Annotated in this window: 42 protein-coding genes and 1 riboswitch (2 of these 43 cut by a window edge); of the genes, 9 read left to right on the top strand and 33 right to left on the bottom strand. The window is 52.5% G+C overall.

The window, feature by feature from the left end; translation table 11 throughout:
• The 6 genes in view from sufB to HUU59_04290 are tightly spaced (at most 47 nt apart) and all read right to left on the bottom strand, a layout consistent with a single transcriptional unit that may run on beyond the window.
• On the bottom strand, window positions 1-252 hold the beginning of the coding sequence (gene sufB / locus HUU59_04315; protein ID NUO18652.1) for a Fe-S cluster assembly protein SufB. It extends 1,158 nt beyond the left edge of the window; only the first 252 of its 1,410 coding nucleotides appear in the window; it begins with the start codon at window positions 250-252; its stop codon lies off the left edge, out of view.
• A gap of 40 nt (window positions 253-292) precedes the next feature.
• Window positions 293-1,069 (bottom strand): hypothetical protein, encoded by a 777-nt coding sequence (locus tag HUU59_04310; GenBank protein NUO18651.1) that lies wholly within the window; start codon window positions 1,067-1,069, stop codon window positions 293-295.
• Window positions 1,070-1,074: 5 nt separating this feature from the next.
• On the bottom strand, window positions 1,075-1,827 hold the full coding sequence (locus tag HUU59_04305) for a hypothetical protein (protein NUO18650.1): 753 nt from the start codon (window positions 1,825-1,827) through the stop codon (window positions 1,075-1,077).
• Window positions 1,824-2,405 (bottom strand): hypothetical protein, encoded by a 582-nt coding sequence (locus tag HUU59_04300; GenBank protein ID NUO18649.1) that lies wholly within the window; start codon window positions 2,403-2,405, stop codon window positions 1,824-1,826. Before HUU59_04300 ends, HUU59_04305 begins: the two co-directional genes overlap by 4 nt.
• Before the next feature lie 6 nt (window positions 2,406-2,411).
• Window positions 2,412-3,203 (bottom strand): Fe-S cluster assembly ATPase SufC, encoded by a 792-nt coding sequence (sufC, locus tag HUU59_04295; GenBank protein ID NUO18648.1) that lies wholly within the window; start codon window positions 3,201-3,203, stop codon window positions 2,412-2,414.
• A 47-nt stretch (window positions 3,204-3,250) separates the two neighbouring features.
• Window positions 3,251-3,730, bottom strand: coding sequence for an Rrf2 family transcriptional regulator (locus HUU59_04290; protein NUO18647.1), 480 nt, complete (start codon window positions 3,728-3,730; stop codon window positions 3,251-3,253).
• A 164-nt stretch (window positions 3,731-3,894) separates the two neighbouring features.
• A riboswitch (TPP riboswitch) is annotated at window positions 3,895-4,000 on the top strand.
• 81 nt (window positions 4,001-4,081) lie between these two features.
• Between HUU59_04290 and HUU59_04285 the strand changes: the two genes are divergently transcribed.
• Window positions 4,082-6,532, top strand: a complete 2,451-nt coding sequence (locus tag HUU59_04285; protein ID NUO18646.1) for a TonB-dependent receptor — start codon at window positions 4,082-4,084, stop codon at window positions 6,530-6,532.
• Window positions 6,532-7,929 carry a sodium:solute symporter family protein gene (locus HUU59_04280; protein ID NUO18645.1) on the top strand — a complete coding sequence of 466 codons (1,398 nt, stop codon included), beginning with the start codon at window positions 6,532-6,534 and terminating at the stop codon, window positions 7,927-7,929. Before HUU59_04285 ends, HUU59_04280 begins: the two co-directional genes overlap by 1 nt.
• Window positions 7,930-8,013: 84 nt before the next feature.
• Here HUU59_04280 and HUU59_04275 read toward each other — a convergent pair whose 3' ends face one another.
• The 8 genes from HUU59_04275 to HUU59_04240 all read right to left on the bottom strand — a co-directional run bounded on the left by HUU59_04275 (window position 8,014) and on the right by HUU59_04240 (window position 22,327).
• Window positions 8,014-9,756 carry a hypothetical protein gene (locus HUU59_04275; GenBank protein NUO18644.1) on the bottom strand — a complete coding sequence of 581 codons (1,743 nt, stop codon included), beginning with the start codon at window positions 9,754-9,756 and terminating at the stop codon, window positions 8,014-8,016.
• A gap of 10 nt (window positions 9,757-9,766) precedes the next feature.
• Window positions 9,767-10,804 carry a PorV/PorQ family protein gene (locus HUU59_04270; protein NUO18643.1) on the bottom strand — a complete coding sequence of 346 codons (1,038 nt, stop codon included), beginning with the start codon at window positions 10,802-10,804 and terminating at the stop codon, window positions 9,767-9,769.
• Window positions 10,801-11,700 (bottom strand): hypothetical protein, encoded by a 900-nt coding sequence (locus HUU59_04265; GenBank protein NUO18642.1) that lies wholly within the window; start codon window positions 11,698-11,700, stop codon window positions 10,801-10,803. The genes HUU59_04270 and HUU59_04265 overlap by 4 nt, the downstream gene beginning before the upstream one ends.
• A gap of 19 nt (window positions 11,701-11,719) precedes the next feature.
• The gene (locus HUU59_04260) at window positions 11,720-14,044 is read right to left on the bottom strand and encodes a hypothetical protein (protein NUO18641.1); all 2,325 of its coding nucleotides are present in this window, start codon (window positions 14,042-14,044) and stop codon (window positions 11,720-11,722) included.
• Window positions 14,045-14,059: 15 nt separating this feature from the next.
• The gene (locus HUU59_04255; protein ID NUO18640.1) at window positions 14,060-17,197 is read right to left on the bottom strand and encodes a TonB-dependent receptor; all 3,138 of its coding nucleotides are present in this window, start codon (window positions 17,195-17,197) and stop codon (window positions 14,060-14,062) included.
• A 403-nt stretch (window positions 17,198-17,600) separates the two neighbouring features.
• On the bottom strand, window positions 17,601-19,778 hold the full coding sequence (locus tag HUU59_04250; protein ID NUO18639.1) for a glutamine synthetase III: 2,178 nt from the start codon (window positions 19,776-19,778) through the stop codon (window positions 17,601-17,603).
• A 30-nt stretch (window positions 19,779-19,808) separates the two neighbouring features.
• Window positions 19,809-20,189, bottom strand: a complete 381-nt coding sequence (locus HUU59_04245) for a hypothetical protein (protein NUO18638.1) — start codon at window positions 20,187-20,189, stop codon at window positions 19,809-19,811.
• Window positions 20,189-22,327, bottom strand: a complete 2,139-nt coding sequence (locus HUU59_04240; GenBank protein ID NUO18637.1) for a matrixin family metalloprotease — start codon at window positions 22,325-22,327, stop codon at window positions 20,189-20,191. The genes HUU59_04245 and HUU59_04240 overlap by 1 nt, the downstream gene beginning before the upstream one ends.
• A gap of 277 nt (window positions 22,328-22,604) precedes the next feature.
• Between HUU59_04240 and HUU59_04235 the strand changes: the two genes are divergently transcribed.
• Both HUU59_04235 and HUU59_04230 read left to right on the top strand, forming a co-directional pair.
• Window positions 22,605-25,529, top strand: a complete 2,925-nt coding sequence (locus HUU59_04235; GenBank protein ID NUO18636.1) for a matrixin family metalloprotease — start codon at window positions 22,605-22,607, stop codon at window positions 25,527-25,529.
• Between the two features lie 287 nt (window positions 25,530-25,816).
• Window positions 25,817-27,187, top strand: coding sequence for a T9SS type A sorting domain-containing protein (locus tag HUU59_04230; GenBank protein ID NUO18635.1), 1,371 nt, complete (start codon window positions 25,817-25,819; stop codon window positions 27,185-27,187).
• Window positions 27,188-27,256: 69 nt separating this feature from the next.
• On the opposite strand, the gene HUU59_04225 is transcribed toward HUU59_04230, so the two are convergent.
• From HUU59_04225 to HUU59_04190, 8 genes are all read right to left on the bottom strand, one after another.
• The gene (locus tag HUU59_04225; protein ID NUO18634.1) at window positions 27,257-27,964 is read right to left on the bottom strand and encodes a LamG domain-containing protein; all 708 of its coding nucleotides are present in this window, start codon (window positions 27,962-27,964) and stop codon (window positions 27,257-27,259) included.
• Window positions 27,961-28,518 (bottom strand): hypothetical protein, encoded by a 558-nt coding sequence (locus HUU59_04220; GenBank protein NUO18633.1) that lies wholly within the window; start codon window positions 28,516-28,518, stop codon window positions 27,961-27,963. The genes HUU59_04225 and HUU59_04220 overlap by 4 nt, the downstream gene beginning before the upstream one ends.
• Window positions 28,519-28,540: 22 nt before the next feature.
• Entirely contained in the window at window positions 28,541-29,662 is a 1,122-nt protein-coding gene (locus HUU59_04215) for a succinylglutamate desuccinylase/aspartoacylase family protein (GenBank protein NUO18632.1), read from the bottom strand.
• Complete coding sequence (locus HUU59_04210) at window positions 29,659-29,805, bottom strand: hypothetical protein (GenBank protein NUO18631.1); 147 nt, start codon at window positions 29,803-29,805, stop codon at window positions 29,659-29,661. The genes HUU59_04215 and HUU59_04210 overlap by 4 nt, the downstream gene beginning before the upstream one ends.
• On the bottom strand, window positions 29,806-31,083 hold the full coding sequence (locus HUU59_04205; protein ID NUO18630.1) for a TRAP transporter large permease subunit: 1,278 nt from the start codon (window positions 31,081-31,083) through the stop codon (window positions 29,806-29,808).
• A 2-nt stretch (window positions 31,084-31,085) separates the two neighbouring features.
• Entirely contained in the window at window positions 31,086-32,057 is a 972-nt protein-coding gene (gene pgsW / locus HUU59_04200; GenBank protein ID NUO18629.1) for a poly-gamma-glutamate system protein, read from the bottom strand.
• Between the two features lie 6 nt (window positions 32,058-32,063).
• Entirely contained in the window at window positions 32,064-33,818 is a 1,755-nt protein-coding gene (ggt, locus tag HUU59_04195; GenBank protein ID NUO18628.1) for a gamma-glutamyltransferase, read from the bottom strand.
• A 197-nt stretch (window positions 33,819-34,015) separates the two neighbouring features.
• Window positions 34,016-37,648 (bottom strand): vitamin B12-dependent ribonucleotide reductase, encoded by a 3,633-nt coding sequence (locus HUU59_04190; GenBank protein NUO18627.1) that lies wholly within the window; start codon window positions 37,646-37,648, stop codon window positions 34,016-34,018.
• Between the two features lie 645 nt (window positions 37,649-38,293).
• Between HUU59_04190 and HUU59_04185 the strand changes: the two genes are divergently transcribed.
• From HUU59_04185 to HUU59_04165, 5 genes are all read left to right on the top strand, one after another.
• Window positions 38,294-38,512 carry a 30S ribosomal protein S18 gene (locus HUU59_04185; protein ID NUO18626.1) on the top strand — a complete coding sequence of 73 codons (219 nt, stop codon included), beginning with the start codon at window positions 38,294-38,296 and terminating at the stop codon, window positions 38,510-38,512.
• Between the two features lie 36 nt (window positions 38,513-38,548).
• Window positions 38,549-38,809, top strand: coding sequence for a 50S ribosomal protein L28 (gene rpmB, locus HUU59_04180; protein NUO18625.1), 261 nt, complete (start codon window positions 38,549-38,551; stop codon window positions 38,807-38,809).
• An 11-nt stretch (window positions 38,810-38,820) separates the two neighbouring features.
• Window positions 38,821-39,006 (top strand): 50S ribosomal protein L33, encoded by a 186-nt coding sequence (rpmG, locus tag HUU59_04175; GenBank protein NUO18624.1) that lies wholly within the window; start codon window positions 38,821-38,823, stop codon window positions 39,004-39,006.
• Between the two features lie 88 nt (window positions 39,007-39,094).
• Window positions 39,095-40,864: a hypothetical protein gene (locus tag HUU59_04170; protein NUO18623.1), complete on the top strand. Its 1,770-nt coding sequence runs from the start codon at window positions 39,095-39,097 to the stop codon at window positions 40,862-40,864.
• 4 nt (window positions 40,865-40,868) lie between these two features.
• Entirely contained in the window at window positions 40,869-42,251 is a 1,383-nt protein-coding gene (locus HUU59_04165) for a sigma-54-dependent Fis family transcriptional regulator (GenBank protein ID NUO18622.1), read from the top strand.
• 363 nt (window positions 42,252-42,614) lie between these two features.
• Here HUU59_04165 and HUU59_04160 read toward each other — a convergent pair whose 3' ends face one another.
• From HUU59_04160 to HUU59_04110, 11 genes are all read right to left on the bottom strand, one after another.
• A complete protein-coding gene (locus HUU59_04160) occupies window positions 42,615-43,964 on the bottom strand; it encodes a hypothetical protein (GenBank protein ID NUO18621.1) in 1,350 nt (449 codons plus the stop codon).
• Window positions 43,965-44,261: 297 nt separating this feature from the next.
• Window positions 44,262-47,585 (bottom strand): PDZ domain-containing protein, encoded by a 3,324-nt coding sequence (locus HUU59_04155; GenBank protein ID NUO18620.1) that lies wholly within the window; start codon window positions 47,583-47,585, stop codon window positions 44,262-44,264.
• A gap of 147 nt (window positions 47,586-47,732) precedes the next feature.
• Window positions 47,733-49,799, bottom strand: coding sequence for a choice-of-anchor D domain-containing protein (locus HUU59_04150; GenBank protein NUO18619.1), 2,067 nt, complete (start codon window positions 49,797-49,799; stop codon window positions 47,733-47,735).
• A gap of 155 nt (window positions 49,800-49,954) precedes the next feature.
• Entirely contained in the window at window positions 49,955-50,542 is a 588-nt protein-coding gene (gene nadD, locus HUU59_04145) for a nicotinate (nicotinamide) nucleotide adenylyltransferase (protein ID NUO18618.1), read from the bottom strand.
• The gene (gene bamD / locus HUU59_04140) at window positions 50,539-51,282 is read right to left on the bottom strand and encodes an outer membrane protein assembly factor BamD (protein NUO18617.1); all 744 of its coding nucleotides are present in this window, start codon (window positions 51,280-51,282) and stop codon (window positions 50,539-50,541) included. The genes nadD and bamD overlap by 4 nt, the downstream gene beginning before the upstream one ends.
• A gap of 253 nt (window positions 51,283-51,535) precedes the next feature.
• Window positions 51,536-52,525 (bottom strand): hypothetical protein, encoded by a 990-nt coding sequence (locus HUU59_04135; GenBank protein NUO18616.1) that lies wholly within the window; start codon window positions 52,523-52,525, stop codon window positions 51,536-51,538.
• Entirely contained in the window at window positions 52,522-54,027 is a 1,506-nt protein-coding gene (lnt, locus tag HUU59_04130) for an apolipoprotein N-acyltransferase (GenBank protein NUO18615.1), read from the bottom strand. The genes HUU59_04135 and lnt overlap by 4 nt, the downstream gene beginning before the upstream one ends.
• Window positions 54,028-54,031: 4 nt before the next feature.
• Window positions 54,032-55,060: a Gfo/Idh/MocA family oxidoreductase gene (locus tag HUU59_04125; GenBank protein ID NUO18614.1), complete on the bottom strand. Its 1,029-nt coding sequence runs from the start codon at window positions 55,058-55,060 to the stop codon at window positions 54,032-54,034.
• Window positions 55,061-55,066: 6 nt separating this feature from the next.
• The gene (ruvX, locus tag HUU59_04120) at window positions 55,067-55,492 is read right to left on the bottom strand and encodes a Holliday junction resolvase RuvX (GenBank protein ID NUO18613.1); all 426 of its coding nucleotides are present in this window, start codon (window positions 55,490-55,492) and stop codon (window positions 55,067-55,069) included.
• Window positions 55,493-55,494: 2 nt separating this feature from the next.
• The gene (locus HUU59_04115) at window positions 55,495-55,821 is read right to left on the bottom strand and encodes an integration host factor subunit beta (protein NUO18612.1); all 327 of its coding nucleotides are present in this window, start codon (window positions 55,819-55,821) and stop codon (window positions 55,495-55,497) included.
• A 67-nt stretch (window positions 55,822-55,888) separates the two neighbouring features.
• Window positions 55,889-57,671 carry the 3' portion of a bifunctional (p)ppGpp synthetase/guanosine-3',5'-bis(diphosphate) 3'-pyrophosphohydrolase gene (locus HUU59_04110; protein ID NUO18611.1) on the bottom strand. 476 nt of this gene lie beyond the right edge of the window, so only the last 1,783 of its 2,259 coding nucleotides appear in the window; its start codon lies off the right edge, out of view — the gene reads right to left on this strand; its stop codon occupies window positions 55,889-55,891.

Below are 57,671 nucleotides of genomic sequence, written 5' to 3'. Positions count from 1 at the left end.
GTAGTGAATGTCATCCCAGTCGATTGTGGAAAGGTCGGGTCCCCACTGAGGCAGCGGTTTCTTATAGAAGTAGTCGAGACCTTTCAGACGGAGATTCAACATCCACTCGGGCTCGTTTTTGTAACGCGAGATTTCGTGCACGACCTCCTTGGACAAACCTTTTGGGAGCTTAATCACGTTTTTCTCCGGCATGGAAAAGCCGAAGCGTTCGTAGTTGTCGAGGTCGAGTGTGAATTCTTTGGATTCAGGCATTGGAATATGTGAAAGTGAAAGTGAAAATCAATTGTCGAAGTTACCGTCCGGTGACTTTACGAACCAGACGGTCGAGTTGCAGGCCGAAGTTGTTGTCATAATCAATCATCGTGCGCAGAGCAGGCGAATCGGTCTTGTAGAAGAGCCGGGCGAGTTCATCAGGCCGCCACTGCTGCGCGCTGAACATTTTGTCTTTGAAATTAATGGGCCGATTGCGGCCGTATCCGAACGGAAGTTCGACCAGTGAGTTGTGATCCTTGGCGATTGCGATGAATTTCGTTTCCGTGTCCATCTCGCGGTCGTCGAAGGGGATCGCAAAGAACGCCTGCGCGAACTCCATGATGTAATCACGGCGCAGGATAGTCAGGCTTTGGTCTGAAAAATTCGGACCACCGATGGAGAATGAGATTCGTTTGCCGCCCATGTTGTCAATGGCGGTCTCGATGATTCCGTCGCCGACGCAAAGGCAATCCTGCTCGATGAATACGGAGTACTCGGCATCGTTCATCAACGCATAGAACGCTCCGGTGAAGAAGGCGCGCGTCCAGCCGCCGTACTTTGTGTCACAGGCCATGCCGTGCAGAAAATTCCGTGTCATACTTAAGAACTCGAGGTTCTTCCCTTCAAGTTCCGGCCGCACCGGACTGGCCGAGTCAACGACGAGTATCTTAGACGGTTTGGTGTAGCGTGTGACAAATTCGTACCAAACGTCAAAGAACAATTGCGAACGAATCCGCGGGTCGGAACGCTTGGTCGCGCCGGGATGCAGTCCTGAGCCGTCGCACCACCAGCCGCTATGAACAATATAACCGGGCATTCGTGTCAGGGTCGCGGTCTGACGACGCGATCAATGTACTTTATATTGTGTTCCGAAAGGCGATTCGTAAAAAGATGGATGTTCGCCGAATGCGGATAGATGTAAACAAAAGTTGGCTTGACGCCCGCCCAATCCAGCACATGGAAGAGTCCGGATTGGCAGACGTGAGATTCACGCGCGGCGGCCATGCGGCGTGCGTTTGTCAAGACATCCTGTGAATGATCAATGACCTGTGCGTTCGGGATTTCCACTGACATGAAACTGTCGCTCATCAAAACTTCATTCGACCTTTCAACCTGCCCCAGAGACAATTTGAAGTCCTTGTCATACCCCAAGCCGTGTTCCCCCGCGACATATTCGGGGACGAAGCAGCGAGGAGTCCGGCGGAATCCGAAGTTGTAGTATTCCGGAGCGGTGACACCGAATTGATTGGGATTATGTTTATAGGGCTGTCCGCCCTTCTCCCAATCGGAAACCGGAAAGTCCGCCAACGTCACCGCGTCCGTCATCTCTTGAAGCATGAGCAGCGATCGGGTTTGTTCAAAGAGCGTGAAACCGCGCGCGAGAACAAAGTGAATTTTCTGACCGCGAGTCTTGTAGAGCCACGATGCAACGGGCAGGCAGGCGATGAAGTCTCCCAATTTGCCGCAATGCGTGACGACAATCGTATGCCGTCGATCTTCTTTGAAGCGGCGAGCATTCAGCCAATAGCGGATTTTTGCCCCGGGACTGCCGAAGCGCGTTCCGAGTTCACTCACGTCGAGGGAGTTGCTCCAAGTTGCTTTAAGGCACTGGTAACGGCCGCCGCAACGGCAGTGACCGAAATGGGACCGAGTGTCTTGCTTTCAGGGGCGTGCGAAGACGCATCAACAACGTAGGTGTCCTTCCAACGCGGCTCAATATGCGACTGCGCGGACGCAATAACGATTTGCGGCTTATCGAGCGCCGCAGCGACAAATCGCCACGGTGTGTTCATTCCAATCCACAGCAGGCAATTTGCAATCACTCCGGCGCGTTCGGGATTCGCGAGTTTTCGATAGTGATGATTTGCGCGCGCCAGCCGTTCGGAGGTGGCGTCACCAATTTGGATGACCGAAATTCCAACAGCGTCGAGATTGGCTATCAGAATTTCGAATCGAGGGGTCGGCCAAAACTCGCCGTCGGCAGTCGGAGTCGTGTCTACGGCAACCGTGCGATGATGAGCTAGTTTGTGCGGCCATTTCGGTTTTCCGAGCGCAGGTCCGAGAATTTTCGGACGACCGCTTTCCGTGAGCCCAAGTTCAAAGCCCAGAGCAGCCCGGACATGGGAGACAATGTCGCCGGTGACGACGGTCACGACTTCTCAGGCAGCGACTTCCGACTTAATCCAGTCGTAGCCTTCTGATTCAAGATGTTCTGCAAGTGTCTTATCGCCAGACTTGACAATACGGCCATCCACGAGAATATGGACAACATCGGGAACGATGTAATTCAGCAGACGTTGATAGTGCGTAATCACCAATGCGCCGAAATTCGGTCCGCGCATGCTGTTGACACCTTGCGAAACAATTTTCAATGCGTCAATATCGAGTCCGGAATCGGTTTCGTCCATGATGGCCATTTCGGGCTTAAGCATTCCCATCTGGAGAATCTCGTTACGCTTTTTTTCACCGCCGGAAAAACCTTCATTCAAGTATCGCTTTGTGAACTCCGGGCGAATATCGAGAAGTTTAAGCCACTTTTTCATTTCGGCATCAAACTCCTTGAAGCTTGGAGTCTGTCCGAAGCGCTCGGTCATGGCCAAGCGAAGGAAGTTGTTTACCGACACGCCGTAGATTTCCTGCGGATACTGGAAGGCAAGGAAGAGTCCGCGTTTGGCGCGTTCATCAGGCTCGAGTTCGAGCAGGCTTTCGCCTTTCCAGATGACTTCGCCGCCAGTCACTTCGTATTTCGGGTGCCCCATGATCGCGGCGGAAAGTGTCGACTTGCCGCTGCCGTTGGGTCCCATGATCGCATGCACCTCGCCGACGGGAACTGTAAGGTTTAGCCCTTTGAGGATTTCCTTGCCTTCCACGGCGACATGAAGGTCACGAATTTCAAGCTGATTCAATGATGCTCCTATAGAGAAAGTTTTTTCAAAAAAGGGAATAGACATCGGAGGCGGCGCGAGAGACGCCCCCACCACAGGCTGGCCTCCGGCCGCTATCCGGCGTTGACCGGAACTTCCTTGGAATTGCTGTGGAAAATCGGCTGGAGCTGGGTGAAATACTGCTTGCGCTCGATTTCCAAGAGGTCAGCCAGAGTCTTGCCGCGGAAGAAGGCGCGGAGGTGATCTTCAGCCTCTTTCCAGACATGACGGACGGTGCATTCCTGAGACATGACGCAGGCTGCCGGGTCAGTGGTGCATTCGTTGAAAGCAAGACTTCCTTCGAAGGCCTCGATTACTTCCAACATATTGATTTCTTCAGGCTTGCGTCCTAAAGCAATGCCTCCACCCTTCCCGCGGTGAGTTTCAAGCAGTCCTTCGCTTGATAGGTATGCCACAATTTTCGTCAAAAAGACACGTGGAATGTGCTGTTGTTCGGCGATGTCGCGGGTAACGAACGTTTTGCCATCGGCATGACCGCGAGCGACGAACATCAGCATGCGAAGGGCGTAGTCGGCTTGAAGTGAGATTAACATAGGTTTTTCCTAAATATGACTTTCGTAGTCAGATTAGAATATAAGAGGAATCTAAGCGTGTGTCAAGTGCTATAAGTCACATATAATTGAGATTAAGATTGTGAAACATTGCGCGAAGAGGAGTGGAAGTCTTGACTTCCTCGGAGGGTTTTTGTTATTTGTGGGTGCAGCCGTAGGGGTGGTCGCACGGAGGAATCCGGAAGCGGCCTGAGAGAGTCCCTCGAACCTGATCCGGATAATGCCGGCGAAGGAAACGGTACGGTCAGACCGAGGTGCCCCGCGCAACTCATAGTGATAGGACCGCAGCCGTTCAAACAACGGGCTGCGGTTTTTCGTTTTGGAGGAATTCACATGAGGTATTTGTTCATCCTGCTGATTTCTGCAGCGGCCTACGGCGCGTCGGCGCTGACGGGGCGGGTTACGGACTGGTCTAACGGTAAGGGAATCGAAGGCGCGGTCATTGAAATTGACTTGGACTCCGCGACTGTCAGCGACAGATTCGGACGTTACACGACAAGGGCGTTTGAGGCACAGAGTGTTGTCGTGAAGGTATCAAAGGACGGCTTTGCACCTTATTCAGCGCTTGTCGTGCTGGCAGATGCCGAGCAAACCGAGTTCAATGTTGAGTTGAAACCGTTCCGTGCCAGCGGTGAGGACTCGTTTTCCGACGCACCGCGCTATGAACTCGATGACGTGAATGTAACCACGTCCAGAGCCACGTCAGACTATCCGGTCACCTTTTCGAACCTGAACAGCGAAGAGGTCGAGCGGAGCAGTTATGGACAGGATTTGCCACAGTTATTCACGCAGCTACCCAGTATCAACACGTATTCCGACGGCGGGAATGGATTCGGGTATTCGTATTTGAGATTGCGAGGATTCAGTCAGAATCGCGTCGGCGTATACCTCAACGGAGTGCCGCTGAACGACGCGGAATCCCACGAGGTCTTTTGGATAGACCTACCGGACTTCGCGGAAGACGTGCAAGACATTCAAGTGCAGCGGGGAATCGGCAGTTCACTCTATGGCGCAGCATCGCTGGGCGGGTCCATCAATCTTGTCACCCGGACGCCGGGTTTGGGTGATAAACCCACGCTGCGCGCGGAGACGATGTACGGAACCTGGAACACGCGCAGGGCGAGCCTGCAGTTCACGTCGGGTCGAGTCGGTCAACGGTTCGGGTTTGCCGGGCGACTTTCAAGGATGGACTCCGACGGCTATCGATACGGTTCGTGGGTGAAGGCATGGAGTTACTATCTTGCGTCGACCAGATTTTCGTCGAAACATACCACACGAATAATTTTCTACGGCGGGCCGGAGAAGACGCACTTGGCATACGAAGGTGTTACGAAGGAGTATCTGGACGGAGAGGTGACCGGAAACAAGGACAAGGATCGCCGGCACAATCCGTTCATGTTCGCGGGTGAGATTGACAATTTCTTTCAGCCTCATTATGAGCTGCATGACGAGTGGCGAGCGCGGGATAATCTGACGGTTGACAACTCGATCTATATTTTCAAGGGCGACGGATATTACGACCAGTTCCGCACCGGACAGGATTTAGGCCAGTACTATTACACGTTTCCGGCGGACTCTGTGGCAGCAGATGTGCTCCGCCGGAGAAACATCACAGAGCTTGATGGAGGTTGGATTCCCCGCGCAACCTGGAAGCACAAGTGGGGACAAAGCGTGCTGGGTGCGGAAGTGAGGCTGCACAATGCCCGGCACGAGGGAACTGTACGATGGTCGTCGATTGTGCCGCAGGGGGCAAGTCCGGAGCAGCACTACTACGATTATCGCGTGGGCAAGCAGGTTTATGCCGGTTACATTCACAATCTGTTTCAAGTGAGTGATCCGCTGCGGATCATGGCGGATTTACAATTCAAGACTCAACGCTATGAGATGAAGGATGACAAGATTTGGGACGTCACCTTGGAGAAGACTTTCTCCGCTTTCACGCCGCGAGCCGGCTTGAACTACAGATTACTGGAGGGAGGCGCGCGCAAGCCATTGACTATCGCCTACGCGAACGCATCTTTTGCCCAACGAGAGCCGGCGTTCAGGGATTTGTATAACGCGCAGGACTTTTATTCCTCACCTTTTGTGACACCGCATCGATTCGCCGACGGTCCAGACGGCGGAGCGTATATCGGGCCGATGCTTGAAGATGAGAAGCTGTTTAACCTGGAAGTCGGCTGCATCGGACAATGGAAACACGCGCATCTTGGCGTAAATTATTACAGGATGGAGCTGACAGACGCCATTGTGACAGACAACGGGCAACTTGACGATCTGGGCAACTTGCTGTCGGCAAACGCGGACAAGGTGAGGCATCAAGGGGTCGAGGTTGTCGGCGCCATCGAACCACTTGACCATCTGACGCTATCCGGCAACCTTGCGCTCGCAGACCACCGCTTTGTGAATTACTCGGAAGTTGATTGGAACACATTTGAACCAACTTCGCGCGACGGAAACAGAATCGGACAGGACCCGGAGTATCTGGCTAACGTCCAGATTGAGCGCGTTCAAGGCCGATTTGCCGCATCAATCGGTGCACGCTTTGCGGGCAAGCAATATACTGACAACAGCGAGAACGAGGAAACGGCGATTGAGGGCTACACACTGCTGCACGCGGATTTCAGTTACGAGTTCAGAAACGTTCCGGGAAACGTTCCGCTTGCGGAAATCCGGATTCGGATTAACAATATACTTGACAGCGAATACGAGACCGTGGGATACGGCCCAACGTATATTGTTGGCGCTCCGAGAGCGATTTACACCACACTTGCGGTTGAACTCTAATGGGCGGATTGGCTCAGGCATCCGGGGCTGACATTGCGATCGTGGTGCTCTCGATTGCGGTTGTGCTGATTGCCGGCCTGTGGCGGCGTGAGGGCGAATTTGCAAATTATATCATCGCGGGCCGCAAGTTATCCATGCCGGCGTTTGTGATGTCGCTGGTGACTTCGTGGTACGGCGGGATTCTGGGGGTAAGCGAGTATTCCTACAATTACGGACTGTCGAATTGGTTCGTGTTCGGAGTCCCCTACTATTTGTACGCGCTTGTTTTCGCAATATTTCTTGCCCGACGAGCACGCATGTCTGAACTTTTGTCCCTGCCTGACAGATTTCAACGAGTGTACGGGACTCAAGCGGCGCGCATTTGCGGTGGAATCATATTTCTGACGGCAATGCCCGCTGCCTATCTTCTCATGCTGGGCAAGCTCATCGAATGGATGTGCGGGTGGTCGTATCATGTATCGCTTTTGGCAGGCGCAGCAATCTCGACCGTTTATCTTTTCAGGGGAGGATTGGTAAGCGTTGTTAAGACGGATTTAATACAATTCGTCTTGATGTATTTGGGGTTCGCGGTCATGGTGGCCGTTCTGTATTTTCACTACGGAGGGTTGGAGTTCGTGCGAAGCAATTTGACACCGGAATTGCTTTCACCCACGGGCGGACAGGCAATAGGAGCCGTGCTTGTTTGGTATGTCATCGCTTCAACGACACTTGTTGAACCGCTATTCTATGAGCGGTCTTTCGCTGCAAGGTCGGAGAAAATGGTCCTACCGGGAATTGTTATTGCCGTTGCCTTCTGGGCCGTTTTCGATTTCATGACGACGGCGACCGGATTGTATGCCCGCGCGCTGCTGGGAAGCATCGACTCTCCGGTGTTCGCATTTCCGGAGCTTGCAGCTAAGGTTTTGCCAGCAGGTCTATTCGGGTTGTTTCTTGCAGCGTTGATTGCGACCGTGGCCTCGACGATAGATAGTTATACGTTTATCGCGGGAGCTGCACTTGGCAGAGACGTCATCGCGCGGGGCCGCGAGCAGAGCATGAGCGCTGTGCTGCGCTTGCTCAAGACCGGAGCGGCGTTGGGGCTATTATGCGCCCTGCTCCTGGCGTGGTTCTCAGAGTCCGTGATATCCCTTTGGCATGCAGTCGGGTCGGTGACGGCTCCGGCGTTGCTCCTGCCTGCTCTGTTTGCGTGGTTTTCAAAGCATCCGCCGCGGGAATCCAGTGTGGTTGCGAGTATGCTTGTTGCCGGATGCGCCGCACTTTTCTGGAGATTGTCGGGGTTTTGGACATCTGATGGCGGCTACTGGCTGGGTATTGAACCAATATTCGTGGGACTGTTGGTCAGCATATGCATCGTCCTCCCTTCCTACTGGAGAAGACTGCAAGCGAACCGAGCTTGATGAGTCACTTAAGTTCCCGATAATGACAAACCCGCCAATTACTTGGCGGGTTCGTTTTTTTGGCGTGGTCCCTCTCGTCTAAGGTTACAAGCCAGTCATCATGCGGGGCATCAGCACGTCGAAAAGTTCCTCAGCTTGCACCTGCTGAATGAAGTACAGCGGAATTCCAAAAACAGCGACGCGGAAACTCAAGTCATAGTAATAAGCAACAACTTCGCCGTTTTGGAAGTAGTCAGGATTCAGAGTATTGAGCCTGCCAATAATGGTGCACTCTCCGCGTGGTTCAAATGTCCATACGCGATTAATTGCGCCGTTCCAAGAGGGCAATATCTTGGTTTCGTCCACGGAGACATCGGGGAAACCGTTTTCGCCGGTGAAACCTGTTGACTGCTGGATTGTTGCCGGATCACGCTCGGCAGTAAACGCACGCATAAAGCGATATTGGAAATCAGAGCCGCCGTATTCTTCGAAAGAATTCAGCGAAAACGCGCCCATGATGTTCCACCCGCTTACAATCATTCGTCCCCCACGCTGCATGTACTCTGTCAGAATGCGCCGGTTGTCATCGAATTGATAGGTTGACCAGTCATCCGCGTACCACAGAATCAGGCCACTGTTTGACAGGTCGAGAGCGGTAATCAGGCCGGTTGAACGGTCGGAAAGGTCAATCTCGCGGAAGTTATAGCCTTCAACGAGAGCGTAGTAGAAGTCGTCAACCTGTTGATCGGACGGCAGCGACGGCGCACCGTTTCCATCACGGGTCTCATCAATGATGATGATTGAGTCCGTAAGAGACTGCTCAAGGAGGCGAATAAAGATTGTGGCCGTATCGGAGAGCTCACCCGCCATGTCACGAGCCTGAAAGCCGTATTCGTATGCACCGGTCGGCAGGTCTGTTTGAATGAGAGAGGGCTCAGCAGCCCAGTCTGACCATGTTCCAGCCGGGTCCCGATAGCGATAGGAATGGATCAGTCCGCGATAGGCGAACGCCGTCGCTTCGTATGCAACAACGAGCTCCGCATTGTTCTTGCGATAGATTGATCCATCCGGATAGAGACTGTCTGAAGCGGCGCCAGAATTGTAGCGGACAATGACTTCACCCATCACGGGACGGTTGCCTAAGCTGACATTCACCGTGCGAGAAACTATCGGCGATTGTGCCATTCCAGAGTCGCGGCAACGAGCATACATGGTGTGAGGTCCGGCGGTGAGAACGGCGTGGTCGAGCGCAACGACGCCTTCGTCAAACGAGCCAAGTGACAAATCCGCGAACAAGAAGATGGAATCCTGCGTCCATTCCGTCCAGCTCATTGTGTCATCAAGGCTTAACGTAAACCAGATTCCAGACCGATTGGCGTCTTCGGCCTCGAGTTTGATACTGAACCCTTGTCCGACATTCTGATTGGGACGCACAATATTGTCAGCAGAGAAAATACAGACAGGCGCCGTGTTGCTCGTGTAGAACTGAATTTCGGGGGGGGTCGGATCCACAGCACCATCATTATCAACGGCCTGAATCGAGAAAGTATGTGAGACGACTTCACCGGTAGCGGGTGACGCGAATGATATTGCGCTGTCCGTGCGCGTCGTGTAACTCACGAGATTGCCGTCAATGAACATGTTGAAGCCGGCTATCTGTCCGTCGCCGTCATTACCAGACCAATGGAGAGAGAGAAAGTGGTTGACGGTGGTTCCATTTTGGGGAGCGGATGTTATTGCGGTTTCCGGCGGTTGGTTGGCAAGCGGTGAGCCGGGGTCGTTGACACCACAGCTTGCGAACATGAGTGCCAGCACAACAAGCATAGGAATCTTTGTCATGGTTTTCATGTGTTTGCTCCTACCATGCAAAGGCCACCGAGAATCGGTGGGGTTGGTCCATGAAGCCGTCGGCGGCTTCGGAGATTCGGTTCCAGTGGGAATAGCCGTAATCGAAGTTCAAAGCATACTCATTCATGACATCGAATTGCAAACCGAAACCGAGCGAGAAGCTTTCTTCGTCATAGCCGAATTTTCCACCCGCACGAAGGAAGAGTGTCTTCTGATAGGCATATTCACCTCCGAAGCCGAGGCGCTCCTTGTTGTCGTTCGGATGATCCATCTCAACCGCGAAAATGCCAGAGTGATTCGCCGACTTGGTCATTTTCAGCATTTCCCATACGTCAAAGGAGACACCCAGCCTGAACATAGTGGGCAGGGATGCGCCTTCAAACTCCTCGGCTCCGGGAACGGAATCACTGTTCAGCCCTGCTTCACGGTAGTCGAGAAACTCGCCGGAGTATTTGACTTCAGGTCCGAGGTTCTGAATTGCCATGCCGAGGCGAAGTGAGCGGAGACCCGTTTGATACACAGTTCCGAGGTCAACGCTGAAGCCGTCGTAGCTGTGTTCCTCAAGCGAACTGCGCAGATAACGAAGTTGGCCGCCTAATGAGAATTTGTCCGTCAATTTCTGCGCGTATGACGCACCGAGCACGAAATCATAGGCATTGAAGAATTCTCCGGTTCCGCCGGGAGCATCAATGGTACGTACGGGCATGTCATCTGTAAAGAGATTGATGACATGCACGGACATTGCACCATACTCGCCCCACGGCCGCGCGAAGGCGATGCCGTTACATTGAATATCCGCTGGCAGGTTTATCTGCGACAGCTGGAACTGATTTTCTGTGACAGTCGTCAGCGAGCCGGGATTCCACCAAACCGCTTCCGCACCCGAGACAGCGGAGACCATCGCGTTGCCCATGCCAATGCCGCGAACTCCCATGGGGAGTTTCAACACTTGCATTGAAGTCGTTCCCACTTTTTCGAGCGCGAGAGATCCAGGCGGAAACAAATGCAACACAAATATCGCAAATAGAAGGAGGCAGATTTTTCTCATTGCAGTTCCTCCGCATAGACCAATATGATTGCGGCGGTAATTTTAGTCGTTGCTCCGGTTGCGCGAGCGTGAAGGGTATGTGTGCCCACGGACATACACGGGCGAGTCGAACCAATGAAGCATGTGGTCCAGTTTATTTCGATAGGACGACCGGGGTTTCGCAAATCCGCTGCTTCGAATTGTGCCAAGTCCAAGGCAAAGCTTCGTCCCTTCAGTCCAGTCGCCGAATTTGTCGCGGCAAGATAGAATTCCTGCCCGCCAATGTTGCCCAGTGAATCCATCAACCCCTCGGGGTAGGCGGTCGTAGTATCGCTGTCCATCCATAAGGCAAGCGTGTAGCGGTCATCGAGGACGACACCAAGTGAGTCGCGATTTGCACCAAGCCGTGTGGTATCGGCCTGTCCGGCACTCACGGAGTCCTGATAGACCGCGCGCAATTCAAGCGCGGCTTGCTCTGCAGGAATCAGTCCGCTCGTGTCATCCGGACACTCCTCAGGAACGGTGTCACACAACGCGCGAACGGCCGCAACAGAGTCAATAATACCCTGCTGCCCTTCTATAGCAATCAAATAGCGTATGAAGTGCTCATTCCATGCCGGTATGGAATCGTTTACGATCCGTTCGTACCATGCAATGTCGGCATCAGGCTGAATATAAGCCGCCACGGTGAGACGCGCGGGTGCATCCACCCCAGGGCGGTCAATTTCCGCCAGCGGCTGTTTTACTTCAAAGTTGGCGCTGATAACTTCACCGTTTGACGGCGCATCGACCCAAAGCGTCACGGTTTCGGTATGTGACGCCTCCGGGGCGGTTGCCGGAGCGGAGCGAGGATCAGAGCACGAGAAAACGACGGCTCCGATTGCGACCAACAGAATCAGTGTAAGTGTTCTCGTCATCATTGTTTCTCCTTGTGGTTTACTTGATGACGACAAATTTGTCCAAATAGATGTCGCCGCCGTATTCCACAGTGAAATAGTAGATACCGCTGACGATTTCCTGGTCATTACGCGTGCGAAGGTCCCAACTGGTCTGCTCGCTGCCGTTATGATGATCCAATGACGCGAGATAGTCACCACTTAGCGAGAAGATGCGAATGAGACACTTTCCGGGTTCAGTGTTAGCGGGCAGACCCCGGAACATCAGTTGCCGTCTAAACTCAAGACCGGCGGGAGTGGAAATAGGAGTTTTTTCACCGGCGTGACTGCCCTTGTACGGATTCGGGTAGACGTACACTTTCGACAAGTCAGCCGAAGTAGTTCCACTTCCGGCCTGAGCCGCGATGGTGACAGACCTTGTGTTGCCGGTTCGTCCTGATTCCAGCACGCCTGCGCCAAATACACCCTTGTCAAACGCGCGGACGACATACTCATAGGTTTGACCGGGAATCAGATTCATATCCCAATAAACATATTCAAACGTTCCGTCGGGATAGTGAATGGTGTCCTCCGGCATGCCGTAATTGAAATTTTGCCACTGGAATTCGCCGGGAAGTGTGTCAATTACGTCATATTCGACGAGTCGCTGCCAGTCAATCTGTCCGGTGCGGCGCTCAATCCGGTAGCCTTCGAAATCCGATTCGCCTGTGATAGCGTCTACGGACAGCTCGGCATTGGGTTTCCAGCGAATTCTTACACGGTCTTCATAAACATCAATCGCGTATTCCGGAGCATCGGGCGCTGAAGGACCTTGAAAGTCATTCAAGTACATTGCCAAAGCCCACTCCGCGTTGACGCCGATGTCTGCTGTATCATCACCGGCAATGTAGGCAAGCGTTATGGGGAGGGTCTCACCCGGGCGAATCGTAAAGCCATCCGTGGCTTCGGCGCCGAAGCAAATCAACATGCGCCAGTCCCCGGCCTCAGGGCTGAGGGGATCGATGTCGCCTGAAGACATCATGTCGTACTTGTCGGCGTTTGTTTCAGGGTCTCCGCCGGAGCCGCGATCGAAGTTTCGGAACGATACGCGAAGTTGATCGAGAGCGACCGGAGTTTTGACTACTCGCATTGCAAACACGCCCGGGCCCGGCCCGTCATCGTCTTCCACGTCGTCAAAGTGCACGGCCATCAAGCGCTCCGGGTCGTAATAATTGAAGTCGTCCAGCGACGCGGCGTCGCCGGGTTCACCTTGCGCACGGATGTCCGGGTCGGCAAACATTCCGATGAATACATTGCGCAGGGCGAGCGGGCTGACATTGCGAATTCTGTAGTCAAGCAGAATGAAGTCACCGGCGTAGGCTTCCGGGAACGCGTATGTACGCTGTGTAACGACGATGCCAAGCGGAGTGTGGCCGTCCACGTCCGGGCTTGACACGAATTCGTCCTGAATGTCGTCCATGAACACGGCATAGTATTCCTGCGCGCCGCGGGCATTTCCATCCTCGTCTTCGAATCCATCACCGTCGTCGTCCAGAAGGCCTGGGCAGCAATCTCCGTCGTTGTCCGAGTCCTCGGCATCTACGAGGCCGTCAAAGTCATTGTCCGTGAAATCGCGGGCCATGTCTCCGGCAGGGTCTTCGTCAATGTGCGGTTCGGGATCGTAGTTGCAGTTGCCGTCACTATTGCTGTCTCCAGAAATATCCGTGTCTTCGTCAATATCCCCATCGGCATCATCATCCTGGCCATTGACAATTTCCTCGTCCACCTGGCCGTCATTATCATCGTCAAAGCCAATGAGACCCCGACCGCCGTCGAAGTTCTTCGATGCGCGTTGATTGCCATCCCAGTCATCGGTTGAAATGTCCCAATCTCCGTCCTCGTCAAAGTCTTTTGCTCCGAACGTCATGAAACGGTCACCGAATCTGTCAATCGTCTTCGACGTGATGTGCCAATCGGGATTGGAGGCGGTGTTCGAGAAAGGTGAGGCGACAATATTGCGGGGATAGAATTCGCCGGTACCGTTATCCCCGTCGGTAGCGGTACTGACAAGCCTGTTACCGTTGGCAATCGCTCCCACCCAGACGCCAGCCGAAAACAGGAAGTCATTCCCACTGTTGATGGGGAATTCCATTCCCACGAATCCGGGGATGTTGTCGGGATTTCCGGCTTGACCGTAATTGGCGATTGTAAAGAACACGTTGCCAATGTCATGCTGAATGACGTCGGGCCGAGCACCGGGATCTATTTCATTCAGACGACTTCTATCCGGACCGCGAGTTTCCACGACTCTTCTGGCATCGGACTCTTGAGTCACGAGGCAAACGAAGAGAATGGAGAGTGCAAAAATGTGAGTGAATTTCTTCATATGCGGTTCTTTCCTTTAGAAGTCCACCGCAAGTCCAAGGCGAACCTGACGCGGGTTGTCCCATGCGTCGGGGTTTGCGCCCGCTTTCGGATTCAGACCATAGTTCGGGCTGGAGCTATCGTTTATGTAACCCGGCTCGCCGCCGTTGTACGTGTCAATCGTGTCCTGATTTCTGTCCCATCCCAGAACATTCCTGGCGTTAAACAGATTGCGCACTTCAAAGAGCGCCTGACAGTTCAATCCGCCCATGCGGAAGTGACGGCCAATGTTCACATCGGTCGTGTAGGTCCAGGGCGAGTTTTTTGAAAACTCCTGTCCTTCGATGTTACTGCCGTTGACTTGTGTCGGAGTATATGGAAGTCCGGAGAGGAATTGCGAAAGCCAATTTATCGTCCAGCCTGTCCTGATCCACTCGGCTGTGAAGGGTTTGCCTTTCAGGGGGTAGTTGGTTCCGAGATTGAATACTATCTGGTGGCGCCTATCCCATGCCAGCGGAGTCTCGCCTGCAGGTTCCGTGTAGTTGGAGCGCGTAACTTCAGAACCTATGTCATAGGAGTTTTTGCCGCTTGCCCATGACAAGGTGTAGGTCAACCGTCCGGAAAGATATGAACCGTAATCCTTGGTCAGGTTGAACTCAAACCCGCGGACGGAGGCATAGTCAGCGTTGTAATAAATTGCCGCATTTTGCCGGCTGGCAAGCGGAATGCCCAGATCAAAGAAGAGTTGATTTTGAGACGCGGTTTGAATCCAGTTCTTGATGTCCTTGTAGTACGTGGATACATCAAGCAGAAAGTCGTTTGCGAACTGGTGTCTGACGCCAAGTTCGTAGGCGATGGTCTTGGAAGGTTCGAGATCAGGGTTCCCGATGATCGGTGTTCCACCGGTCTGCAGTTGATTGACACCGGTCAGATAGTAGTCCTGTCTTCCGCGCTGATAGAAGTAACCGTAGTTAAAATGAAAGACGTCGCGTTCGGTGACGCTGTATGCGATTCCCAGCCGCGGAGAGAGGTAGTAATCGCCATTCCTGCTCGGCGGGTCATAGTCCACAAAGTTCGCGAGCGTGGGGTCGTCCGCACGAGGAGAACGTATTGACTCTCCTCCGATGCGCCAGTAATCCAGACGCAATCCGGCGTTAATGATGATATCCCGATATTCCATTTTGTCCTGCAGATACAATGCGCCGGAAGAGGGGTAATAGCGATAAACATCAGTGTAGATTCCCTCACCGCGATTGTCAATAGTGGCATAGGGCCTGTCTTCGGCAGCAACATTGTAGTAGTTATATTCGATTCCACCTTTGGCCTGATGGCGCGGATGGACCTGCGATGTCACATCCCACTTGAACGTGTAGGTTTGGGATTCGAATTGTGCCCAATCGGGAACAAGCTGCTGACTATTTCCGGCGAGGCCGTCACCGGCGATATGGAATCCGTTAATACTCGGATAGGCATTGCCGGGATTGTTGTAGTCCCACATTCCATCGCCGTCCCTGTCGGTAAACGGTTCACCGGCGTCATAGCGGCCATTCAGTGTTCCGTCGGGACCGGGGAGATCTACGTAGGGTTCGCTGGCAACTCCGTATTCGTTTGCGGCTTTGCCTCCACCGGCTAACGTGCGCGACGCATCATAAATGCCAATCTTGAAGGTCTGGAACGTCCTTGGATTCAGGTTGTGATTCAACGTAAGATACATTTGCTGGTCGCGAATCAGTTCCGTCCGGACGTGATTCTCGGGATTGTATACATACGACTGAAGGTCTTCATCGATTAAACCGTCACCATCATCATCCACCCAATTCAGCGCCTCTTCATCCATCCTTCCATCGCCATCATCATCGGCAAGCTGGCGGTCCGCATCATCCATGACGCCGTCGCCGTTCAAATCCTGATAGGTCCATTGGCGATAGTCATCGGCATCTGAAGCAAGCCCTTGAATCGAGGCAAGCGCATGCATGCCCAATGTCTGTTCGTCGAGCGGGAAATCGTAGGGGAAGCGTTGAGACAAACGATACCAATAGGGATTCAATCTTTCTTGATTGTCCATCCAACTTGCGCTAATCTTGAAATTCCGTTCCGGGTCGTAAGTCAGCTTCAGGTTGGTATTGTTATAAACTTCAGCCTTTCTGACATCAGAGCCGAACAGATCGGACACTTGCGGGCGGAACCACTTGTCGCCACCAATGATCGTACCGAACTCGTTGGCATTACGACTCCAGAATGTACCCGAACCAAAGAAGGACATCCGTCCAGGGACTTCAACGCCAAGTTGTGGCAAGAACCGATCGGTGATCGGCTCAGGTCCGGAAATCGAGATTTCCGTATAATCGTAGTCCTGATACCCTTGTTTGCGGTCGGAGTCCTGATGCGGCAAGCCCTGCGAAATATCCGTACCGAGGTCATCAAACTTGCCTCCCCCAAAGCCCTCCATGTCCATCACGTGCTCGATGTGGCCGGAGTACTTAGGTTCGCCCTCTTTGGTCACGAGATTAACTACGGCAGACTGTGCCTCTCCGTATTCCGCACTGAAACCGGCGGTCATGACCTGCATTTCGCCAATGGCCGATTTTGGCACCTGCATGTACCGGCGCTGAAACTGAGGGTCGCGCACAGCAAGCCCGTCAACCAGGAAGAGGATTTCATCGCGGCGCCCCCCACGGATGTGGAGATTTGTTCCACTGCCGACCACGCCGGCCTGCCGGGAGAGAGCATCAGAGAACTGCGTGACCGGAAGCTCGGTAATTTCACGCGTGTCCACCGTTCGAACCGTATTGGCAACATCTCGCTTGATAACGTCCCTGACCGCAGTGACAACCACCTCTTCACCCGTCAAGACGGTTTCGGCCAGCCTCAAGTTGAGTTCCGTGGTTTGCTCGGATGCAACTGCTACACCGCGAACAAGCTGACTCTCGTACCCGATTGTGGACACGCGGACATCGTATGTACCAATCGGAATATTGAGTATGAAGAACTCACCGTCAATGTTCGTAGTTGCGCCGCGAGTGGTTCCTTCGATGGCGATATTGGCACCGGGGATCGGCTCACCCGTACCGGCATCAGTGATGACGCCAGAGAGTTTGCCAACGCCTTGGCCAAAACCAACTGAGACGCAAACCAGCAGGATGATCCATTTGAAAATCGGAAAGGGTTTGATCATCAGGCACCTCCGGGAGACGTTGCTCCCGTTTGTTCCGGGATTAAGAAAAGAGAATGTAAAACAAAAAGCCGTGACTGTTCCTTTCACTTCGGTGAACGAAGCGATTAGGGTGCAGCGCACGGCAGCCGGGACCATTTCAATAATACAACGGATACATCGCGGAGTCAAGAGATTAAGACGTATTTTATAAAGAATTTAATATCGGATTTTTCCCATGTAAGTGCCAAAGGAGCATAACGGCAATAAATTATAATTCCACATTATTCAACATATTACGAGGCAGTTTTTTGGATTTGAGGAGTAGTAACTCCGGTTCAGACTCTTGATTGAGACCGCAATGAGGCGAGCAAAGAAAAGCGCCCCTGAAAGAACAGAGGCGCTACAAAGAGAAAGTCGGAACAGCTTAGTTCAGGTGAAGCAGATCGCGGTACTTTGGCATCGGCCAGAGGTTGGAGTCGACCAAGACTTCCAGTTCGTCTCCAGCAGTCCGAAGAGACTGCATCGCCGGAATGATCCTGTCACGAAAGTACTTTGCCACTTTCAGGTGGTCCTCAGTTTCCGGAACACCTGCCCGCTTCTGGTCGAGTTCCCGCAGGCGGTCAATAAAACGCTCGATTGCCTGGGACAACATTTCAAGCAGCGTTCGCTGGCCCGTTAAAGAGGCCGACGAAAGGACATCTTCCGTTTCCTCAATGGACGCAGCGATTCGACGCTGATACTCAAGCGCAGCAGGCAGGATTTGCGTTGCGCCCATGCTTGACATCAGGCCGGCTTCTATGCTTGTCATCTTTATATAGGTTTCAAGCTTAACGTGATAGCGTGAGTGTAATTCAGCCTCTGTCAAGATGCCTAAGTCCGAGAAGAGTTTGACAGATTTCTTGGTAATGAACGCTGGAATGGCATCCACGGTTGTGCGCAGGTTTGGCAGCCCACGTTTCTGCGCCTCTTTATGCCATGACGCTGAATAACCATCTCCTCCAAACAGAACAGCCTTGTGTTCCGCGAGAACGCGTTGCACGACGCCACGAACGGCTGCATTGAAATCCTTTTCCTTTTTGCGTGCCTTTTCGATTTCGTCCGCCATGTAGTTGAGGGACTCGGCAACGATAGCATTCAAGACCATGTTGGGCCGAGCAATGTTCTGGCCGCTGCCTACAGCACGAAACTCAAACTTGTTTCCAGTGAAAGCAAAGGGAGACGTGCGGTTACGGTCTGAGTCGTGGAGGGGAAGCGGAGGAAGCGACGTAACGCCAATGTCGAGAAACGCAGCATCCTTCTTCTTCAACTTTCTTCCGCCAACGATTGCCTCGACGACTTCCGTCAATGTGTCCCCAAGATAAACGCTGATAATCGCGGGCGGAGCTTCATTCGCCCCAAGGCGGTGATCGTTGGATGCCGTCGCGATTGAAGCGCGCATAAGGTCTCCATGCAGGTGCAGGGCGCGAACCGTGGCAGTGAGGAAAACGAGAAACTGCGCGTTGTCATGAGGCGTGCTTCCGGGTTCGAGGAGATTATTCCCCCGGTCGTCGGCCATTGACCAATTGTTGTGCTTTCCACTGCCATTAATTCCCGCGAACGGCTTTTCGTGCGTCAAGCAGGCAAGGTCGTGGCGGGCAGCAACGCGCCTCATAACCGACATCATCAGCATATTGTGATCAGTCGCAATATTCGCGCGTTCAAAGATCGGCGCGAACTCGAATTGACCGGGCGCAACTTCGTTGTGGCGAGTTGTTACCGGGATTCCGAGTTTGTACAGTTCAATCTCGAGGTCTTCCATGAAGGCGAGTACGCGCTCCGGAATCGAACCGAAATAGTGATCTTCCATCTCTTGACCTTTTGGCGGGCGGGCACCATACAGAGTACGTCCGCAGGTCATCAGGTCCGGGCGCGCAAGATACAACTGACGATCAACAAGGAAGTACTCCTGCTCACAGCCTACCGTCGTGACTACCTGCCTCGCATCATGTCCGAAGAGTTTAAGTACTCGGATAGCGGCCTTGCTGATGGCGTCGATGGAACGCAACAGGGGCGCTTTCTTGTCGAGGGCATGCCCATTGAAACCGATAAAGACACTGGGAATGTAAAGCGTCTTGCCGTACTTGCCTTCCATGAGGAATGCAGGACTGGTCGGATCCCAGCCAGTGTAACCTCGGGCTTCAAATGTTGACCGCGTCCCTCCCGAGGGAAAACTCGAGGCGTCAGGCTCGCCTTGAAGCAAATTACTTCCGGTGAACTCGGAAATGACGCCGCCGTCCTGCGTCGGGATCAAAAAGGACTGATGCTTCTCCGCCGTCAGCCCGTGCAATGGATGAAACCAGTGCGAAAAGTGGGTCGCTCCTCGGGCAATCGCCCAGTCTTTCATTGCCGCAGCAATCACGTCGGCTGTGGCAGGATCAAGCTCGGCGCCGGAATCTTGAATCGCGAGCAGGTGTTTATACACCGGTTTCGGCAGAACCTGCCTCATCACTTGGAGTGAAAAGACATTTTGGCCAAACAGCTCAGACGGCTGAAAGGTGTGCGCGCCATTTCGTGCGTGGGATTGCACCGACAGTTGCGATTCGGGGCGAAGAGTCTTGTTCATGTGCTCTTTGGGGAGTTGGGAGATATAATGCTAACTGTGATTCTTCTCGATTGGTTTGGGTTTACCGTCTTCGTCCACTGAAACGAAAACAGCACTTGTCTTGACAACCACCGTGCCGTCTGTACGCACCGCTTCAATCTCAAAGGAGCAGCTTGTGCGTCCAATCCGGGGGTTCAAGCAGTAGAAGTGGATGATGTCACCTTCGCGCACAGGGTGATGAAACTCGAATTCTCCGAATTTCAATGTCACCATAAACCTGGCTCCGGTATGTTCCCGGGCGAATATTGCCGCCGCCTCATCCACCCAGGCCATCATGTTTCCACCAAAAAGAGTCTTGTTCACTCCAAGATTCTGCACGAGGCAAACCTTGGAAGAGACTTTGTAGCGTCCGGGCGTGTCGGTGTGAGTCATTATTTCAGCAAGAACATTTTGCGGTCAAAGCGGTGCTCGCCAGACTGCAGCCGGTAGAAGTATACACCGGAAGGGAGACCAGAAGCATTGAATTCAACGGAGTGCCGTCCGGGCTGCAAGGCGGCGTTCTCAAGCACCTGTTGCTCCAGCCTGCCTTCAATATTAAAGACGAGCAGGCTGACGTTTGCCGCTTGCGGGAGGTCGAATGTAATAAGTGTGCTCGGGTTGAACGGATTCGGATAGTTCTGATGCAGAGCGAATTCCGTGGGCAGCAAAGCGGGGTCAAAAGCCGCGAGATTAGGTGTGCCATTGGCAATCAGTTCAATAGAGTCCGGAGAGCTTGGCGCAGAATGTTGGATGACGAGCCAGCCGCGGACTTCGCCCAATTGGGTCGGAACGACACGAGGATATACCCGCAGCAGCGGACCAGGCTGAATACTGACGGGGCCGCTGAAATTTACACTAAATGGAGCTGACGTTGTCATCGAATTGATGGACAGAGCCACATTTCCTTCGGCACGCAATCCAACCAGAACACTGTCCATCGTGTTTATCGGAACATCGCCAATATTCGCCACTTGGCCTGTGAAAAAGACGATTCCGGATGTAATCGCGGTGGCGGTAATTTCGCAGGATAACGCCGCCCCCGGCCCGTTGTGATGAAAAGTCACTGTGCCAGTCTGTGTTCCAAGCTCTTGCGCATCAAACGACACCATAAATGTTTGATCACTATTGGGCTGAAGACTGACAGGAGCCTGAGGAGTGACGGTGAAGGGTCCTGAGACATCAATAGACGAGATGTTCAGCACTCCTCCGGCAGCAGGATTGGATAGAATCAAGGCACCATCTGCCGGTATGCTCTGCAAAGTCGTGTCAATCCTTAGCGGGCAGCCAAGGAGATAGGGAGTTGCAGGATCGACAGATTCAATGCTTAATCTGTATGGCTGAATAGAGTTGTTCGTTGCACCGGAAACGAGCAACTTCAGGTTTGTAACATTCGACGGGACGTCATAGCGGAACAATTCGTCTCCATTCCCGATTCCGTGATCCGGTGCGGAGATCAAGAAAGTCGTATCAGGTCCGGCATACAGCGAGATGTTCAGGTTTTGGTCGTCATTAGTGTTATATGTGGTGCCTGATTCGCAGGAACCGTCGCCGTTCTGCTCACCTTCAAGATAGATTCGTCCCGCAGGTTCCACCCGAATCGTCAGTGAGCGACCCGACACGACGTTCAGCCTCCACCAGTCAAGGTCCGTATTGTCATCGAGACTAGCCAGATCGACAATTCGTGTCCCGGAAACCAGACCCAAGTCGTAACCAGTGTTATGAGTGTCATTCGGCTCGTAGGGATCACCATAGCCGCGTTGACCGGCAAGAATATCGTCGTGCTGGGGCCCGTCAAAAGCCGGAGTGTAATTGGGCTCCATGAGTTTTGTCGAGTTTATCGGGCATACGTGCTCGATGCCCAACCCATGGCCGTGTTCATGCGCGACAACATTCCGCAGGAAACGGAAATTCAGGGACGGGTTGTTCCAGTCTTCTTCCGCGTCCAGTACCATGTCACCCCGGTTGGGAAAGAAGTTGTAGGCCAGTACACCGCTTCCGCCGTCAATCTCCGTTGATGCAATACGTATGTCACCTCTGACGCCGATAACACCGGGGCTGTTCTGTCCCCACGAGGCTCCATCGTCAGGAGAAAGAACGTAGGTGTTTCCCGTGACTTCGCTCCAGCGATCGAAGACTTGTGCAAAAATCGGCTGCCAGTTGTCGGGCGAACCAAACAGAGAGTTCATGGTTTCAAACAGTACATTCTCGGAACCCTCAATATTCACACCGTCCGGCACAAAACTGTAGGTCAAGGTGACTCCATCGCCCTGGGTGCCCGTTGCTCCGTGAGCGGTGTTGGTCCAACGACCGCCGAGGTTGTAATCCAGGACATCGGTCCGTCCGAGGAGGCGTTCAGTCCATTCGGCCATATACTCGGGGTCAGTTCCTTCGGCAAAGCAGACAGCTAAAGGCTCGTTTCCGCTTGATTCCGAAAAATCTTCCTGCACACTTACGGGGTGCGGCTGTGGGGCAAGTGTCACCACCATGCACACCAGGAGCAGAGCAAACGTGGTGTTCAGTGCAACGCGCATGGTTGATTCCTCTCTAAACTATTGTTTCTTTTTGCCTAATCTTTTGGACCCGGTACCGACCTAAACAGTAATTATACGCACAAGCTTGCCGGAATGCAAGCTACCTGTTAACAAAGTTGAGTCTCAAATGCAGGCCGGGAAATTGCAGACAGTAATCTAACCGGGCACTCGGATAATTGTTGCTTTTCCCGAGTTTTAGCTCTATTATTATGATTCGGGTCCCGAAGCTGCCCGGATATAGTTGTGTAACGTTACGATGAAACAAATGGGTCCACGGATGAAGATTTGTCTGAACCATTTCGCCGCGGCGCTGGTGTTTGCCGCGATTTGTTTGCTTGCTGTACCTAACAACGCGATTTCTCATGATGGCTGTCCACGATGTGGCAAGGCCGCCGATGAGAATTCCCTGTGGGCGCCTGTTGTGTCGTTAGACGGTAAAATCGCCTATACGACGGGATTGGCGCCCAAAATGTATTGTTTCGGGCCGGATACGCCTGAAGACGTCATTGATCGTTTGATGAGCAGGATATACCTTAATCCTGCTTCATATATCAGTAATTCCCGTTGGACATCAACTGCCAGCGGGACTACAGGCGGACAAGGCGATCCCACAGTGCTCACATACAGTTTTGTGCCGGACGGAATCACCGTTCCTGACGATCCGCCGCCGAATGGATTTGGAAACCAGACGAACAACATCCACGCAATGATGACCAGCAAGTTTGGCAGCATCGCGGCAGGCAAAGCGAAGTTTCGACAGGTCTTTGACCGCTGGCAGGCACTAACCGGGCTTACCTACATCGAAGAGACCAATGACGATGGTGCAGCGCTATTCAATTCGCCCGGCCAACTTGGAGTTCGGGGCGATATTCGGTTGTCAGCAGTTCCGATGGATGGTTCCAGCGGTGTTCTAGCCTACAACTATTTTCCCAACACGGGAGATATGGTATTGGATAACGCCGAATCGTGGCAATCGAGCGCAAACGATTACCGCTACTTCCGAAATGTGGCAGCACACGAAGCCGGACATGGTATAGGACTTTCGCATGTTTGTCCGGACGATTGCCAATTCCTGATGGAACCGTTCATTTGCACGGCGTATGACGGTCCGCAGCATGACGATATCCGTGGCGGACAGAGGCAGTACGGAGATTCCGCCGAAACCAATGATACGCCGGGCACGGCAACTCCGTTTGGCAATGTCCCCGACGGAACGACCACTCTTCAGAACATGTCCATTGACGACAATGGTGACCAGGATTACTACGCTTTTACAGTGCCGGTGAACAAGCAGATAACAGTAACGGTAACTCCGGTTGGACAATTCTTTGACCAATGCGCACAGACTTCGCAATGCACATGCTCGGCCGGCGACACGGTCAGGACCACGGATGACGTAAATCTGTCCGTCCGGCTGTACGGAACCAATGGGACAACTGTATTGGCTGAAGCGAGCGGAAACGGCGCCGGGGTGGCAGAGACCATTTCGAATACTTCACTTCCAGGTTCGGGAACCTATTATATCCGAGTCTATCAAGGGACAACAAACGCCATTCAGCTGTATACTTTGAGTTTCACAATAAGCGCCTCAAACGTACCGGCGATAACCTTAACGCAGCCCAATGGCGGTCAGGTTTGGAATGCCGGTACCAATCAGTCCATTACGTGGACTTCACTCAACGTAACGGGCAACGTGAACATTGAAGTGAATCGAAGCTATCCTGCAGGCGCATGGGAATCTGTCGTCGCAAATACAGCGAATGACGGCAGCCATGTTTGGAATGTCACCGGTGCCTCAACGTCATCCACCTGCAGAATTCGCGTCACAAGCATCAATTCTCCATCTGCCACGGATTTCTCGGATAATGATTTCACGATTTTTGTGCCGACGATAACATTGGTTTCGCCGAACGGCGGCGAATCGTTTAACGCGGCGTCCTTTGTGCCCATCAGTTGGACTACAAATGGCGTCACCGGCAATATCACGATCGAATTGAATCGGAATTATCCGGCAGGTGCATGGGAGTTCGTCGCGACCGTCCCAAATGCAGGTGCCAATCAGGTATTGGGTGCTCCGGCGACAACGGCGGCAAGACTGCGGCTCACATCTGTGAATGAACCCGTGGCCGTGGACATTTCCGACGCCAATTTCGAGATCTTCGTCATTAACAACGCACCGGTCGTCAGGCATGACCAGCATGGTGACGTCGAACCCGGAGTGACCACGTTTACGGCTTTGATTACTGATGACGGTGGTCCGATAACAGCGTCTCTCCATCACCGCGTTGCGGGCGGCGGGGCATTTACGTCCCTGAACATGCCAACAACCGGCAATCCCGGCGAGTATTCGGGTTCATTTGTCACTTCGGAGGGAGCGTATGAGTACTTCGTCCGTGCAACTGATGGGGTGAATACAGTAGACACCGATACGTTTGATTTTGATGTCGAAGATTGTCCAGCTGCGATTGTCTTTGATGATGGAACGGCGGAAGGGTACAACTGGGCAAACGAAACTCCATTTGCATGGGCGGTGAAATACACGCCGCCTGCTTATCCCTTCCTGCTGTGCGGATTTCAGGTCGCCGTGGCAAAGTTCGCACCTGACAGCGCGCACTCACCCATACAGGGAAGAGTACTCCTCGCGGACGGCAGCGCGGCCATGCCCGGGACAATCATATTCAGCGAAGTGAGCGGCTCGGTTGGAAACGTCATTGGCGGCTTGCCCGGCGGACAAGTCGCGTGGGCGACAGTTTCCACGCTTGATGCGTTTGGCTCCCCGCTGATTCTTGGTCAGCCTTTTTATGTATCCGTGGACAATCCAATCGGCGGCAAGTATGAAGCCTTCGGACGCGATGATAATACCGCCAGCTTCAATAGCTTCTTCTTTGATGGTTGTGACTCCGTTTGGTACGCTGAGACAGATTTGGTTCCCAATGCGCAAGGCGGGCAACGTATGATTAGATTGCTCGGTGCATCCATACCGGCACCAACGCAGTTAACCATAATAAGCGCTGGAAATGATATCGTTCTGTACTGGACAGGTTCGGGCGCACCGTACTATAGAATTTACTCTGCAACGACGACAGGCGGACCGTTCACAACGCTGGAGGGTTCTACAAGCGCGACGACGTTCACGGACGCAGGAGCAATTACTTCCAATGACGTGAAGTTTTACGTCGTCGTTTCGTCTGCAACGCCATAAACCTCCTTACTGCTTTGCGCGGGGCCAGGCTTTGCCTGGCCCTTTGTTTTTTTTGGATACAGGCATATGACATTTGTGACAAAATTCTATATCATGTATTATTGAAACTGCACTGTATCGTCAATTAGGCGACTTCAGACTAAATTACGCAAATACAGATGTTTAAACTTATTGCGGAGATGGTTTGGAGGATTGCGAGTAGGCGATACGTGCCGCGGAGAGAGGCATAGAAGCTCTTCCTTAACGAAATCCTAATCAATTTTCTGGTCCTGCGGAGGAATGTCCCGATGAAACTCCTGAAATCTTTAATGTTCTTAATTGTACTTGGGCTTTGCATCAAAAGCGCAAATGCACAAGCAATCACGGCCATTCTTGTCTATGAGAATCCGACAATTGGATTGGGTTGCGGCTGCAATCCCGATGGCCGAACTCCGTTCGCGGACGGAACAGTGTCTTGGTGCCTGTTCTGGGATCGCACAGCAAACGGCGCTGATGAAAGCGATGAACTTATTCCAGTCGGAACCGACCCTGGCTATGCGGACTTTTCCTGTCAAGCCTTTAACGGCAACGCATTTTTTGGTGTGCCAGGGAATTTCTTAAGCGATCCAGCCGTCAACATACCGAATGCGCCGGAAGCGCCGGATCAGCCGGTGTATTTTGTAAAAGCTTCCGGTTCCAGCTGTTGCTGGGTTTCTGACACGTTTCGTCTAGCAATTGGTTTGCAGGACGTCGTTTTAACTGACGATATGTGGACATGCGAAAACGTGGCGTGCCCCATAGGAGACGAACCGGATCCCGTGACTAACGTCGAGGTCTCCGATGGCTTGAGCTGCACCGAAGTTACTGTGTCATGGAATCACACGGGAGAGGGGATTACTGGTTTCATACTTTTCCTTTGGGATAGCGAAACGGACGAATGGGTCTTTCAAGCTCAGTTAGCGGATACGTTCCGCAGCCGTCGAATGCCCGTCTGTGCCGATGGTGAGGTTCAGGTCGGTGTTCAGGCTGTAAATGGCTCAGCAGCGGCGGACATTGTTGCCGGTGTGGGCAGAACATTTCTGCGGCACTTCGATCCCGCAAATGAATTTGACCTTGCAGGCTCGGAACTGACAATGCACTTTGTGCGCCCGCCGCAAGGGGATTTGTGTCTTGCCCGCTTGTACTTTGATCTCTACAGCGGTGGTGCGTTTGTTCAGAGGATTTGCGAAGTCACCGATCCGGATATGCTTGATATCTCTACACTCACTTGCACGCTTCCTGCCGCTGTGCCCAACCCGAGCTGTATGGTCGTCATGCATGACAGTTCCACGTCGGATGCTGTCGGGCGGTGTGGACTTACCGATACCATTTCGTTTGAGTACTCGACAGACGCCGACGATGATCCTTTGCTTGCACGTGAATTTGCACTTGAGCAGAACTATCCCAATCCGTTCAACCCGGCGACAAGTATTCAGTTCACGGTTCCAACAGACGGTGTTGTAGAGCTTGCCATCTTCAATTTGATCGGCGAGCGGGTAGCGACATTGGTTTCGGGGTCTGTGAACGCGGGTGTGCACAATGTCAGTTGGAATGCCGCGGATGTGCCGAGCGGAATGTACTTCTACAGGCTTGTGATGGGAAATCAAATTCAGACAAGAAAGATGCTGCTACTGAAGTAGTATTCGTTTACAAGAACGAAAGAGCCCGCTGCGATTTCGCAACGGGCTCTTTTCTTTGCAGAAAAGAATTCAACGAGGGCTTCTTGAACGTCTCATCGGACTTTCCACTTCAAGTTCGGCGTTGTACGTAGAATAGTCAAGCGCGACGTGATGGGCGGGACCTTCATCAAAAGTGAAGTAAAGCACAGTCGACGGGTCGGATTCCCTGAACACTCCCCGTGCAGGCGGCGTGAAATCCTTCGTCCAGAGACAATGATCGCTTATCCGAACATCATCAATCCAACCGTCGAATCCACGGGGCGAGTTATCTTCACCGACGCCGTTGCCAATAAAAAGGGGCTTTTTGGTGATACTTAGCGCCGTATTCGTCGGCACGGCTGTCACCAGTTTTCCATCGACGAAAAACCGCAGGAATCTGCCGTCTGCGGTCACGGCGATATGCTGCCACTCCCAAAGCGAGACAGACTTGGCTTCCGAAAGCTGCCAGCCTGATTCACGATTCGCTCGAAATCCGATTCGGCCTTCATCTGACAGATACAAAGTCAGACTTGAGCCTTCCTGATCAAGAATTCTGCCGCGACCGCCTCCCCCCTGCGTTCTGGGACGAACCCAGACTTCAAACGTGTACTTCGCCGCTAGATTCAAGGATTGAATCCCTGTAACCTGGGTTACTTCAGCTCGTGCGTTTTTGCCGTCGAACTCGAGACAGTAGTCGCTGTTCGCAGCGTTGGCCGTCTGAAGTGCGGCAGCAAGCAGAAAGCAGGCAATGACTTTCATTCCTTTTTGATATCAACTTCGGGCTTAAATTTGGATCGGATAATCGGTCCAAGGTCAGCGATTTTCGCCGCTTCGGCGTAGGGCAGTTTCCTCTCCTCAGCGATCGTTTTGAAGAAACCGTCATCGTCACCTCCGGCAACGACCACGATTTCCGAAGAGTTTTCCGCACCAATTCTATTGAAGGCGTCTGACAAAGCTCCACGACGGTTCTTACCGCCCAAGTGAATCGCCAGGACCGGCAGCTTATTCTCATGCGCCGCCTTGAGCAGTGCAGAGATGCGCGCCGACTCCTCATCAGCACTGACTTTTGCTGCGCCGAGTCCCTTGCTCGAACCGCCCAGCACGATGATTACCGACTTTGCACTCGAGAGATCCTCTGACGTTGCCAGCGGCTTGAATTCGAATGGAATTGTGTCGCGAGTCAGCAGGGTTTTGACCATTTGAGGGTCCGCACTTTGCCCGGCGCTAGTCAAGAGGACCGGAGTTGCGAATTCTGCAGCGTGAGATAATATTGTTACAAGCACGCAGATTGTGACAATAGTGATTGCTTTCATCCAGAACCTCTATCTTAGATTTTTATTTTGGCAAAAGGTACGTCCCGAGCTTACGCTCAAGCAGTTCGCCGTATGAGGGCAAGCCTGAGATGACAATTTGCTTTTCGGGATTCAGGCCGCTGAACGAACTGATCAGTTTTTGCATTCCCGCCAGATGCCTGCCCACGCGCACTTCCAGGGAAATTCCAGAGCTGTCGTATGGTACTCGAGTCATCTCGATTTGCGCGGCCTTCATGTACATCGGATCGTGACCAGTTAGCACTAGTTCCGGTGTTGTCCGGCCCCGGAGCCTCCCTTGGATGACATTGGCAGACTCCATTAACGTTGCAAAACATGATGTATGGTCACCAAGTTCACGGTGAGACAGTCCGTGGTAGTTCGGCGGTGACGGTTCGAGTGCAAAATCCAGTCCTTCCAACTGAAGTTCAAGTACAGCGTTGGCAGCGCAATCCATTGCCCGTTCGTGGGCAACAATGGCATTAATGACCGGGTATTCCAACGATGCTTCATGCAAGTCGATGACCAGATCCACATCCTCCGCCTCGATGAACGTTGCTATAGCATGAGCGATTTGCTCGGTAAACGTACCGCCTTTTCGACCCGGATAGCATCGATTTAAGTTACGACTATCGGCGCCTGAAAGTTCCTGTCCGGATGGGTAATGAACATAGACCTCCGGATCCGGCCATTGATCAAGCGGGTTCGTGTAGCGGCTGCCCATACGGAATGAGCGAAGCCCGTGTTCTGTTGGAACGTCAAATTTCTGGGGATGTGCCTCACCGGGCAAATTGTGTGTAAGAGCGGAACGGTTGGCACGCGGAATAATCAGAGCTCTCCCTTGGAGCACTTCAATATTCTCTAACGCAAGATAGGCGGCGATGTAACTTGCAGGTTCGTCACAATGTGTGCCGCCCAGAATGAGCACAGTCCCGCCCTGTGTGCCGGACTCAAATTCAAAAATTTCGGTATCTGCCCGCGAACCGGCAATCTCCGGACTGTACGCGGACAGTTTCAACGTTGACGTCAACGCGGCTGACGGATAAAGTTGTTCATCCACATGCCCGCGACGAAAACTCATCCCAGTGTATATGGATACGCTGAACACAATGGCCAGGACTATGGCGGCGCGAATCGACGATTTCATTTTAGCAATAGAATTCGCAAGAGCAGAGGAATCAACACCACACCGGCAGATAGTTGCCGTCTCCAGTCGGCGGTCTGAAACAGGTCCTTTGCTACCAACGCAAAGACAAGGCACGAGATTGTCCAATAAGTCCAAAAAAGCATCTATACTCTCACCAGCAAGTTGCCGATATCATTGGCAAAGTAGATGAACGCAATTGAAATCAGTATTGAAATTGCGACAACCCAAATCGAGCGAACCAGAATGCTGTTCGTATTCGATTCTCCGACGACAGGCCCGGCAAGCAGCACGGCCAATCGAGTCGGCGGCATGAAATCACCAACTGACGCAAGCATTGAAAGCGCCGCCGCAACAAGAATGTTATTTCGATCGAGCAGCGCGAGCAAAATGGGCACTCCGAGCACGACACTTGAGCCATACGCAGAGACACCACCAAAGAGCGGCACAAGAATGGCCATTCCGAGAAACAGCTGCCACTCCGGAAGCGCGAGCAAGTTAATCACAATCCAGCCGCGGGCTCCCGTCAAAGTAAGAACTTCGATGAAGGCCCCAATACCCGCCAGCAAAGCAAGGATAGAAAGAGATTGAGTGATTGACCAATTTGCGGCGTCACCGATGTTGACTTTATCACCTGTGAAGAATCCAATTGCGGCGCTGACGAGAAATATCAACGGAATTCCCAAATACGGGATTTCCCCGGGGAACAGTTTCTCACTTAGCAGCAGACCGACCAGGACAATTAACGGAAAGTAGAGTCTCAGACCGTATTCGCGGAACCTCGAGGCCGGCAGGACCGCGAGGGACTTTTGCATATCAAGTTTTCGAAAATACTTGCCTATCAAGAGAAACGCGGTGATCGCCGCCGCGGGTATCGTCAATACAAAAAGAGGCAGGTCAAAACCAATGTAGGGCATGTCTACACCTGCTCCAATGAGCATAGCACAGATATTGACAGGAGGCGCAACCATTCCAAAGAATGCACCGGACGCTATAAACGCGCCCGCAACAGCCGGAGGGGCCCCTGCAGCAAGAATCAGCGGCGCGACCATTGCTCCGGTCGTCAACACACACGGCGCTGTCAGCCCGGTAAACATACCGGGAAACATGACGAAGAGCATGAGCAGCGAAACCAGAACAAACGGATTTCGAGCGAAAGTCTTGACGGTCCAGACGTTCAGAGTACTGAGTGCGCCGGAACGCTCGAAAACTGCCATAAAGAACAGCGAAGTCACCACGATCAACATCGGGTCAAGGTACAGCAATGTGCCCTCAACGATGAAGCGCAGTCCAATTCCGTTCCCCGAAGCAAGACTACCCGCGAGGGCAGACAAAAGCAACGAAACCCCTGTCGGCAACCGCAGCGCAAAAACTCCAGTGCACAGCACCAGAACCATCACGAGCAGTGACAGACCTTCGCTCAAATTCACTCCGTGAAGTATACTGAAGAAGTCCCGTGACGAGGCAGCGGCGACGGGTCCACAGGTATTCCTGCTTGTTTCGCCAATTCCTCCACGTGCAGCAGATTCAGGACCGGTACACCGCTGAAAAGGAAGTCGAAGACGATACCGCCGGACGTCTGTGAAACGTTTCGCTCCCAGTCATTGCTTTCGGGGCTAATCAAGCCTCCGGGCAACTCCCTGCCTTCCGGACCTGTGCCAAGCATGAGGTGATTCCCCCCGACATTGATCAGCATTGAATATCCGCGAGGATCGCCGAGCAGATCAAGCCGTTCTTGATATTGTGCCCGTTTGTTTCCCGCGTCCAATAGCGGATAGTCGAGCAACGCACACTTCTTTCGCAACTGGTTGAGGGTTTCCTCGGACAATCCCCCGCCGACATCTCCCGTGCCACCCAATGTAACGAGGTCGCTGCGGCGGGATAGGATTCCATCGCGAACAAGAATGTCCTCCATATCTATCCATGTCATATCAAGCTGATTCGCGCCGTAACTAGATGCGCCAAGGCTCGCAACTCGAAAAGAGGGAATGTTCAATTGCTCAAGAGCGCAGACGAGAGCAAGATTGAGTCCGGGAAGCGAGCCGGTCATGGTGACAAGCACTGAGTCGTTTTCATCCAGTCCTTGCTCACTTAACAATCGAACGAGGTAAGCCGCGAAATCAGGATTCGTCGCAGTTCTCTTGGCCGTGAGATAACCGACGGTTGTTGTAAGCGGCGTGTATTCGTCGCCCACCATACCCGTCCGGTTGACATCAAGCTTCTCGTTTGTCAGACCTAGACGTGACTTTATCAAGTAGATCTTTCGCTCAGCCTTGTGCATTTGCTGAGCTGCTGCGATCATCTTGTCATGGTATTGATGCCATTCAGCCGCACAGGTTGACATGTACCCCAGCGACAAAGCAAGAAGTACGGCGGAAAAGTACACAGGAGTTTTCATATTCGGTCAGTTTCCGTCTGCCGCTCCGTCGCGTCTTGGGTCAGAACTGCCTATCATAGTTGCGTCTGTCGGGGGGAAATGAACAGCCTGAACACCGCCGAAGTAGTTGCTGATCGGCTCCGTTGCGTAGGGCTTCCATCCTTTCGAAGCGAGGGAGTCAAGTGTCGATTGCGGAAGGCGGGTCTCGTAGACAAGATTGACACCGGCTGGGAAGAACCTCGGAAGGTCCAGAGCTTCATTTAGCGGCAACTCAAACTCCAGAACCGCAAGGATAACTTGAACCAACGCAGCCGGAATGCGTGGACCTCCGGGAGTTCCGATCAGCAGGACCGGCTTGCCGTTCTTGAATACCATCGTCGGTGCCATGCTCGATACGGGACGACGGGCCGGCGAAATCGGATTGACACTGGTCGTGTCACTGTTAAAATCGGCGCAATGATTATTCAATAGAAGACCCAATTCCGGAACAATAACGCCCGATCCAAAGAAGTAGTTGATGGATTGCGTCATGGAAACGAGATTCCCGAATTGATCTGCAACGACCAGATGAGTCGTGTTGCCCGGACCAAACGCGCGCAGCGAATCCATTGGAGTCATGCGTGCGGGAACAGAATCGGACCGCATGGAATCGCGGACTGCGTTGAGATAGTCAGACGACAAAAGAGCAGCCACCGGAACGGCAGCAAAATCAGGGTCACCAATCCATGCTGCGCCGTCGGTTCGAGCCTGCCTGATTGCAGTTGCGACGGTGTGAATATATTCTGGAGTGAGCAGACCCATTGACTTTATGTCAAATGCTTCAAGTAGCTTCAGAGTCTCGAGCATAATCAAACCGCCACCGGCAGGAGGAGATGTTGTGACTATCTCCCAGTCGCGATATCTCAAGCGAAGCGGTTCACGTTCCACCGGAGAATAGCTATTCAAGTCCGTCTCTGTAAGCTGGCCGCCATGAGAACGAGCGGCTTTGACCAAATAAGTTGAGTAGGGTGGAAAATAGAGATTCTCAAGTCTCGTCTTGGACAGGAAGTTCAGAAGCTCTGACAATCTGGGTTGCTTTATACGAAATCCAGCTGCCGGTGGAAGTCCTGCCTCAAGAAATGTGTTTGATAGAAGCGAATCCTTGTTCAGATCTTCGACGTAGTCAAATATTATTGCGGCTTGCTTCTCAGAAATCTCGTAACCTGTGTCGGCGATAGCGACCGCGTCGACGAATAATTCCGGAAGTGTCCGAGTTCCGAAACGGCGATGCAATTGCTGCCACCCTGCAGGAGCGCCTGGAACGAGGACGGATGATCCGCCTGCCCGCTGAGTGAGCTTCAAAGTGTCTTCAGTTTGAAAGTACACTGCTCGGTTCATGCGCTTGGGGGCTCGTTCACGGTAATCCAGCATGTACACCGAGTCAACGGACTTATCGTAGTAGAGAGCGAATCCTCCTCCGCCCAAGCCGCTGGCGTGAGGTTCCACCACATTCAGGACAGCGAGAGCTGCAAGTGCGGCATCCATCGCGTTGCCACCAGAGGCCAAAGCTTTCCGACCAGCGGCTGCGGCCAAGGGATGCGCACAAACAACAATTCCGGAATCAAAGACCGCAGGGACAGCCCGGACAAATGTTGTGTCAATCGGCGCAGGTTGGAGAGGCGTATCGGAGACGAGTGGCTTCGTTGAGGTACAAGCAGTAATGATCAAAAGCACACACAGTACTGTACCAAGAACATGGCTACTGAAACGATGTGTTGCAGAGGCTAAGTTGAGATTTCTCATAGAACTTAAATGAACAAAAATCATTGGCTAAAGTCAAGGAAACAACATTTCTTTCTATTTATGGGGTAACTGGACTCGTAGTCGTCACCGAATCTCCTTCGTTGTATTCTGTTTTTCTAAGATTTTGAAAATTATAAAAATAGACGTGGGCGACACTTGGCCGCCCACGTTTGAATAATCGTTGTTTGCACTCAGGTTTAGCTACATCCGCTGGTTGAACCGCAGGTCGTACACTTCAAGCATGTACCATTGCGCACCATCGTGAAGCTGCCGCACTCTGAACATGCGTCTCCTTCATAGCCCTGACGGCGAGCGAGTTCGATAAGCTGCGACTTCTGGCTTCCATTTACACGCCCGTTTGCTGTTCCGACTTCCGCATAGGAGGCCGGGGATGTTTGAGTTTGTGCACGAGGTTCTGCAATTTGAGCAGCAGCAGAAGTCGAAGTTGTTGGGAACGAGTCGATTTCTTCTTCACGGTCAGCTTTCTCCTCGATTGTGTCGTGTGCGATCGGGACAACCGCCGCTTCGCTGTCCAAGCGCTTCGCGCCGTTAATTGCGTCGCTGCGGGAAGTTTCGGTATGGGCATCCACAACATGTGCCAAATCGTGACGATCAAGATAGGAAATGGCCAGCTCACGGAACACGTAGTCAATTACAGACGTCGCATACTTAATATGATCGTTTCCACCCACCGGACCGTTTGGTTCAAACCGGGTAAACACAAAAGCGTCGACGTATTCATCAAGAGGAACGCCGTGCTGCAGACCCAGGCTGACTGCAATCGCGAAACAGTTCATCAGGCTGCGAAACGATGCACCCTCCTTATGCATGTCGAGGAAAATTTCACCCAGCGAGCCGTCCTCGTAGTCGCCGGTTCGCAAGTATATCTTGTGTCCGCCGATGCGCGCCTTTTGAGTGTATCCCCTGCGGCGATCGGGAAGTCGACGACGGCGCGTTTCGTAGATTATGCGTTCGACTGCTTGTCCGACGTGCCCATGTTCAAACTGGGCACCCTCTTCCAGCCCGAGTGACGCAATGCCGAAATCGTCCGCCGTAGAGTTGAGCGGCTGAGACAATTTTGATCCGTCGCGATACAGGGCAACGGCTTTGAGCATCATCCGCCAACTTTGGTAATACGCATCCTTTATGTTCTCCACGGATGCGTGGCGGGGAAGGTTTATGGTCTTGGAAATTGCGCCACTGATGAAAGGCTGTGCGGCGGCCATCATCTTCAAATGCGCAAGCGGCTGTATGTAGCGTTGTCCATACGCTCCGCACTGATTGGCACAGTCGAAAACCGGCAAGTGCTCGGGCTTCACATGTGGAGCGCCTTCAATTGTCATACGACCGCAAATATGGTCATTTGCAAGTCGAATCTGCTCTCTGTTGAATCCGAGAGCGATCAGTAAATCACCGCCGGCATTTCCGAGAACTTCATCGGAAATTTTTAATCTATCACGGACGATGTCCTGACCCACGACCCAAGGCGTTACCGCGAAACTAACGCTGAATGCGCCTTTGAGCTGTGTTTCAATGCGGTCGAGAGCGTCTTCGGGCAGCCCTTTCGCTCTGAGAGTATCCCGATTTATGTGCGGCGCCCCGTCAAGCGTGCTCGTTCCGGAAACGTACTGAGTGATCTGCCTAATCTGACCTTCGGCATATCCCAGGTTTTCGAGCGCAATCGGGACGCTGCTGTTTATGATCCGGAAGTAACCACCGCCGGCCAATTTCTTGTACTTCACAAGAGCGAAGTCAGGTTCGATACCGGTGGTATCGCAGTCCATTACTAGTCCTATGGTACCGGTCGGCGCAATTACCGTTGCTTGTGCATTGCGATAGCCATTCTGAACACCCATTGCCAGCGCTTCATCCCAGACATCACGGGCGGAATCGGCAAGATAATCAGGGCAATGCGCAACGTCCAGGGGCTGAGGCGGAACGGTCAGACCTTCATAACCATCCAGAGTGCCGCCGTAGGCCGCGCGTCTGTGATTGCGAATGACTCTGAGCATCTGCTCATGATTACGACTGTAAGCCGGGAAGGCCCCCAATTGTCCGGCCATTTCTGCAGACGTGCGATAAGACTCTCCCGTGAGAATTGCTGTAAGCGCCGCACACCATGCCCGCGCTTCCGCGCTATCGTAAGCCAGACCCATGACCATGGCAAGCGTGCCCAGATTCGCATAGCCAAGCCCCAGCGTGCGATACTCATATGACCTGCGCGCGATATTCTGCGAGGGAAACTGCGCCATTTCAACCGAAATGTCAAGCACAACGGTCCACAGCCGGATTGCATGACGGTACGAATCAACGTCATACAAGTTCTTTGACGTGTCGATGAATTTCATCAAGTTCAGGCTGGCCAAGTTGCAGGCTGTGTCGTCAAGGAACATATACTCAGAACACGGATTGCTGGCATCAATTCTCCCATCCAGCGGGCACGTGTTCCATTCGTTAATCGTTGTATCGTACTGAATTCCGGGATCCGCGCTTGCCCATGCGGCCTCGGCGATTTCGTTCCAGAGGTCGCGCGCCCGGAGGGTTTTGGTTACACGACCGTCCGTACGCGCCTTGAGCTCCCATTTGTCATCGCGCTCAACCGCCTTCATGAACTTGTTGTTCAGGCGAACTGAGTTGTTGGAGTTCTGGCCGCTGACCGTCTGGTACGCCGCATTATTCCAGTCGGTATCATACGTATCGATCCGCATCTCAGTGTAGCCCTGCGACGCGAATTGCAGCGTGCGATGTATATAGGGATCCGGAATGAAATCGCGCCGAGCACGAAGAATCGCATTGCGAAGCTTGGCATTCAATTTCGGGTTCAAACGGGAGTCCGTCGGAACGCTTAGATCGTGGGCAGCGCTCAATATTTCATTCAAACGCGCCTCGCAGATCCTTGAACCGGCAACGAGAGCGGCGACTTTCTGTTCTTCGACCACCTTCCAATGAACGAACTCTTCAATGTCAGGGTGGTCGGCATCGAGACAGACCATTTTCGCCGCCCGGCGAGTGGTTCCGCCGGATTTGATGGCTCCCGCAGCCCTGTCCCCTATTTTCAGAAAGCTCATCAGGCCGCTTGAAACTCCGCCGCCGGAAAGGCCTTCTTCCTCACCACGGACTTTGGAGAAATTCGTGCCGGTGCCTGAGCCGTATTTGAAAAGCCGGGCTTCTCGTACCCAAAGGTCCATGATGCCGCCCTCATTGACCAGATCGTCATCAACTGACTGGATAAAGCAGGCGTGCGGTTGGGGCCGCTCGTAGGCGTTTCTGGACCTCTCCAATTCATTTGTCTTTGGGTTGACAAAGTAATGCCCCTGCGACCGGCCCTCAATTGAATAAGCCCAATACAACCCTGTATTGAACCATTGCGGGCTGTTCGGCGCGCAGATCTGGGCGGCGAGCATATATTGGAGTTCATCGAAAAACACGCGAGCATCATGTTCGCTATCAAAGTATCCCGACTGCCAACCCCAATAGGTCCAGCAGCCTGCCAGCCGACGGAAGACCTGTCGAGAATCGCGTTCTCCGCCAAAGCGGGACGGCTCGGGCATTTTGTCCAGAACAGACCAGTCCGGCTCGTGACGAAGCAACCATTCCGGGACACCCTGCTCCCAAACCGGCCGGGAGGCCATTGGTACGCCCGCTTTGCGCAGATATTTCTGGGCGAGCACATCAACGGCCACCTGCGACCAGCTTTCGGGCGCGTAAATGTCCCTTGCTTCGAACAGGACTTTTCCCTCTGGCGACGTCAGCTTGGACGCCCAGGTTGTGAAGCGCAAGTCTGCATAGACATCCTGGCCTTCACGTGTATAGTGGCGAGTGAATTTCAAAACCTGCTCCCTGGTACTAATTTGGATTCCCTGTCAAACAACTCCCATCACACCCAAGTACCATCGACACATGCCTCTTCATCCATCTCATTATACCGTATCTACACATCTAGAACTAAAATACCACAACATCTGGTGGTGCGTTGTTGGGGCGGTAATATAGCGGGGTCGGTGCCGGTAGTCAAGTGACTATACATTCATTTTGAAGAATTTATCCACATTTCAAATGTAAATAATCCAAGAGTTTCCCAATTTGAATGAGTATAAACAATGAGATAACAATGAGGAGTCGGTAAAATGAGGCTTTTCTGTCGTTTGCACGAATTCAAGAATTAAAATGTTGCAGAATAAGAGCTTGTTGTACATGCGAGCAGGCCTCTTCCGTCAAGTTAGATTTCCATATGGCCTCTCAAATATACGCACATTTGTCCAAATGTGCAACAACTCAATGATGAAAAATTAGAAAGTCCCTGCCTCCAACTAACAACAAAATCCCTGTTTTGGGCTTGACATTGGGATTCCCATCTGCTATATTTTGAGGCTTACGCCGAAATGGCACAACACCAAATTTTCGACAGATTTATGGCATTTCAGAAACCTCGCCAAAGAAACAGCAGCAACAGTGCGACCCGTATCCGGACAGGCATGGCCCGTAAGCCGTCCTATTTGGAAGAGCACGGGATAAAGCACATTGATTATAAAGATATCAAGCTGCTGCAAAGATTTATCGGCGCAAACGGACGTATCCTGCCTCGCCGCCTTACCCGCCTTGACCGACAAGAACAACGGCTGATGACTTTGGCAATTAAGCGCGCGCGCCACATTGCCTTGCTGCCGTTTGTCCAAGAGGCCGAAGCATTCTAAACCCAGGCCTTAGCGCCGCCCAACTGAGAATAGAACATGTCACGAGTTTGCCCGATTACTGGACGAGGTCGCCACAAGGCACACAACGTCAGCCACGCGAACAATAAATCGCGGAAGTGGCAATATCCGAATCTCCGCACAAAGCGATTCTTTGATGAAGCGACCGGCACGTGGGTACGGGTACGGGTTTCCGCACGCGGGTTGAAGACGCTTACCAAGAACGGCTTGCCGACGGAATGGCGTAAGCAGATCGAGTTGCACAACGCCCTGCATTCACACGATCATAGCCACGCATAGGGAGTTTTCACATGGCAAAGAAAGCAAAAGAAGGCCGTATCATCGTTACCCTGGAATGCACGGAATCCCGCGGTCAGGGGTTAACGCCAAGCCGTTACAGCACGATGAAGAATCGTAAGAATACTCCTGACAGGCTTGAGCTGATGAAGTACAATCCGAATCTTCGGAAGATGACTCTGCACCGCGAAGTTCGGTAGTCCGGTTTACGAACTCGAATTCAGCATGCTTGCAAACACCTTGAGGGGCCGACAGTTGTTGGCCCTTTTCTATTGCCCGGAGCGTTAGATGCATAAATCTCCACTTCTGATCAGAGCGGTACTTCTCACTTTGATTACGGGTTCAATACTGACCGCAGTGAGCCTCTTCGTCTTCCAGAAGACGGTCACTTCACGAGTGCTTAAAACGGTCGGAGAGGAACTTGTTACCAGCCAGCGTGTGGTAAGGCAATTGCTCGATCAACAGCAGGAATTCCTGCATGCCGTGGCGGTCAATCATGCGGAATACCTGTCTATCGCAAACTTGCGGCACCCGGGCGAAAGCTCAGAGGAATGGGGTCAGACCTATCTTGACCTGGCCATGCTTGACTTGATTCAGATTGAAGACAGCACAGGCAACGTCTTGATGCGCGCTATTCGAAGCGGTGAAGACACCGAGTCCGATTCGGTATTCTTCAGATTGACCGGACTTCGATTCCAACACGACGACATGTACCTTTACCAGGTCGCATCAGCTGTTCTGCCGCAGGACAGAGCCAAGCGTGTGTTTGTCGGGAAGCGGCTTGATGCTCGCTGGCTCGAGGGTTTGTCCGATATTACGCGAAGCAAAATGGCGGTTTTCACAGGCAAGGAATTCCTGTTTGTAAGTTTGGATTCGAGTTTTGTGAAGCCGTTGATGACCTCGCTGCCGTGGGACATGGCGGCAGCAGTCCGACCCTTGGAAATGACGATCGCTGATCAGGAGATGCTTGTCATGTGTGAAGGTCTTCCCGGCGGCCCGTCTCCGGACTTGTGTGTTCTGCTTGTTCGCGATTTAGCTCCGGAATTGGATATTCTCGATGAAATCGAGTCAAGTGTCGGAGCACTCGCGGGAATCATCGTGCTACTCATGACCGTGCTTGCAGGGTTAGGAGTCGCGAATGTCGTTAAGCGTGTAAGAGCGCTGGACCTGGCCGCAGCCGCGCTGGAGAGCGAAGAGGATGACCCTCCGCTTCGAAACTTCGGGAATGATGAGGTTGGCAGCCTTACCAAGCGATTTGAAACAATGCGAAGCAGTCTCAAGGAACGGCAACAGGAACTGGCGGCACTTAATTTGAAGCTTGCCGAGCAGATGTCGGAGTTGCAGCAAACTCAAAGGCAGCTGATTCAATCCGAGAAATTCAGTACTGTCGGAAGACTCTCTGCTCAGCTTTCTCATGAGCTGAACAATCCAATTTGCAACATTCAGAACTGCGTTGAGGTTCTGGGCAGATCGCGTGTGAAAGAAGACGAAGCGATGGAGTATGTCCAGCTTATCCGTGATGAGGTTGGCAGGATGGCAAAACTTACACGACAGTTGCTGGACTTTCACAGACCGGCAAAAGAGGAGTTTCGGCGCGAAGACCTGCATACTGTCATTGAAAGCGTATTGCGAGTGTCTGCTTCTCAGCTTTCCAGCAGGCGAATCACAGTTCTTCGCAACTTCGGCGCGGATTCGCCGCAGGCTTGGATCGATGCCGATCAAATCAAACAGGTCGTGCTAAATCTGCTACTGAACTCGATGGATGCTATGCCAAACGGCGGCAAAATAGAGGTCTCGACACGGGGCGAAAACGAGCACATTGTGCTGCAGCTTGCTGACTCAGGAATCGGTATGGACGAGGGGACTCGCGAGAAAATCTTCGACGCTTTCTTCACGACCAAATCAGAAGTCGCGGGCGTGGGGCTAGGTCTGTTCGTATGCTATCGAATAATCAGGCAGCACGGCGGATTCATTGAAGTCGAATCTACTCCCGGACAGGGCTCCACTTTTATCATCAAACTGCCTGTGCGGCCTGCGCATATTGTAAATGAGGAATGATGTCATGAAACGACCAATGAAAATCCTTCTGGTCGACGATGATCTCGCCTTTCGCAAGTCCACGTCGAAACTGCTCGAAGACGAGTTCGGCACGATTGAAACGGCGGTAAACGGCGAAGCAGCGCTTGCCCGATTTGCTGAGATCAGATTTGACGGCGTGCTCTGTGACTTGGTCATGCAGGGAATGAGCGGCCTGGAACTGCTGCAGAAACTGAAAGACATTGACCCTCGCGTTCCAATCATAATGGTGACCGGACACGGTTCGATAGACTCGGCAATTCAAGCGATGAAAGCCGGTGCCATTGACTACGTTACGAAGCCGTTCAGCGCTGACGAACTGCGCCTCAAGTTACGCAGGGCGATAGAACAGGAGCGACAACGAACTGAACTCGAACTTTTACAGAATTCATTAGCCGCGAGTGCGAGTTTCCATGATATGCTCGGCAGGAGCCGTACCATGGAAGACGTTTTTATTCTTGCAAGAAAAGTCGCAGCCAGCGACGTGACAGTTCTGATTCTTGGAGAAACCGGTACCGGAAAGAGTCTGCTGGCACAAGCGATTCATGCGAATTCCCCGAGATCGAGGGCTCCATTCGTAAGCGTAAATTGCGCAGCGCTGACGCCCACTCTCCTTGAAAGCGAGTTGTTTGGCCACGAGAAGGGTGCATTCACCGGCGCAATTGAACGCCGTATCGGACGGTTTGAGCTTGCGGACAGCGGAACATTGTTCCTTGATGAAATCGGAGAGCTCACTACTGAATTGCAGACGAAACTTCTCGACGTAGTCCAAACCCGAAAATTCCAACGGGTTGGAGGATCTCAGACCATAAGCGTGGACGTGCGATTGATTACTGCGACGAATCACGACCTCGTCAACCAAGTAAAGTCCGGCAGATTTCGCGAGGATTTGTTTTATCGGTTAAATGTTGTACCGATCACTATACCGCCGCTCAGAGTCCGCACAGAAGACATTGAACTCCTGTCAGTTCACTTTCTGACTGAAGTAACCAGGAGACTTGGCAAACCGGGCATGCGGTTCGGCCCGGAGGCGTGGCGTACCATCCTCGGCCATCAGTGGCCGGGTAACATCCGCGAGCTTCAAAACGCCATTGAACGAGCCGCTGTCTTATCAGACACTGACGAAGTTTCCAAGATCGAAATTATGCAAGCCCCAATGGCATCTCCGATCCCGGCACTTACCGCCAATAAACCGTTGCGTGAGGTTCTGCGAGAGGAGACAGAGCGAATTGAAAGACAATACCTTTGCGCATTGCTTGCCCGTTACTCGGGTAGTGTCTCAAAGACCGCTGAACATGCCGGGATTGACCGGAGGACGGTCTTTGAGAAGATGAAACTGTACGATTTGAAAAAGGAAGATTTCAAATGAGAGGTTAATGCGGGAGAGTCAGTTCCGATTGGGAACTCAGACTCACATTTAGCTTGAGACTTCTGACATTCTTTACTTTATAAATGCTTGTTAATACTGTTTCAAGATTGATGGATCGTTGTGGCACAGCTCTTGTTATCATGGCTTTTGTAAAATCGAAGCTGCTGATGGCCAAGTGCTGGCGCGAGACTTGACGCCGTCAATTAAATAGCAGCATCGTCTGCCAGCGGAGGTTGCGTTTCCCCAGGCTGTCCTTCGCTGACGTTTTCAATGAAATCCCCCGACACAATAGTGCCGGGGGATTTTCTGCATGGTTTGGCCCGATGTCCAATCATCGGCATCACTCTTATGATGCGATAAATGTCAATTCTTTGCGGCGCGCACTACTTCATGCCGGTAATCCGTCTGCGGAGGCAGGAAGTTTACGGTCGTGCCTGATATCGAGAACCGTGTGATCTCCTTCATCTGTTCATCGGGCGCGATCGAGGTGTTGAATGTACGGGTTACACCGCGCACCACTGTCCGAACGTTAATGGATTGGCTCCCCAAGTCATTTCCACAGTCTGAGAACCAATCTACCGCAACAATGTACTGCCCAGCCGGCGGTGTGGTTGTCCAATAGATATTCTCGGGTCTTCCGTTCTCATAGTTTCCGCACAAGTTGTCCCGATCGAGCTGGCCGCCGGAAGATGTCACGTTTGGAGCCTGCCCATTGCCGTAATAGCACCACTCTTCATTCGGATCCTGTACCCAGAGATCCAGGTCAAGTGAATTCTCGTTGTACCATGTCAAAGTCACTTGAATGTCTCCGGTACCCACTGAAGATGTGGGCTCTGGTATGCAACCGCACCGTCCCGGATCGGCTGTGACAAAGTCTCCAGAGGAGAGTTCGGCACAGTCCGGCGAGCTGTAGTGCCATGCATTAGAAATTGTGATGGGTTCTGTGATACGATGGGAGTATTCTCCGGGATTAATGCTGCTCTCCCGCTGCAAACAGAAAGTATAGGTTCCCTGCGGCAAATACCAATTCCCGGAATGCGTCCATCCGATAGTGCCAAATGGCGCATACAGAACTCCCTGTCCTGCTTCCGGAATCCACTCGGTTTGGGCCGGATATTCAAGCTGATAGGTCTCGACACAAATGTAGAGCCAGGAACTACCGGTGTTCGTAACGTGAACACACCCGGATGCATCATCCTCAATCTGCCGACTGGAAATGAACCAGGGTGAGAGTGTATAGGTTTGCGCCTTGACCGTTCTTGTCGCCGGATCGTACTCCGAGCTGAAGTACTCTGGAATGCCAGTAGTCGGGTTTCTTCTCCAAAGGCTTAGCTCGCCCGGATCTCCGTCGCCCGGGACAGGGACGGCAACTTCGACCGGTCGTGCGAAAGTGAACCCTTCCGGTCCAAACTGGTAGATGTCGGAGACGACGTTTTCTCCGCTCGGCGGAGTAACATTTATGCTGTTATTCTTCTCAATCGAGAACACCATGGCGCCCGGATTGCCATTCTCGAGTGGGGGCACGGCGCCAATCGGCACAACAATTCGCGCGCCCAATTCCGTTTCAATAGTTCCTGACGTAGTTGTTGTGACCGTTCCGCTCGCATTGTCTTCAGTCTGGGCCGGTTCGGGAGTGTCGTTGTCATCTTCTGGGCAGCCGAGCCAAAGGACGGCCGCTACCATGAGAACCGCGATAAATAACTTGTTCCGCATGCAGCACCTCATGCAATTTTTTGATGGTCGTTTTACACTATCAGTGTAGATCAGCAATTTAGCGCAAACTGACCGAATTGCAAGCGGTCGTTTAGTGAGGTTTGAATGTCAAATCCGCTCACATATTGACTTTGCATGCTTTTTGAGAAGAATGCTGTCTCCTCAGATTGAACACGGAATGCGTGTTTGTCACATAGCAGTTTGAATTTGCATTAACGTGAATTGACCCGTTTGATGCGCGCAAAACAAGTAAAGGGCGGCACAGGCCGCCCTTTACACAACATCGATGCACTTCGACTATTTCAACGGACCTGTAGGCCGCTTAATCGGGAAGTCAGGACGCGGCACATCGTTCCGAGGATCTTCCTTGATTTTCTGGCGGCACCACTTTATCGCATAATCGAGCTGATCGTCGATTCCTTTGATCTGGTTCTTGACTACCTGGTCAACCTCCACATCAGGAGTCACGCCAGGACCTTCGATCAACCACTTTCCATCCTCACCCCAACCCGTGAATTCCGGCTGAGTCGCGGCACCGCCGTCCACGAAGGGCTTGCCGCCGCGAATACCGACCCATCCGCCCCATGTCCGTTTGCCAACCAGAGGACCCAGTTCCAAGCGCTTCCAGCCCTCTGAGAAAGTCTCACCATCTGAACCGGTCTGTTCATCACAGAGAGCAATCATATGCCCTTGGAATTGCGACCATGGATCATGATCCTGTGAGCCGTTCCGTGCTATGCCCCAAGTCCAGATTTCGCGATCAAGCTGAGTCAGAATCCACCGGGCAATATTGCCGCCACCGTTGTTTCTGACATCGAAGATAAACGCCTTTTTACCGCCGTACACCTGCGGGTAGTATTCACGCATGAATTGCTCCATTCCCGCACCGCCCATGTCCGAGAGATGCAGGTAAGCAATGTCGTCACCGCCATTCTTCCTGACGTATTCCATGCGGCTTTCCACCCACTCCCAGTAACGAAGATCACCTTCGTCGCTCAGCGTCTTAACAACAAACTCCCGTGCTCCGTCAAGCGACGGCTTGTCATTTACTGAGACCATGACCAGCTTGCCTGACTTATTAGCCAGAAGTTCGAGATAGTTGGGCACAGAGTTTACCGGTTTCCGGTCAATCGCGACCAAGTACTCGCCTGCCTTAACGTTCAGTCCAACGGCAGAAAGCGGGCTTGTACGCTTGCTATCCCACGGATCGGGAGCAAGAATCCTGTCAATGCGGTAAAATCCATCGTTCGTGCGTGTCACGTCAATTCCGAGCAAGCCAACTCCGATGCTCTTGGAGCGTTCTCTGTCACCGCCGAAAATGTATGCGTGACCTGCGTTGAGTTCACCAAAGAGCTGTCCAAGGATATCATTCAGCTCGTCACGTGTTGTAATCCTGTCGATGAGTTTCGCATACCGCTCGCCTTCCTTCTTCCAATCTATGCCGTGCAAGTTCGGGTCATAGAAAAAGTCGCGCTGATTGCGCCAGGCTTCCCAATAGATTTGCCGCCACTCTGATCGAGGATCAATGTCGTGTGTCCACTCATCAAGCTTCAGACCCTTGTCCTTGTCGTCTTTATCAGGTTCGGGCAATTCGGTGTCACCCGCGCTAATAATTGAAAACCCGTCTTTCGTGCGAATAGCCATCTTCTTGCGATCAAGAGAAAACATGTATCCTCGCGCGCCATCGGCGACGGTATGGTCCTTCTTTTTCTTGATGTCGTAGCAATGCAATGCAATTCCTGGGTCGTCATCGCCGTGGTTTTCATTTTTCCAACCGCGAGCATCCATTGCAAAATAATAGATCTTGCCGTCAACTGCGCCAAGACCACCGTAGCGGCCAGCTTTCACGGGTATCAGTACGATGCGATCGACAAGCCCATCCCAGTCGATTTTCACCTCGACCTTCTTGTCCTCTTTGTCATCATCCTTCTTGTCCCCCTTCTTATCCTTCTTATCCTTTTCATCTTCTTCGTCGTCCTTCTTGTCACCGTCCTTCTTGCCTGCGGACTCAATCGTATTGTCTTCAAAGAGATAGGGACTCTTTGTGTCTTTCGTCAATGCAAGTCCAAAAAGTTGACTTGTATTTAGAGTGATAAAAGACCAATCGTTCTCTCCATTAAAGGCGTTGTGATGGCGACGCGACGAAAAGTACAGCCATTTTCCTTCCGGATCCCACGAGGGCGATCCGCTGTCAAACATCGGGTCAGTAACCAGATGCGACTTCTTTTCCTTCATATCGTAAATCTTGACGCCGCCAAACTTGTTTGGCAGAGTGACAGCGTATGCAATGAATCTTGAATCAGGTGACCAGTCATACGAATAGATTTCCCAATCCGATGAATCTACAACAGATGTCGCGCCGGTTTTCAGATTAATGAGCGCAAGAGTCCGATCCTTGTTTCCGCAAACGCCCCACTCACCGTCAGGTGACATTTCAATGCCGAAGTTGTAGGTCGACGGTCCCGGGCCTACTTTGCGCGGCTTTCCTTTGCTGTCAGCCGGAAATGCCCACAAGGTTTGCTCACCTTCGCGATCCGTCCACGCAAAGATCTCCTTTCCATCCTTGCTGTAAAACGGCGCGCGTTCACGCTCTCCCGGAGAGTCAGTTGCCTGCAGCACAACGCCTCGGCGCTCAGTGGACGCGGTAAACAGCTCGCCTCGTGCACCTAGCACAATGCGGTTTCCATCGGGCGAAAGTCCGTAATCATTCGTATAGTCGTCCGGCGAAATGAACCTGTCTCGAGAAAGCAATCGCTCACTTGGCATGGTCACATCGATTTTCCGGGTTTGACCAGCGGCAATGTCGTAGACATAAATGTCCGCGCCAACCGTGTAGCAAATCTTGCCGTCAGAAAGACTCGGCCAGCGCGCGTCATACTCACGGTGTTCTGTGAGTCTTGTCAGACCGGTGCCGTCAGGATTCATGCACCAGAGATTGTCGCGGTCATCTTCGTTGCGTACAAAGAAAATCTTGCCATCAAACCACATAGGAGTGGCGTCATTGCCTTCCCATGTGGTAATCTTCTTGTAATCCTGTGCCTTTGTACTTCCTACGTAGATGTCTTCCGCCCAGCCTCCCTTGTAACGCTTCCAGGTGCGTGTACCAAGGGAAAACCGAGTATAGGCAATACGGTCGCCGCCAGGTTCGAACGTGACGTGTGCGATTTCGGGAATATCCATCTTGACCGGCCATTCACCTTCAGTATTGACGATGAACATCTGCCAGTAGCCGGCTCCGTTGTCAGCCCAGTTCCGATAGGCCACTTTTCCATCATTGGTCCACGCTGCAACATAGTCTGCGGACGGATGGTAAGTAAGGCGGCGCGGCTCCCCGCCCTCCGGAGAGATTAGATAGACATCAATATTACCGTCGTAATTGCCGCTGAAGGCAATCCATTTCCCGTCCGGGGAGAACATGGCAAATCGTTCCTCACCGGCGGCTGAAGTCAACCGGCGGGCATTACCTCCGCTGAGCGGAGCGACCCACAAATCATTGTCGGCAATAAAGGCGACGTGATTGCCGTGAGCAGTTGGCCAGCGATAGTATCCGTCTTCAGTCGAGGCAATTGCGCTGGTCAGACCCAAAGCTAATAGGGCAAGGCTTGAAATAAGTAGTTTCATGCGGGTTCCTTAAAAACTACAGGATAGGTTCCAAAATGGGGTTGTGGAGGGGCAAACCGAAGATGACTCCGGGTGGATTCTGAAGGGACGCGAACAAAATGGCCCCCGAAGTAATAGACTCCGGGGGCCATGATTTGTTGCATAGATTTACTTAAGCAGCATCATCTTACGAACAGACGTGAAGTCACCCGCATCCATGCGGTAGAAGTACAGTCCGGACGGAAGAGCGGCGGCATCAAATGTGGCCGTATAAACCCCGGCCGCGTGGTAACCATTTGCTAACACAGCCACTTCCTGGCCCAGCATGTTGACCACGCTCAAGCGAACATTTGCCTGCACCGGAAGCGAGAACTGAATATCCGTCGTCGGGTTGAACGGGTTCGGATAGTTCTGGTTCAACGAGAACTCAGTCGGCAAGGGCATATTGTGCTCACGAGAAGCCGAAACCGTCGTGTCACCCTGACCACGTAAGATCACCGGGAACGCCGGATTATTGCCAGCGTTGCTGTTGATGGTGATGATTCCGTTCCATGCACGGTGAATCAGCGGATCGAATCTGATCGTGATGTCACGGCTTTGGCCCGCAGCCACCGAGAATGTAGTCGGAGTAATCTGATAGGCCGGCGCGACCGCATTCGGCGTAATCGTAATACCGGTCACGTTCAGGGCATCCTGACCACCATTGTTGAAAATGGTCAAGGTTTGCTCAACCGGCGGGGCAGCAGGATGAACGGCACCGAAATTCACGGTGTCGCGGTCGGTATCAATGACTGGGAACGGCGGAGTAGCCGACGTTGTGTCAAAGAACACTTGCATGCACAGGTTGCCACCGTCATCTTCGAAGAACTGACCGCCGTTGTTGGCAATCTGCAGGGCGAGAAGTCCCATCGCGGCGTTCTGAGCAGCGTTCGGCGGGTTGTCGTCAAATCCCATCGGTGCGCCAGTCTGGAAGAGATAGCCCAATGTCACGGACTGTCCTTCAAAAACAAGCACAGGCGGATTTACGGTGATTTCGTTCCAGCCAGTGACAACGGCAGGAGTCCCTGTCCATACTGGCGTTCCTGTCGGCAATTCCTGATTATCATTCATCCAGATGCGGAAATCGCCATTGGCATTGCCGCCGACGTTAATGCGAATTCTTGTTATTGACGCCGGGTATTCCGCGGGCTTAAACTTAAGCGCCCAGCCTGAACCGGTCGAAAAACCAAGATATGTGTCCGCATCATCATTGTCGTCGTACAGGTACCAGCGGTTGTTTCCGCCAACAAAGAAACGCAGCCAAGTTGTATCGTTTTCGAGATTGTTATCGCCGCCAGCCAGCGCAACGCAACGGGCAAGGTATTCGCCTTCCTCGGTTGGAACAAACGGGGTGCCGGTTGTCAAGGACGCGGAGGCCTCGGCGTCAAGTTCACTGCCAAGAAGATCCTCGGAAAACACTGTCGTTCCGGAAGGACCTCTAACCGTCAACTCGCCTACGTATGCCTCAATGTCTTGGGTTCCAATGTTGTCAAACTCCTGTGTAAAGAACACAGACTCGCCAGGCAAGAAATTGTAGGATGTTTCACCGGCAACTTCATTCGACAAATCGCCAGCGGACAGGTCAGTAAATACGCCGCCGGAAATTCCACCGATACGCAGCAAGAAGTCACCAGCTACGTTTGAGTAGTTACCGAATTTGCCCTGAGTGGACAAGCCTGACCGGTTTCCAGTCGCTCCGTTATCCCATACAGGATTCCAATTTGTATCAAACTGCGGTCCGCCAGGAACCGGGCCAAATACGACCCAAAAATCAGTACCACCGACTACATTAACGGTATCGTTGAAATTCACGTCAAACCATCCGAAATCCGGCAGCGGTGCCGCTGCCCGAGCCCAAGCCTGTTCTCCACCCGGTGCGGGCGTTGACGTGTAAACAAATAAAGAACAAGGAGCTGGGGAAGTCTCGCCGTCAATGGTATAGCAGTAAGCGCTAATGACAGCAAAGTCGACCGGTGCAGTAAAGCGCACACGGCACCAGTAATTTGTGCCCGTGTTCAGGGCTGCCGGGGAGTTGTTGTCGTACAACAGGGTATCCGGCTGGGGATCATCGAGCGCGCCGTTCGATACGGTGCGGTTGTTCATGTCACTCGGCCAGACCAAAGCCACGTTGTCCGAGGCCATGGCGGACATCGCAGTTGTCAGGCAGAGGAGCAGGAGCCAGTGGGTCCAACGCATGGGTTTCCTCCAAATTGGTGTATCTACAAACATTTCAATAGTTTCCGGGACAAAACCACCTAAGAATCAATGGGATGAGAAATCAGGGCCCATTCGGACCCTCCCAAAAGATAAGAATTTAAGACGAGAAAGGAAAGTAGAAGATTCCCGTTCCCTTACTGATAGAGCCTGTTTTCTGCTATGTAGTTGCGCACTTTCTCGGGCAACCATTGAGAAGTGTCAAGACCAATGCGGATGGCGTCGCGTATCTCAGTGGCAGAGATGGCAACCATCGGAGTTGTCAGCAGCTTCACCCTTGAGACGTACTGAGATGGAGCTTCGCGAAGGTCTACTCCAGGACGTCTGAGTACCGCAACCCGCGCATGGCTAAACAGATCTTCCGGATTCTTCCATTTGGGCAAGTCAATCAGCGAATCCGCGCCGACGATCAGCCAAAGGTCTTTGCCGCCCGGCGGCAGTTCACTGATCACTCTCTGAATCGTCTCTGTCGTATAGGCCGGGCCCTTGACCTTCTCTTCCAAATCTGAAATTTTCAGTAACGGAAACTCTTTGAGTGCGAGGGCAAGCATCGCTTTCCGATGCGCGTACGGCGTAATCGGAGTGTGCAATTTGTGAGGCGGAAATGGGTTTGGCAACATCCAGACTTCAGGAAGTCCAAGTTCAATTCGGGCTGCCTCCACCGTGCGAAGATGGCCATAGTGAACAGGATCGAATGTTCCGCCAAAAAGACCGAGCCGGGTCATGGAGTCGCAGCTTGCTCGGTTCCAACGTCCAGCGTTTTTTCCAACTCTTCGACCTTCCCAAGGAATTTGCCGGCAGGAAACCTCCGCTTATAGTCCTTTGCAGCTGCAATTGCCTTTTCAATCTCGTCAAGTTTAACAAGAGATCGAACCTTTTCATAGGCAGCTTCGTCAGCCCACCTCGTGTCATAGTAGTCGGATAGCACCGCATCCGCGTAAATCACAGCGGCGGCGTACTCTTCCACCTTCAGGTACAACTTGAGGGCTGCAAAAACCTTGTGCGCGAGTTTGTCCCGGCACTTTGCCATATAGGCGTACGCGCTGTCCGCAAACTCGCTTTGAGGATAATCCTCGAGGAATCTTTGAAAACCGTCGAATGCCTGTTCCGTTGTCGTCTGATCAAGCCGGTAGTCAGGTGCAAGCTCGTAATAACAGCGAGATTCATAGTACGCCGCCGAACCGGCAAGTTGACTGGAAGGAAACTGCTGAACGAGTCGCCGGAAGTCATCCGCCGCCACGATGTAATCGGACTGCTCAAAACCTGCCCTTCCAAGCAGGTAGTAAGCTGAATCAATGAACGCGGAGCCCGAGTAATTCAGGGTAATGTCACGCAACAACTGTGAGGCACGGTAGAATCGCTCTCGCTCATACAGCTTTTTGGCACGCTGCCAGTCTGCGTCAGCTCCGTCTTGGGTGACAAACTGAGTCTGAGAGGCGCACCCGACAAAGAGCAGGAGCGCCATGATTTGAACTAAATATCGCGAAGTTGTTAACATCAATTTCTTGTTCGAGCGGAAAACAAAAACAAAAACACTCCGGCTGTCGCGGCAATTACACCAAGCGGGAGCAGCCATGAGGATACTACTGCAGAGGACTTCATTGTGGTGTCAATCGCAGCGGTCAACAGCGAATCCCCCAACAATGAGTCGCTTGAAACGCTTTCTGGTTCCTGCGCAAAAGCGGCAGCCGCAAGTAAAGCTATGAGTACAACTCTTGCTATAACCGCCATGCCAAGGTCATCGTGGAATACCCATGCACCGGTTTGCCTTTGTCATACAGTATGGCGATGCCAACCGTCAGCACATCGTCCGGGACTTTTAGCCGGTCACTCTTGTCACGGAACCAGTTTGCGTCCACAAGTCCCATTCCAAAAGTAGCTACGGAGCCATGGCTGCGTGTAAACAGTGATCCTCCAGCACGCAGCGCTACGGCTCGAACAGGTCTGAATTCTGCTCCAACTCTTGGTTCAAGAAAACCTAAGGCTCCTGAAGAACTTAGATTACCAAGCTGAAATGCCAGCGAATAGTCCTCCTGTTGCACCGCAACTGAGGCAGTAGTGCCTTTGTCAATCCGACGATCGAGAGGATGCAACCAGCGAGGACCTGTAACAGGGAACCTCTGATAATGTAAACCCACTTGAACGCCCCGAGGTTTCAGGATAACACCGTATGTAAAGCCTTCTCCGTCGCCCTGAAAGCTGCGAGAATAGAAGTCAACGCGTCCACCCACCTGAACTCGCGGATGAAGCAGGAGGTTCAGCACGACACTGGTTTGATACTCAGCCAGAAGTTGTTTCCCGGTTTCCCCGTCGAAGCGACTGCTGTCACTCCGATGCATCACAGGTTCTGCCAGAATGGCCGTCACCGCTGCCCAGCGGTGTCGTGCCGATACTGATCGTACGAAGTGTGAGGCTACGTCACCTAGCTCACTCAAAGAACTGCGTTTCTCAGCGCTGTTCTCGAAATAATTACGAACTCCAAAAGCACCATTCGCCTGAATGACTGATGACACTCCGGTTCTCTTGGACAACGGAAACGCTACGATTCCCGCCGGGTTGGCGCTGGTCGCGCTAGTTGAACCAAACATTGCTCCCGTTGCACCTCCCATCGCGAAATCACGCGCCACGCCGCTCTGCAGCAGAAGCGGGGTCCACGTCATTCCAAACGACCTGGACACTATCAACAGGATGAAGAGGCAACGAATCATCCGCTTTCAGTTGTGCCATACCGTTGCGCACGCATCCACAATCCTGCAAATACAACGGCGAATAGACCATAGTAAAGTAAAGGCCACAACTTGGCGAATCTCACGGCAATAGTAATGTCTTGACGAGCGGGGATTTCCCCGAAAATCGCGCCCGCCGTATCAAATCCAAGTGACTCAACAATCCGACCGTTTGGCAAAATGATTGCGCTGATTCCGGTATTCGCGGCACGAACTATTGATCTGTGTGTCGCAACGGCACGCAGCCGGGCAAGGGAAAGATGTTGATATGGTCCGCTTGAGTGACCATACCAGCCGTCATTTGTAACATGCCCGAAAAACTGCGCTCCCTTCAGGACCGCTTCCGCTGCAATCTCCGGATAAACTACTTCAAAGCAAATCAAGCAAGCAAACGGCGGTACCTTGCCACCGGAGAACACTACAACAGAATCGCCGGGTTTGAATTCCGCCTGGCCAAGATGAAGATTCCCTAAAATCGGAAACCAGTTCTGCCCCGGTATTCTCTCTCCGAATGGAACAAGGTGGATCTTAGAGGATCTCTGCAGAGCAAGTGAATCCGGACGAATTGCGAAAGCTGCGTTGTACGGAATCTGCTGTCCATCCGGAGACACATCATAGTCGGTTGCTCCGGTCAACAGAACAACGTTGTTACGTTTAACAACGTTTCTAATCGTGTCTGCAGCCCAGCCTCGAAAACGGATCGGCATCGGAACGGCCGTTTCCGGCCAACACACAAAATCAACCCCTCTGCCGCCAAGGCCGTCTGTAATCTCCACGTGATCGGACAGGATATCTGCCGAACTCATTTGCCATTTGCTCTCGGCAGGTGTGTTTGCCTGAACACTTGCAGCCTTAATGATGGGTTCGCCGGAAGCGACGTAGTTCAGGCGAAAGTATCCGATAGAGATTGGAACGAGTATAGCAGTCAGCGCCAGCCACACGAAGAGCAGCCGCCGATGGTGCCAGGCAAGAAAGAACAGTGCATTGACACACAAGACTTGAAAAGCAAGTCCCTGAACGTCAACCCACTCCGCGATTTGAACTGCAGGGAGAAAAGCAGACAAGGGCAACGCCCAGGTTGCCCAAGGGAAACTCAACTCGCCGGTGCCCCAAAAAGTTTCCAATCCCTGATAGGCAACGACAAAGAATAATGCGGCCGCTGCAACAGACAGTCGGTCGGCCGCCCATTTCACCGCAATTGCCGCAAGGCCCCAGATCGTCGCAAGAACACAGATTAGAGCTACGCCTGCAATTGCCGAAACCCACCAAGGCGCGCCGGAATTTAATCCCACCCAATAAAGTACCCCGCCATAAAAAACTACTCCCCCGCGCCAAGCTGATCCAAATTTCCGTGCGCTGGACATGTCCGCCGCAGCAATCAGGAAAGGAACCAACGCAACGTATGCGAGTGGCCATAGAGAAACGGGCGGAAAAGCAAGCGCACCGAGGATTGCCGCGATCAGAAATCCTCTCCGGGACAACATTTTCCTAGTCGTCAGCCCCGATAACGATTTCGCGATTTTCGGCGGCCGATCGATATGCAGCTTCAATTACCTCTAAAATATAGGCAGAGTCTTCAGCGATTGAAACAGGCTTTGCCTTGCCAGCGATCACGTTGTAGAAATGCTCAAGCTCGTACTCGAAAGACTTATTGTACAATGTCGTCGCTTTCAACTGCGGACCTGCCGGTGTTACGTTCACGAGATTACCGTGAATTACCTTTGTAATCTTCAGTGGATTCAGCTCCGCAATACCTTTGTTGCCGCTGAAGACAGTCATGGCTGCCGATTCATCGGACATATATGCCCATGTAGAGTTAAGCTGGAGCGCCGCGCCGCCTTGAAAAGTGAAATAAGCGGAAAACGTATCTTCGACCCGAAGATTCAAACGGTCTCTTGAAGTGTTGCAAGACACTCGTTTGATCTTAGGCTTGCCAAGAGTCCACCAGCATACATCGAGAAGCTGGAGGCCGAGGTCCATCAACACGCCACCGCCGGAAATCCTCGACTCGTGCAACCAGGGACTCCGAGACCAAGTTTCCTTTCGTTTCAACCAGGATGCGCGAATTACCCTTACCGTGCCGAGCTCGCCTCCCCGCACAAATTCGTGCAAGATCATCACATCAGGTCGAAATCGCAAATTCATGCCCACCATCAGGTGTTTACCTGCCTTCTTGGCGGCTTGCACCATTCGCTGTGCCTCTTCCGATTTTCTTGCCATCGGCTTCTCGACAAGAACGTGTTTGCCCGCTTCCAGCGCGGCCAATGTCAGAGCAAGATGGGAATTTGTTGGCGTATTGATGTGCACCGCATCAATATCGGGATCCGCGAAGACTTTCTCGGCGTCGCGGTAAAACCGGGGAATCTTTTCCTTCTCGGCAAATGCCGCTACTTTTGCGTAATCGGCATCGGCGACGGCATGTATCTCCGCAAGCCCGCTCTTCTTCAGGATCGGAATGTGGAAGAGCTGACTTACACCTCCAACACCGATAACACCGACTCTGAACTTCTCAGCCATCTTCGACTATCTCTCTCTTGAAGAGTTGACCTGTTCATCCAAAAACGACTGCAGCAGCAATACCGCTGCCGCCATGTCGAGTTTGCCACGTTGTTTCTTCTGCTTTATCCCTATTTGCGACAACGAACGACTTGCTTGAAAAGAAGTCATTCTTTCATCGCAGAATTCGACATCCACTCCTGCGCTGCGCACGTGCAACGCGAATTCGCGGACAGCAACCGCGGATTCACCCTCACTGCCGTCCAGTTTCAGTGGCATGCCTATTACGACGAGAGCAATACCCTCTTCGCTGATTGTCTTCTTCAGCAGAGGAAGGAACTCTGACGGTTCAGCCGACCAGACGGCGAGACCAACGGCAATTCGCCGTTGTTCATCCGAAATTGCAACACCGATTCGGCGCGTACCCCAGTCTAACCCGAGGACACGCGACATTTTCAGCGTTCGTTGGGTGGAATCTGGTCTAACGGAGTTTTGAGTGACTCCTTCAATAGCTTACCCGGTTTGAAATGGGTCTTACGCCGTGCGGCGACGTAGATGATTTCGTTGGTCTTGGGATTGCGCGCTTTCGGTTTCGGTTTCGTCTTCTTGACTTCAAAGACGCCGAAATCGCGAATCTCAATTCGCAATTCTGATTCATCTCCTGCCATAATTTGGCGCAGCACGGTGAACGTATCGTTGACCACCTTGGCCACCGTATCCGGACGCTCGTTGCTGAGCACGGCTACACGCTCTACCACATCTTTCTTGATGTAAGTTCGCATTCAGCCTCCTCTGCTGTTCCTCTGCGAGTTTGGTATCTGCACTATGTTGAAACTATTCAATTTGTAGCTACATCGGCTGATTGCCGGGAATATCTTCGTCCAACCGTTCCACGTGAAGCACTCCGGGGATCGCCCTTATTCGTTTCAGAACACGTTGTAAATGAAGCAAAGACTTCACTTCTAGCACCAAGCGTCCCGAAGCAAAGTTGTCCTCACGCTTCATTTCGATATAGAGCATGCTCACATCTTCCTTTGCAAGGGCAACCGTGATGTCGCCCAGCATTTGTGCACGATCCTCTGCCATTAGACGAATGCGCACATTGAACTTTGCTTCTCTATCGGCATCCCATTCAACCTGGATATTCCGCTCCGGATGCTTCATCAGGAACGGAATGTTTTTGCAATCAACCCGGTGCACGACCACACCTTTTCCGGTGCTAATGAAACCCGTTATCTGATCACCGGGTAAAGGCTGGCAACAAGTGCCGAATGAAATGGCGACCTGATCCATGCCATGAATACGGATGCCCGTGTCGCTGCCCTTGACCCGGCGAATTACCTTGGAGAGTACACTTGCAACAGGGCTTGAGGGAACAGGCTCAGGCGCCAACTTCCGCAAAACATTCTCAATGGTCAAGTCTCCTGAACCAATTGCCGCAAGAAAACTATCAAGCGTATTGTGTCCGAAGAGCTGGGCTGTTTCCGAAAGATCCTTGTCCGTCTTTTTGTAACGGAGCCGCGACAATTCACGCGTTAACATTTCCCGGCCGAGCTTTTGCGATTCCTCGAAGTGTTGTTCCTTCAGCCACTTCTTAATCTTGTTTCGAGCGCGGCTGGTCTTGACAAACTGCAGCCAATCCGGGTTTGGCTTCTGGTTTGGCGAAACGATGACTTCAACCAAGTCGCCGGAATGCAATGTTGCCTTCAACGGTGCAATGTGTCCGTTTATCTTGACGGCCATGGCGTGCAGCCCAACGTCGGTATGCACGGCAAACGCAAAATCAACAGGCGTCGCACCGACGGGCAGAGTCAGCAACTTGCCACGGGGAGTGAAAACGAAAATTTCGCCTTCGAAAAGATTAATCTTGAGGTCCTCAAGATACTCTTTCGAATCTCCCGCCTCGGACTGATTATCAAGAAGACTGCGCAGCCATTCAATTTGGCGATCCAACTCTTTGCGGCTTTGATCGCCTTCTTTATATCGCCAATGCGCAGCAATTCCGTACTCTGCGCGACTGTGCATATCATCGGTACGAATCTGCACCTCGATCTTTCGGCCATCCGGTCCAAAGACCTTGGTGTGAAGCGACTGATACATATTTGACTTCGGTGTCGCAATGTAATCAGTAAACTTGTCCTGAATCGGAGTGTACAGCGAGTGGACAATGCCCAGCGCAAAATAGCACTCTTCCATCTTCGGGACAATAATTCGTATCGCAAGCAGATCTAGGATTTCCTCGAACGAGTAGCCGCGAGTCTTAATCTTGTTGTAGATTGAGTACAGATGCTTGGGCCGGCCGAGAACCTGACCTTTTACCCCTGCCTTTCGCAGTTCCGCCTGTATCCTTGCACACTCTCGCTGAATGATACGTTCGCGTTCAGTTCTCTTCAGCGAAACCTTCTCAGCAAGTTCGTGATACTCGCGCGGATTCAAGACTTTGAAAGCCAGGTCTTCAAGTTCCCACTTGATTTGATAGACACCAAGTCTGTGCGCAAGTGGCGCATAGACATCCATCGTCTCAAGGGCAATGCGCTCCTGCTGCTTGCGGGTCATATGCCCAATCGTCCGCATGTTGTGCAAGCGGTCCGCAAACTTTATCAGGATTACCCGCAAGTCATTGACCATCGAG

It is taken from the genome of bacterium, assembly GCA_013360195.1.
In the GTDB taxonomy this organism is placed as follows: domain Bacteria; phylum Electryoneota; class RPQS01; order RPQS01; family RPQS01; genus JABWCQ01.
This window is presented reverse-complemented; position numbering and strand designations above follow the sequence as displayed.

Bases quoted from the DNA above. Each gene is read 5' to 3' on its own strand.
- HUU59_04310 (NUO18651.1), bottom strand. From the start codon at position 1,069: ATGCCCGGTTATATTGTTCATAGCGGCTGGTGGTGCGACGGCTCAGGA.
- sufC (NUO18648.1), bottom strand. From the start codon at position 3,203: ATGTCTATTCCCTTTTTTGAAAAAACTTTCTCTATAGGAGCATCATTG.
- HUU59_04290 (NUO18647.1), bottom strand. From the start codon at position 3,730: ATGTTAATCTCACTTCAAGCCGACTACGCCCTTCGCATGCTGATGTTC.
- HUU59_04285 (NUO18646.1), top strand. From the start codon at position 4,082: ATGAGGTATTTGTTCATCCTGCTGATTTCTGCAGCGGCCTACGGCGCG.
- HUU59_04280 (NUO18645.1), top strand. From the start codon at position 6,532: ATGGGCGGATTGGCTCAGGCATCCGGGGCTGACATTGCGATCGTGGTG.
- HUU59_04275 (NUO18644.1), bottom strand. From the start codon at position 9,756: ATGAAAACCATGACAAAGATTCCTATGCTTGTTGTGCTGGCACTCATG.
- HUU59_04270 (NUO18643.1), bottom strand. From the start codon at position 10,804: ATGAGAAAAATCTGCCTCCTTCTATTTGCGATATTTGTGTTGCATTTG.
- HUU59_04265 (NUO18642.1), bottom strand. From the start codon at position 11,700: ATGACGAGAACACTTACACTGATTCTGTTGGTCGCAATCGGAGCCGTC.
- HUU59_04260 (NUO18641.1), bottom strand. From the start codon at position 14,044: ATGAAGAAATTCACTCACATTTTTGCACTCTCCATTCTCTTCGTTTGC.
- HUU59_04255 (NUO18640.1), bottom strand. From the start codon at position 17,197: ATGATCAAACCCTTTCCGATTTTCAAATGGATCATCCTGCTGGTTTGC.
- HUU59_04250 (NUO18639.1), bottom strand. From the start codon at position 19,778: ATGAACAAGACTCTTCGCCCCGAATCGCAACTGTCGGTGCAATCCCAC.
- HUU59_04245 (NUO18638.1), bottom strand. From the start codon at position 20,189: ATGACTCACACCGACACGCCCGGACGCTACAAAGTCTCTTCCAAGGTT.
- HUU59_04240 (NUO18637.1), bottom strand. From the start codon at position 22,327: ATGCGCGTTGCACTGAACACCACGTTTGCTCTGCTCCTGGTGTGCATG.
- HUU59_04235 (NUO18636.1), top strand. From the start codon at position 22,605: ATGAAGATTTGTCTGAACCATTTCGCCGCGGCGCTGGTGTTTGCCGCG.
- HUU59_04230 (NUO18635.1), top strand. From the start codon at position 25,817: ATGAAACTCCTGAAATCTTTAATGTTCTTAATTGTACTTGGGCTTTGC.
- HUU59_04225 (NUO18634.1), bottom strand. From the start codon at position 27,964: ATGAAAGTCATTGCCTGCTTTCTGCTTGCTGCCGCACTTCAGACGGCC.
- HUU59_04220 (NUO18633.1), bottom strand. From the start codon at position 28,518: ATGAAAGCAATCACTATTGTCACAATCTGCGTGCTTGTAACAATATTA.
- HUU59_04215 (NUO18632.1), bottom strand. From the start codon at position 29,662: ATGAAATCGTCGATTCGCGCCGCCATAGTCCTGGCCATTGTGTTCAGC.
- HUU59_04210 (NUO18631.1), bottom strand. From the start codon at position 29,805: ATGCTTTTTTGGACTTATTGGACAATCTCGTGCCTTGTCTTTGCGTTG.
- pgsW (NUO18629.1), bottom strand. From the start codon at position 32,057: ATGAAAACTCCTGTGTACTTTTCCGCCGTACTTCTTGCTTTGTCGCTG.
- ggt (NUO18628.1), bottom strand. From the start codon at position 33,818: ATGAGAAATCTCAACTTAGCCTCTGCAACACATCGTTTCAGTAGCCAT.
- HUU59_04185 (NUO18626.1), top strand. From the start codon at position 38,294: ATGGCCCGTAAGCCGTCCTATTTGGAAGAGCACGGGATAAAGCACATT.
- rpmB (NUO18625.1), top strand. From the start codon at position 38,549: ATGTCACGAGTTTGCCCGATTACTGGACGAGGTCGCCACAAGGCACAC.
- rpmG (NUO18624.1), top strand. From the start codon at position 38,821: ATGGCAAAGAAAGCAAAAGAAGGCCGTATCATCGTTACCCTGGAATGC.
- HUU59_04170 (NUO18623.1), top strand. From the start codon at position 39,095: ATGCATAAATCTCCACTTCTGATCAGAGCGGTACTTCTCACTTTGATT.
- HUU59_04165 (NUO18622.1), top strand. From the start codon at position 40,869: ATGAAACGACCAATGAAAATCCTTCTGGTCGACGATGATCTCGCCTTT.
- HUU59_04160 (NUO18621.1), bottom strand. From the start codon at position 43,964: ATGCGGAACAAGTTATTTATCGCGGTTCTCATGGTAGCGGCCGTCCTT.
- HUU59_04155 (NUO18620.1), bottom strand. From the start codon at position 47,585: ATGAAACTACTTATTTCAAGCCTTGCCCTATTAGCTTTGGGTCTGACC.
- HUU59_04150 (NUO18619.1), bottom strand. From the start codon at position 49,799: ATGCGTTGGACCCACTGGCTCCTGCTCCTCTGCCTGACAACTGCGATG.
- nadD (NUO18618.1), bottom strand. From the start codon at position 50,542: ATGACCCGGCTCGGTCTTTTTGGCGGAACATTCGATCCTGTTCACTAT.
- bamD (NUO18617.1), bottom strand. From the start codon at position 51,282: ATGGCGCTCCTGCTCTTTGTCGGGTGCGCCTCTCAGACTCAGTTTGTC.
- HUU59_04135 (NUO18616.1), bottom strand. From the start codon at position 52,525: ATGATTCGTTGCCTCTTCATCCTGTTGATAGTGTCCAGGTCGTTTGGA.
- lnt (NUO18615.1), bottom strand. From the start codon at position 54,027: ATGTTGTCCCGGAGAGGATTTCTGATCGCGGCAATCCTCGGTGCGCTT.
- HUU59_04125 (NUO18614.1), bottom strand. From the start codon at position 55,060: ATGGCTGAGAAGTTCAGAGTCGGTGTTATCGGTGTTGGAGGTGTAAGT.
- ruvX (NUO18613.1), bottom strand. From the start codon at position 55,492: ATGTCGCGTGTCCTCGGGTTAGACTGGGGTACGCGCCGAATCGGTGTT.
- HUU59_04115 (NUO18612.1), bottom strand. From the start codon at position 55,821: ATGCGAACTTACATCAAGAAAGATGTGGTAGAGCGTGTAGCCGTGCTC.